General features: G+C 62.0%; 25 protein-coding genes (1 of these 25 running past the window's edge). 24 read left to right on the forward strand and 1 reads right to left on the reverse strand.

The genetic code is table 11. The annotated features are described in order from the left end of the window. The first annotated feature begins 34 nt into the window (after positions 1-34). The 5 genes from AKL28_RS11280 (at position 35) to AKL28_RS11300 (ending at position 25,716) form a co-directional block, all read left to right on the forward strand. Positions 35-10,417: a filamentous haemagglutinin family protein gene (locus tag AKL28_RS11280; RefSeq protein ID WP_231602395.1), complete on the forward strand. Its 10,383-nt coding sequence runs from the start codon at positions 35-37 to the stop codon at positions 10,415-10,417. Between the two features lie 178 nt (positions 10,418-10,595). Continuing rightward, the gene (locus AKL28_RS11285) at positions 10,596-11,375 is read left to right on the forward strand and encodes a TonB-dependent outer membrane receptor (protein ID WP_156226299.1); all 780 of its coding nucleotides are present in this window, start codon (positions 10,596-10,598) and stop codon (positions 11,373-11,375) included. A gap of 1 nt (position 11,376) precedes the next feature. Continuing rightward, entirely contained in the window at positions 11,377-11,886 is a 510-nt protein-coding gene (locus AKL28_RS11290; RefSeq protein WP_050468243.1) for an RNA polymerase sigma factor, read from the forward strand. A gap of 98 nt (positions 11,887-11,984) precedes the next feature. Continuing rightward, positions 11,985-12,983 carry a FecR family protein gene (locus tag AKL28_RS11295; RefSeq protein WP_050468244.1) on the forward strand — a complete coding sequence of 333 codons (999 nt, stop codon included), beginning with the start codon at positions 11,985-11,987 and terminating at the stop codon, positions 12,981-12,983. A 289-nt stretch (positions 12,984-13,272) separates the two neighbouring features. Then, complete coding sequence (locus AKL28_RS11300) at positions 13,273-25,716, forward strand: filamentous haemagglutinin family protein (RefSeq protein WP_231602396.1); 12,444 nt, start codon at positions 13,273-13,275, stop codon at positions 25,714-25,716. A gap of 91 nt (positions 25,717-25,807) precedes the next feature. Here AKL28_RS11300 and AKL28_RS11305 read toward each other — a convergent pair whose 3' ends face one another. Beyond that, entirely contained in the window at positions 25,808-26,161 is a 354-nt protein-coding gene (locus tag AKL28_RS11305; RefSeq protein WP_050468246.1) for a hypothetical protein, read from the reverse strand. Between the two features lie 558 nt (positions 26,162-26,719). On the opposite strand from AKL28_RS11305, the gene AKL28_RS11310 reads away from it, so the two are divergent. From AKL28_RS11310 to AKL28_RS11400, 19 genes are all read left to right on the forward strand, one after another. Beyond that, positions 26,720-28,282, forward strand: a complete 1,563-nt coding sequence (locus tag AKL28_RS11310; protein WP_156226300.1) for a ShlB/FhaC/HecB family hemolysin secretion/activation protein — start codon at positions 26,720-26,722, stop codon at positions 28,280-28,282. Positions 28,283-28,334: 52 nt separating this feature from the next. Then, positions 28,335-30,107, forward strand: a complete 1,773-nt coding sequence (locus AKL28_RS11315; RefSeq protein ID WP_050468248.1) for a DUF2341 domain-containing protein — start codon at positions 28,335-28,337, stop codon at positions 30,105-30,107. Between the two features lie 9 nt (positions 30,108-30,116). Further along, entirely contained in the window at positions 30,117-30,524 is a 408-nt protein-coding gene (locus AKL28_RS11320; RefSeq protein ID WP_050468249.1) for an ExbD/TolR family protein, read from the forward strand. Between the two features lie 10 nt (positions 30,525-30,534). After that, a complete protein-coding gene (locus tag AKL28_RS11325; protein ID WP_231602397.1) occupies positions 30,535-31,248 on the forward strand; it encodes an energy transducer TonB family protein in 714 nt (237 codons plus the stop codon). A 36-nt stretch (positions 31,249-31,284) separates the two neighbouring features. Next, entirely contained in the window at positions 31,285-33,075 is a 1,791-nt protein-coding gene (locus AKL28_RS11330; protein WP_197091054.1) for a putative porin, read from the forward strand. A gap of 11 nt (positions 33,076-33,086) precedes the next feature. Beyond that, positions 33,087-33,809 (forward strand): hypothetical protein, encoded by a 723-nt coding sequence (locus tag AKL28_RS11335; protein ID WP_174525367.1) that lies wholly within the window; start codon positions 33,087-33,089, stop codon positions 33,807-33,809. Between the two features lie 66 nt (positions 33,810-33,875). Beyond that, positions 33,876-34,820, forward strand: coding sequence for a peptidylprolyl isomerase (locus tag AKL28_RS11340; protein ID WP_050468251.1), 945 nt, complete (start codon positions 33,876-33,878; stop codon positions 34,818-34,820). 52 nt (positions 34,821-34,872) lie between these two features. Continuing rightward, positions 34,873-35,388 (forward strand): YbjN domain-containing protein, encoded by a 516-nt coding sequence (locus tag AKL28_RS11345; protein ID WP_050468252.1) that lies wholly within the window; start codon positions 34,873-34,875, stop codon positions 35,386-35,388. 118 nt (positions 35,389-35,506) lie between these two features. After that, complete coding sequence (locus AKL28_RS11350) at positions 35,507-36,295, forward strand: STN domain-containing protein (protein ID WP_156226302.1); 789 nt, start codon at positions 35,507-35,509, stop codon at positions 36,293-36,295. A 20-nt stretch (positions 36,296-36,315) separates the two neighbouring features. Further along, the gene (locus tag AKL28_RS11355) at positions 36,316-36,798 is read left to right on the forward strand and encodes an RNA polymerase sigma factor (RefSeq protein ID WP_231602398.1); all 483 of its coding nucleotides are present in this window, start codon (positions 36,316-36,318) and stop codon (positions 36,796-36,798) included. 65 nt (positions 36,799-36,863) lie between these two features. Continuing rightward, positions 36,864-37,892 (forward strand): FecR family protein, encoded by a 1,029-nt coding sequence (locus tag AKL28_RS11360; protein WP_082221450.1) that lies wholly within the window; start codon positions 36,864-36,866, stop codon positions 37,890-37,892. A gap of 320 nt (positions 37,893-38,212) precedes the next feature. After that, complete coding sequence (locus AKL28_RS11365; RefSeq protein ID WP_050468256.1) at positions 38,213-50,605, forward strand: filamentous haemagglutinin family protein; 12,393 nt, start codon at positions 38,213-38,215, stop codon at positions 50,603-50,605. A 236-nt stretch (positions 50,606-50,841) separates the two neighbouring features. Continuing rightward, positions 50,842-51,516: a trypsin-like peptidase domain-containing protein gene (locus AKL28_RS11370; RefSeq protein ID WP_050468257.1), complete on the forward strand. Its 675-nt coding sequence runs from the start codon at positions 50,842-50,844 to the stop codon at positions 51,514-51,516. Positions 51,517-51,568: 52 nt separating this feature from the next. Further along, positions 51,569-52,045: a hypothetical protein gene (locus AKL28_RS11375; RefSeq protein WP_050468258.1), complete on the forward strand. Its 477-nt coding sequence runs from the start codon at positions 51,569-51,571 to the stop codon at positions 52,043-52,045. A 281-nt stretch (positions 52,046-52,326) separates the two neighbouring features. Then, positions 52,327-53,511 carry a Do family serine endopeptidase gene (locus AKL28_RS11380; RefSeq protein ID WP_231602399.1) on the forward strand — a complete coding sequence of 395 codons (1,185 nt, stop codon included), beginning with the start codon at positions 52,327-52,329 and terminating at the stop codon, positions 53,509-53,511. A gap of 665 nt (positions 53,512-54,176) precedes the next feature. Then, positions 54,177-54,752, forward strand: a complete 576-nt coding sequence (locus tag AKL28_RS11385) for a Pvc16 family protein (protein ID WP_050468259.1) — start codon at positions 54,177-54,179, stop codon at positions 54,750-54,752. Between the two features lie 40 nt (positions 54,753-54,792). Then, positions 54,793-55,653 carry a hypothetical protein gene (locus AKL28_RS11390; RefSeq protein ID WP_050468260.1) on the forward strand — a complete coding sequence of 287 codons (861 nt, stop codon included), beginning with the start codon at positions 54,793-54,795 and terminating at the stop codon, positions 55,651-55,653. Positions 55,654-55,674: 21 nt separating this feature from the next. Next, positions 55,675-57,243 carry a phage tail sheath family protein gene (locus AKL28_RS11395; RefSeq protein WP_050468261.1) on the forward strand — a complete coding sequence of 523 codons (1,569 nt, stop codon included), beginning with the start codon at positions 55,675-55,677 and terminating at the stop codon, positions 57,241-57,243. Positions 57,244-57,300: 57 nt separating this feature from the next. After that, positions 57,301-57,671 carry the 5' portion of a phage tail protein gene (locus AKL28_RS11400; RefSeq protein WP_050468262.1) on the forward strand. Its footprint extends 88 nt past the window's final position, so only the first 371 of its 459 coding nucleotides appear in the window; the start codon lies at positions 57,301-57,303; the stop codon falls past the right edge of the window.

The following is a 57,671-nucleotide window of genomic DNA, read 5'->3' on the forward strand; positions in this document are numbered from 1 at the left end:
CGGCGCTGAAGTGGTCACGCAAGCGGGCTCGAACGTGAACCTGTCGGGCGGGACGATCAACGTGGCCACCGGTTACATCAACCAGACCTGGCTCACCGGCAGCAACGGCCAGCTCTACAACGCCAGCCAGGCGCCGGCGAACCTGAGCTACACGGGGGTGTACCAGGGCTTCGAGGATCTGCATGCGCGCTGGGGCAAGACGGCCACGGCGTATTACAGCAATCCGCTGATCGGACCGCAACGGCTGCTGCAGAGCGGCTATACGGCGGGGCGCGATGCGGGTCGGCTGTCGGTGAGCGCACCGACAGCGGTGCTCGAAGGCGACGTGATGGCCAACGTCTATACCGGCCCGATGCAGACGCGGGCGCGTCCATCCGGCCTTACCGACGGTTATGTACTCAGCCAGTTCGCAGTGCCGCGCGCAGGCTCGCTGACGCTGGGCCAGTACACAGGACTGGGGCGCAGGGATGCTTTCGCGACCGACGTTGTGATCGGCAATATCGACGACATCACTAATGGGATGAACGTCAACGACCTGCTTACTGGTGTCCGAAAGAACACGGTGTGGCTTTCCGCCACCCGAACGAACCAGACGCGCTTCGGCGAGATCGATCTCGCGACGAGCGACACCATTGCCGTACGCTCAGACCTTCAGCTCGACAATGGCGGACGTCTGGCACTGGCAGCGCCGACCGTCGATGTGATGGGCAACATTACCGTGCCCGGCGGAACCGTCAACATCTCCAACCTGCTCCTCAAGGCCGGAGATATTGGCCCAGTGGCACTTCTCCCGACCGATGGGACGGCACGCCTCACATTGGCCCCCGGATACAGCATCAGCACGCGAGGCATCTGGGTCAACGCCGCGATCGATCCGAATACGACATCTCGGGTTGCCTACATCAATGGCGGTAACGTCACGTTCGATTCCACGGGCGATCTGACAATCGGCAACGGCAGCCTGATCGACGTCTCCTCCGGCGGTGCAATTCTGGCGGGCGGAAAGATGAAGGGCGGGACCGGCGGCAACGTGACGCTGGTCGCGGGTGATTCGTCCGGCGGTGCGGGAAAGAGCGTGGGCACGCTGACCTTCGATGGCACAGTGGCGGCATATGGCGTGAACGGCGGCGGCACACTGACCTTGTCGACACCTGATAGTATCCTGATCGGCAACAAAGCAGGTATCGCTGGGGGCACGCTCGCCGCAGGCACGCCGGCCGCCGTGTCGGTGAAGCTTGCACAGTCGCTGACGATTGCTGCCGGCACGCCGTTGCCGATGGATCTGGTCGAGAAGCATACGACGCTGGTCTACGACACGCCGACGCTGGCCGATATCACGATGGCCGGCTTGCCGACGGGCGCGACGCAGGCAGATTGGGTCGTGCCGAACGGTCTGTTGCTCAAATCGAAGGACAGCAACAATATGGACGTATTCTTCTTCTCCGGGGATACGATTCCGATGGGGACGGTTCTTTCGGGCTGGGGGGGAAGCGGGGTCATCCCGAAGGGTACGGTGGTGCCTTCCAACGTTTTTCCGAACGGGATTCCGGTAGCGCCGTACCAGTTCGTCTACACCGCAGGATCGGTGCTGACGGCGTCGAAGACATACGCCGTGGGCTCGATCATTCCCGCCGGCGTGGCGCTTGCACAAACGGTTGCGGTCACTCCGGTTCCGACCTTCAATGCAGGAACGTCGGGCAGCGGCAGTTCGCTGTTCAACGCAGGCTTCTCCAACTACGACATCAACGGCGGACAGGGCGTACGGGTCGACAACGGTGTGGTCCTGGCGCCTGTCATGCCGGTCTACCGATTCACGGCAGATAGCCTGACGTCGGCCACGGGCAGCGATCCGTCCAAGGCGATGGCCTTGTGGACGCCGTCGATGTTCACGGGAAATCTGCAGACCGATACGATCTCTCAGCGTGCGGGCGCGAGTATTACCTTGCGGTCCTTGCGCAAGGACGAGCAAGGCAATCCGGCGGGCGGCAGCATCGTCGTGGCGCCGGGGGCCTCGATGACGGTCGATCCGGGCCAGAGCATCACGCTCGACGCCTTCGGTCAGATGACGATCGATGGCACGCTGAGCGCACGCGCGGGCAAGATCAACCTGATCGGCGACGCCGATGGCACTTTCCCCGCGTCGCGCAATTTCGACGAGAACGGTGTCGTTCGCGGTACCTCGCTCTGGCTGGGTTCGAACGCGAAGCTCGATGTTTCGGGACTGGGTTATTCGGCCACCGATGCCGCCGGGCGCACCTACGGCACCGTGTTCGATGGCGGCACGATCAGTCTGAACGGAGGCACGTCGTTCGTCGTCATCCGCCCCGGTGCGGAACTTAACGCCGACGGCGCCAGTGTCACGGTCGATACGGCGACGGTAGCGGGCCAGCCGGCGAACGCCAGCGGCCGCATGCCGCGCGTATCCAATGGCGGCGCGATTGCCCTCAGTTCCATGGGCGGCATACAGATCGACGGCAATTTGCATGCATTCTCCGGTGGCGTGGGGGCGTCCGGAGGGGATCTGTCGGTATCGATGATCACGCCGTTCTATCCCGACCTGGCCGGCTCGACTCCGAAGAGCGTGCTCGTCCCGAGCGTGCTCACGGTGGTGCAATCGCGACCGGCGGCCCCTGACCTGAGCGGCCCCGGTGCACCGGTGGCGGCGTTGCCGATAGGGCGCGCCACGGTGGGCGTCGACATGATCAAGGAGGGCGGCTTCAGTTCGCTCTCCCTGACCTCGGGCGACTACATGATGTTCAAGGGCGACGTGTCGCTCGTGCTCGACAAGAGCCTCAAGCTCAATGCGAACGCCTACACGTCGGGCGAGAAACTGGCTGCGGGCGACGACCCGCTCGCGCAGGCGACGAGTAACAAGGTTCGTCTGGCAGCGCCATATGTGCTGCTCAGCGGCACGCGCGTCGCGCCGGCAGACGGTTTGACCAGCGGTACGATCACCAACCCCGGTGCGTCGGGGCGTCCGACGACCGCGACCTTCGAGATCGATGCCAATCTCATCGACGTGCAAGGCCCGACGCTATTCTCGGCGAGCACGGGCTATTACGACTCGGTGAACTACGTCAACGTCGACACTTCCTCACCGGGTTTCCGTACGACACGTCTCGTCAGCCAGGGCGATATTCGTTTCCTGCCGACGCCTGCGTTGCAACAGGGCACCACCCTGATCACGTCGTGGGATCTCGACCTGGAAGCCGCGCAGGTGTATCCCACGACAGGCGCCGTCGCAAACATCATCGCGGGGCAGCGGCGCGGCAATGACTTCACCGCCACACTGACCATCGGGCGCACCACGGCGGCAACGCCTGACACGCCGCTCTCGGTTTTCGGCACGCTCTACCTGACGGCGCCGAACATTCGCCAGGGCGGCGTATTGCGCGCGCCATTCGGCAAGCTATTTATCGGACCGACGACGGCGGCGGTGCAGGGAGGGCAAGTCTATACCAAGGACATCGAGTTCCTGCCCGGCAGCCTGACGTCCGTGTCCATGGATGGGGGGATCGTGCCCTACGGCGGCACTGTCGACGGCGTGACGTATTCGTATAACGGCGCGGCGCTGGCCCCGCTCATCGGCAATGGGCTCGGACTCACGGCGGTCGCGGGAGGATCGGGCATCTCGCTCGAAGGGTTGACGATGCGCGTCGACAAGGGCGCCGTGCTCGACCTTTCGGGCGGCGGCACCATCGCCGGCGCAGGTTTTGTTTCGGGGCGGGGCGGTTCGGTCAACGTACTCAATACACCGCTGGTCAACGCCAATCCGACCATGAATCTGAGCAAGACGGGCGACAAGGTCTACGCCATCGTGCCAGGCTACACGTCGGCCTACGCGCCGATCGCCGCAGAGAATGGCGCTGGCGATCCGATCGTAGGCCAGCGAATCACGATCGGAGACGGCGTGCCCGGATTGCCGCCCGGCACGTACACGCTGTTGCCGTCGAACTATGCGCTGCTGCCCGGTGCGTATCGCGTCGAGATCGGCGGTGCAGGGCAGAATCTGCCGGCCGTCGCGACCGCGGCCGGTAACGGTACCTATCTCGTGTCCGGTTATACGAGCATCGCGAACACGTCGGCGCGCAGCCAATTGCCCTCCACCGTGCTGGTGACGCCCGGCACGGCGGTACGCAAGTACTCGCAGTACAACGAGCAAAGCTACAGCGACTTCATGACCAACCAGGTCCGGCAGTTCGGCGGTCTGCTGTCGATGCTGCCCCGGGACGGCAAGGGCCTTCAGTTCCTGTTCGACGTTCCGTATGCGCCGGACCCGATGCCCACGACGAGCGTGCTGTCCTTCGACGGCAAGGCATTGTTCCAGCCAGCAGTTGGTGGCGTGGCGGGACAAGTGGCGGTGCTCAACATCGGAGAGATCACGAACGGCGATGTGACGCCGGGCTTCAACGGTTTGTCGGTGAGTGTCGAGAACCTGAATGCCATCGGTGCGCCGAGATTGAACATCAATGGCACTTCCGGTCAGCGCAATGGCGTTTTCTACTTCAATCCGAGCTCCAGTGCGGGAGATCTGTATGTGCGCGATGGCGTGACGCTGAGCGCCGGGGAAATCTACCTCGTAGGCAATAACCTCAATATCGGCAACGATGTGATCCTCACCACGGTCGGACGAGGGCCGGCCACCTTCGATACGGCGACGACTGGGATGAAGTTTTCCTCGGGGACGTCGACGGTGCTGGCGTTGTCCAACGGCGACATCCAGTTCCTGGGGGCGTCGGGGAGCAACGGATCGATCAACATCGGCGCCGGATCGGGGCTGTACGCCGAGGGCACGCTGGCGTTCGCCACCAATGGCGCGTCGAACATCGACAGCAGTACGCATTTCGGTGCGCGCAATATCGTGCTGGCCGTCGGCACGCTCAACGTTGGCGATGCCGCTCAGATTGCCGGAGCCGGCAATCCGGCCGGGGTGATGTTCAACCAGTCGGTGCTCAACACCTTGCTGCAAGGAGACCCGGCGCACGGTACTCCCACACTGCAACGGCTGACGCTGAGCACGGCGAATTCCATCAATCTGTTCGGCAGCAACGGATTGGACACGCGCGGAACGGGCGTCGATCTCGTCCTGAATTCAGCGGCGATCTACGGTGTTGGCGCGTCGACCGATCAGGCGGTCGTTGCAGCGGACCGCATTATCTGGACCGGGATCCAAGGCACGAGCGCACCGGCCATCGCAGCGGGCGGGCCTGGGACCGGCAACGGGACGTTGCGGCTCGCCGCGAAGGAAATCGACCTCGGCCAGGTCGTTTCCCTCGATACGTCTAGCGCAGCGCGTACGATCTATGGCTTCAATAATGTCGATTTCGCCGCGAGCGACCGGATCGTCTCGGCCGGCCGAGGCGCGCTGTACGTCTATCAGGCGCCGAGCACGCAAGCAGGGGATGTCTTCGGGCAGAGTGGAACGGGCGGCAATCTGACGTTGAGCACGCCGCTGCTGACCGGCGCATCGAAGTCGGTCATGAACTACATGGCGGGTGGAACCTTGAATGTCGTTGCACCGGCTGGCGTGGCGCCGAGTACGGCGACGACCACCGTTGCCGGTGCCGAGATCGATCTCGGCGGAAACAAGGTCAACATCGGCAGTACCGTGCTCCTGCCCAGCGGAAAGTTCGTGGTCAATGCCACGAACGACATTGTGCTCGACAGCAGCAGCCGGATCGATCTGCGCGGTCAGCCGACCCTGATCCAGGGCGCTACGGCGTATGGCTTCGGCGGTACGGCCAGCTTCAACAGTGCGCAAGGCAACGTGATGCAGCTGGCAGGATCGGTCATCGACGTTTCTGCGAAACACGCCAATGCAGGGGCGATCTCGATCGATGCCTCCAAGGGTACGCTCTCGCTCGGCGGCAGTGTGGTGGCGACTGCCGACAATGGCCTCACAAGCGGGGCTTTCGGGGCATCGGCAGGCACGTTCGCCGACTTCACCGGCCTGAACGCGCTGCTCACGCAGGGCGGCTTCTTCGATTCGCGCAGCTTCGACCAGAAGCAAGGCGATCTGGTGATCGGCGATGGCGTCAAGGCACACAACGTCAGCATTGCGGCCGACAACGGCAACCTGACGGTGAACGGCACCATCGACGCATCGGGGGCCGCCCCGGGCACCATCCGCCTGTCGGGCGGAAACGGACTGACGCTTGGCAGCAGCGCTGTGCTCGATGCTCACGGCAGCATGTTGCAGGTCGACAGTTACGGCGCACCCATCGAAGCGAAGAACCGCGCACATGTCGAATTGACGGCCACGGGCGGCACGCTGACGCTCTCGCCGGGCGCCACCATCAACGTGAGCACGCCGGGGGCTACTCATTATGGCGACGTGGTTCTGAATGCCATGCGCACCGCTGAGACGTCCGGCGACGTTGCAATCAACGCGGCCGGTCCGTTGACGATGCGCGGCGCGTACAGCATCGCCCTCAATGGCGTCTGGACGTACACGCTGCCGTCGGGCAGCGTCGTCACGCAATCGACGCTCGACGGCTACGACACGGCAAGCACCGCCTTCATGAACCAGGCGTCGGGCAACGCGGCATTGGGCGCACGTACCGCAGGCCTGGCCGCCTACGGCAGCACATACCATCTTCGCCCCGGCGTGCAGATTGCGTCGCCGGGCGACCTTTCGACATCCGGTGACATCGACCTGGCGAAGTACCGCTATGGCGCAGGGTCGGATCGCAATCCGAACTCGGCGACGTACGGCGCAGGCGAGCCGATGGCGCTGATCCTGCGTGCTGCCGGCAATCTGAAAATTGACGGCAGCATCTCCGACGGATTCATGGCGACCCGCGCGGGAACGCCGGTGTTCTCGACCATCAAGCCGACCACGTTCTCGACCGATACGGCGCACTTCGCCAAGCAGGGCGCGATCCTCTGGCGCATGATCGCGGGCAACCAGATGATCGTGAGCGATCCGGCCGGCTGGGTTGTGCCGACACTCAACACGGGTGTGGCACTCCCGCTCACGTTCCGGCCAATGTCGCCCGATGGCACGACCTATGCCTCGGGCACAGTGATTCCTTTCGGCACGACGTTGACCCGCCTGTACGTGCCGGTCGGCTCGGAAACGCCGTCGGCGGCCAGCCTGTCGCTTCAGACAGACCCGGGCACGCCTGTGGCGGCGGCGACGTCCGCACGCGCCAGCTTGCTGGCTGCGGGATCGCGCTCTGCCTCGTTGCGCCTGGTGGCAGGTGCGGATTTGTCCGGTGCCGATCAACGTGCGCTGCGGCCGGTGGCGGCGCTTGGCGGCAGCGGCAATCTCACGCTGAGCGACAGCGCGTACGACGCGTCGCAGACGGGCACGTTCTTCAGCGTGTTGCGGACCGGTACGGGAAGCCTCGATCTGCTCGCAGGCGGCAGCTTCAATGAGGCCACCCCGTATGGCGTCTACACGGCGGGTACGCAAGCGGCCCCGATCCTGTCGGCCGACGGCCGCAACCCGTATAACCTGCCCGGTGTAGCAACGGGCAACGTGCTTCAGGCGTGGTATCCGGAGCACGGCGGCGATCTGCTGCTCATGGCGCAGCAGGACGTGAGCGGCAATATCCAGTTGGTAAACAACCCGCTGCGCTATGTGAACAGCAATCTGGTGGGCAACTGGCTGAACCGGCAGGGCGGCGGCGGCGCGACGACAGACCCGGCAGCCTGGTCGATCAACTTCGGATCGCTCGCCAAGACGGACACGTATGCCACCGGCCTGCAACTGATCGGCTTCCAGGGCATCGGCACGCTCGGCGGCGGCAACCTGACTGTGATCGCCGGGCGCGACGCAGGCGTGATGTCCGGCGACCCCGGTGGCCTGACCTCGACCGGACTGGATCTGGCAGTGGCGTCGACCGGGCGCGTTCTCGCCGATGGCACGCTCGTGCAGACGGGCGGGGGCGATCTCATTCTGAAAGTTGGCGGCAGGCTCAACGGTGCAGATACGATGATCACCAGAGACTACCGGCGAGACTACTTTGGATCGCTGACGGCGTTGCGAGGCAATACGTCGGTCGAAGCCGGATCGATCGGCCTGGTCACCGAGCAAGTTCGTAATGCCGATTGGACATCGTACGATCCGCGCGCCTTCGATCCCAACGCGATCAAACAGACATCGCGAACACCGGGGCCGACGATAGTGAACGGCGACGGCGTCGCGAACGTGACCGCGCGCGGCGACCTTGTGCTCGCCGGGGCGAGCGACGCGGGGATGGCGATTTTCACCGACCTGGGGGGCGGTTACTTCACGGCATCCGGAACGGGCGCCTCGGCATCGGTCACGAGGGGCGGCTTTACGAAGTACACCCTCTGGACGCCCGCGACGAGCCTCAATCTGCTGTCGGCAGGCGGCGATGTCGTGCCGCTGTCGGGTTCCGGCGGGAGCGAGCAGCAGAACTCCACGGGCTTTTACCCGGGTAGCCTGAGCGTCGCCTCGCTCAACGGCGACATCCGGTTCGGCGAGGCGCAGACGATCGAATTGATGCCGTCGCCGATCGGGCAACTCCAGGTTCTCGCCGCCGGTTCGATTTACGGGAGCGGATCGACGATTGCGATGTCGGGCGCCGATCTCGCGCGCGTGGCGACGCCAAGCCATCCAGTCTTCTCGACGATGCAAGGCTTCAACTCCAACACCCGGACGAATGCCGCCGTCGACGCAGCCATCCGGATCAATAACAACAGCCCGATCGCGTTTGGCGAGGACTATCCGTCCGGCGCGCTGCATGCGCAGGACTCGACGCCCGCGCAGATCTATGCGGGCATCGATATCGACGACCTGCAGATCGGGGCGACGAACTTCATCGGCCGGGTGGGGTCGAGCGGATTCACGCCGAGCCATTCGCAGTGGTTCATCGCCGCCAAACCTTTCGAGGTGATCGCTGGACGCGACATCGTGGGCACCGGCACCTTTCCGAGCACGTTCCTGAATCAGTCGGACAGCGACATCTCACTGATCCAGGCGGGCCGCGACATCATCTATCAATCGGCGAACGTGGTCGGGCCGGGCTTGTTGCAGATGCAAGCTGGTCGGAACGTGTACCAGGGCTACTACGGCCAGGTGCAAAGCATCGGCGATGTCACGCATCCGGCCAATACGAACGGCGGCGCAGGGATCTCGATGCTCGCCGGTGTGGGAGCCAACGGCCCGGATTACTCGCGCTTTGCACGGCTTTACTTCGATCCGGCCAATCAACTCGCGAGCGGATCGCCGCTTGCCGACAGTGGCAGGGTCGTACACGCCTATGGCGAGGAACTGGTCGCATGGCTTAAGAGCCGTTTCGGCTACGATGGCAAGCCGTCGGATGCGCTGGCCTACTTCCTGGCCTTGCCGCAGACGCAGCAAGGCGTGTTCGTGCGCCAGGTCTACTTCAAGGAGTTGCTGCTGGGCGGGCGCGAATACAACGATGCGTCGAGCCCGCGTTACGGCAGTTACCTGCGTGGCCGCGAAGCCATAGCCACACTGTTCCCGGCGAGCGACGCACAAGGAAAACCGGTGACCTACAACGGTGCGATCACAATGTTCAGCAGCGTGACCGGATCGACGACCGTCAACGGAAAACCGGTCCCGGTGACGACCGACGCCACGGTGCGCACCAGCTTCGGCGGCGACATCCAGATGCTCAACCCGGGCGGACGCACGCTGGTTGGCGTGGAAGGCGTGACGCCGGGTGCGACGGCAGGTATCGTCACGCAGGGCAACGGGGACATTCAGCTATACAGCCGCGACAGCATCCTGCTGGGGCTGTCGCGCATCATGACGACGTTTGGGGGCAGCATCCAGGGCTGGTCGGCCGAAGGGGACATCAACGCGGGACGTGGCTCGAAGACGACGGTGGTGTATACGCCACCCAAGCGGGTGTATGACGCGACCGGTAACGTCACTGTGTCGCCAAATGTGCCGTCATCGGGAGCGGGGATTGCGACGCTTAGTCCGATTCCGGAAGTGCCGGCAGGGGACGTTGACCTGGTGGCGCCGCTGGGGACAATCGATGCCGGCGAGGCAGGCATCCGGGTATCGGGCAACGTGAACCTTGCAGCGCTGCAAGTGGTGAATGCCGCCAATATCCAGGTGCAGGGCAAAGCCACCGGGATTCCGATGATCGCGGCAGTGAATGTCGGTGCGCTGACCAATGCAAGCGCGGCGGCAAGCTCGGCGGCAACGGCGGCGCAGGAGTCGGTACAGCGGGCGCGCAACGAAGCGCGCCAGGCCTTGCCGTCGATCTTCACGGTGCGCGTACTGGGCTTCGGCAGCGATACGCCGGCACCGGCTCCCGCGCCGGCATCGGCGCCGATACAGTCTTCCGGTGCTGCCGCGCGCGGCGACCAGGACATGCGTATTCCGGTGCAGGTGATGGCGCCGGGCGTCATTAGCGAGCAGCAGAAAGCCAGACTGACGGATAAAGAAAAACGCCTGCTGGGCCTGTGAGCCGCAGCGAGTGTTGCTGGATTATCGTCACTTTAGCGGGAGCGGCTCATAGCTTGGGCCGCTCCCGCTGCTTCACCCGGATGTCACGGATATGTCATTTTCGGCAGGTATAGTCGTGCCTCTCAGTTTGCAGTTCCCGCATTAACTTCATTCCAACAGGTTGCACTTTATCCGAACTATGACAGGTAGCCCGGCATCGGTCAGTGTGCTCGCGCTGGCAGGATGTTTGGCTGGTGCCAGTCTCATGTTTGCAATGCGACCGTCTTTCGCGCAAACCATCAAAGCGTTGGGCCAGTCTTTGCAAAGCGGTTCTTCCGTAGCGGCGCCAACAGCGATTGAAACAAGCAAGCAATCTCCGTCTTTCGACTTCAATATTCCCACGCAATCTCTTGCAGCGGCATTGGACCGCTATGCCGTCATCACCGGCAATGCGGTGCTGTTTTCGAGCAGGCTGGCCGCCGGACGAAACGCGTCTGCCGTCAACGGCCGGCATGATGCCGGCGCGGCGCTGGAGATGCTGTTGCAGGGAACCGGGCTCGGTGTCGAGCGGTTGCATGAAGACGGTATCGACACTTTTGTGTTGAAGCCGCTGCCCGCGCAGGATGCCGCTGGCGTGGCCGCTGCAACAGCGAGCATCGATGAGGGGCAAGCCGCTTCCGAACGTTACGATGCGCTGGTGCAAACGCGTGTTTGGGAAACGTTATGCAGCAATGAGCGCACCGCTCCGGGAAGCTATCGCGCGCTGTTGCGGTTTCGGGTGGATGAAAATGGACGCGTCCGCCTGGTTCGCTTGCTCGGTTCTACCGGCAATACGCGTCGTGACGCCATGCTGACCGATATGCTCGGCAAGCTCGTCATCGGCCAGCCGCCGCCATCCAGCCTGGTGCAGCCGCTGACAATGCTGATGCTGCCGCAAGGGCAGATCGCCGGCCGTCCTTGCCAGACTACGGTGCACTGACATGTCCGAAGATGTCCGTACAACGCTGCTGAGCCATCTCACCAACCGCTATGTCGATCTCAAACGACGTTTGACGCGCGTGCTGGGCAGCGACGATCTCGCCGGCGATGCCTTGCAGGATACATGGCTGCGTTTGCAGCGCCTGGAGGGGCAAAGCCCGGTGCTGAATCCCCATGCCTTCCTGTTGCGCATGGCGGCCAACATCGCCGTCGACAACCGTCGCAGCCAAAGCCGGGCCTTGCCGCCAGGTGAAATCGATGAATTGCTGGAGATTTCCGACACAGCTCCCGGTCCCGAGCAAACCGCCGAAGCGCGCTCCGAAGCACAAGCGCTATCCCGGATTATGGAGAGGATGCCATCGCGACGCCGTGAAATTCTTATCATGGTGCGATGGGAGGGGATGCCGCAAAAGGAGGTCGCGCAACGGCTCGGCATTTCATTGCGCACCGTGGAGCACGAGCTGAAACGTGCGCACGACTATTGTGTGGCGCGGCTGGATGAGAAAAATTAATTGCGGATTCGCATGTCGAGAAACGTCTTTATCTATACCGAGCCGAAAATATCAACGTCCTTTGAGCGGCGTTGTGATCGGCTGTGGAAAGCCTGACTATGAAAATGGCCTCTGACGACCGCCCCGACCTGCCTGATGTGCTTGCGCAAGAAGCACGGGTCTGGTTGCGCCGGCTTACTTCAGGCGACGCCACCGAATGGGATGCGCAGGCTTTCAGGCGCTGGAAACAGAGCAGTCCGGCGCATCAGCAAGCTTTCAAAGACGCCAAGCGTCAATGGCAAGCCATGGGGCCGGCCATCGGTAAGCTGCTGCACAGCAACCGTGACGTGGCGGCAATGCATGAGCGCAGCATGCGTTCGGGGCAACCGGCACAGGGACGCCGCATGTTCTTGCGGGTCGCCACCGGCGGGGCGGCAGCTGCCATCGGCGCGGCTATCGTACATCCTCCCTTGCAACTCTGGCCATCGCTGAGCGAATGGCAGGCCGACGTGCGCACCGATAAAGGGGAGCAGCGCAGCCTGGCACTGAACGATCGCGTCAACCTGACCCTGAATACGCAGACCAGCGTGCGCAAAGAAATACTGAATGGCGAAATTGGCGGGATCGATTTGATCACGGGTGAAGCCGCCATCGATCTGCGCGGCGACACCTCGTTCAACGTCGTCGCAGGTGTCGGCCGCAGCACTGCCAGAGAAGGCCGGTTCGAAGTACGCAATCTCGATGGCAAAGTCTGCGTGACCTGCGTGCAAGGTGCTGTACGTGTCGAACATCCTGGCGGTGTGCTCGACCTGAAGCCGCGCCAGCAAGCCATCTACGATGCCAATGTCCTTGGCCGGGCGGTTGCTGTCGAAACGGCAAATATGTCTGCCTGGCGCAAAGGCGAACTGGTATTTCGCCAGACGCCGCTTGAGCAGGTGATTGAAGAGATCAACCGCTACCGTCCGGGCCGTGTCGTGCTGGCGGCAAGTTCGGTACGCGAGAGCGCCGTGAGCGGCCGCTTTTCGATTGCGGCGCTCGATAGCGCGTTATTGCAATTGCAGCATTCCTTCGATCTGAATGCCCGCCGTTTGCCAGGCGGTGTGCTGGTGTTGAGCTGATGTCGAACCGGCATCCCGTGCCGAGATGGTCCGGCATCCTGAAAATAGTTGGGGGATTTGAGAATCGGTTGTCGTCCTTGTAAAGACAGGTTGCCATGCAGCAGAAGTACCGCATGACGCAACCGGAAAACTTTATCGGACACAGCCGGCCGTTTGGGCGGATGGCTGGTCGGGAACGATTCAGCCATCTACGGGACTCAACATGAATACATGCAATCGCAGTGCGCACGCGCGTATCAAAAAACACAACAACAAACGATACTTTCATCCCGCACCGCTTGCACATGCAGTGGCATTGATCATCGCCACCGGCGCCTGGCACAGCGCGCATGCGCAGCAGGCATTCAGCAGCGCATGGTTCGCCGCCAAGGGCGCAGCGCAAAACACGGCCGCGAGCACCGGTTACCTGCCCAATGGCATGCCGGCGTCGTCGCTGACCAATCCCGCCCTGCAGCAGCAAAAGGCCAATCAGCAACTCCAGAGTTCCCTGAATAATTTAGCGCTCATCGCGCGCGGCATCGCAGCCCAACAGGCAGCGCAGCAGGCAGCGCGGCAAGCGGCGATGAACGGCAGCGGCGTGCCGGACGGACTCGTCGACGGTGGTCTTAAGGTCGATACCGACAGCCTCACCAAAGGCTGGCTCAACGCGATGGAGCCGACGTCGAGTACGTCCGGCGGCAAGACGACAGTGACGATCCAGCAGACTGCCGACAAGGCGATTCTGAATTGGGAAAGTTTCAACGTCGGCAAGAACACGATCCTGAGTTTCCTGCAGTTGCCGCACTGGGCCGTGCTCAACCGCATCAACGATCCGCTGGCGCGCCCCAGCCAGATTCAGGGACAGATCAAGGGCGACGGCACGGTGATGATCGTCAACCGCAATGGCATTGCTTTCAGCGGCAGCAGCCAGGTCGATACGCGTAATCTGGTCGCGGCGGCGGCCAACATCAGCGATAGCCAATTCACCAGCGGCTTGTATGGTGCGACGCAGACCACGGCGAGTTTCACCGACGCCAACGGCAAACTGATCGTCGAGGCCGGTGCGCAGATATCAACGAGCCAGCCTGCTTCTGTCACCCAGGGCGGCGGTTATGTGCTGCTGCTGGGCAGCGAGGTCAGCAACGACGGCCAGATCACGACCAGCCGCGGACAAACGGAGCTGGCGGCCGGGGACAGCTTCATCATCCGCAAGGGCGTCGGAACCGATGCCAATACCATCTCCACCACGCGCGGCAATGAAATAGCGCCGCAATTCAACGCCGGCAGCAGCGCCGGCAAGGTCACCAACAGCGGTCTGATCGTTGCGCGCGAAGGCGACATCACGCTGGCCGGCCGCGATGTGCGGCAGAACGGCGTGGCGCTTGCCAGCACCACCGTCAATGCGCGCGGTACGGTGCATTTGCTGAACTCCGCCAGCGACACGCAGGGCAAGGTCACGTTGGGTACAGGGGCGACGACTGCCGTCGTGATCGAAGACGACGGCGTGACGCTGGCGCTCAATAGCCAGCGCGATGCCTTGATCAGCCAATCGGCCGAGCAAGATACGTTGCGCATGAACAGTGCTGCCGGCAGTTTCGACAATCTGGCAAAACTTTCCGACCGGCGCGATCAGTCGCGTATCGAAATCGTCAGCGGCGGCAATGTCGAATTCCAGGGGGACTCGACCACACTGGCCACCGGCGGCCAGATCGCAGTGAGCGCCGCTAAACGAAGCTTTGTCGCCGACAAGGCGGTGCTCGATGTGTCGGGCGCCGTGGGTGTCAATCTGGCAATGGACGCCAGCAATCTCAAGATCAACGTACAGGGTAATGAGCTACGCGATGCGCCGGGTAACCGCGACAGCGGCAATCTGCTCAACGGCAATTTGTGGATCGATACGCGCCAGCTGATTTATGTCCCGGCGGGCACGGGCGGCTATGCGTCCGACCGCTGGTATACGGCGGGCGGTTTGCTTGAGGTTGGCGGCTATCTCGGGAATCAAGGCCATCGCGTTGGCGAGTGGGCTGCGTTGGGTGGTTCCATCGTGCTCGGCGGCGCAGAAGTCGTCACGCAAGCGGGCTCCAGCGTCAATTTGTCGGGCGGCACGCTCAATGTGCAGACCGGCTATCTCAACCAGAGCTGGCTCAAAGGCGTCGACGGCCAGTTGTACAACGCCAGCACGGCGTCATCGAACATGCTGTATGCCGGCGTGTACAAGGGCTTTGAAGATGAACACGTACGCTGGGGAAAAAACGCCACAGGCTTTTATTACAATCCGCTGATCGGTCCGCAGCGCCTGTTGCAGAACGGCTATACGGTCGGGCGCGACGCCGGCCGGCTGATCATCAATGCGCCGACGGCGATCATCGAAGGCAATATTGTCGCCGACGTCTACAACGGGCCGCAGCAAACCAGCCTGCGTGCCGCCGCAGCGACCGATGGCTACAAGCTGTCGCAATCGACGGCGGCGCGCGCCGGGATGCTGGCGCTGGGACGTTATTCAGCCATCGGCCGCACCGATCTGTTCAATACCGGCGTGCGCATCGGCAGCGTGGCGCAGGTCACAACGGGCATGGCGGCGGACGATGCGCTCGATCCGGCGCGCACCAATACGTTCTGGCTGGATAGCGGGCGCCTGAATGCGCAAACGCTCGGCGGTCTCGACCTGGGAACGCGCGACGCCATTGTTATCGATCAGGCGCTTACGCTGGCCGACGGTGGACAATTGAACATGATCGGCGCCAGCATCGACATCCGCGCGGACGTCACGATTCGCAGCGGCAGCCTGCGTGCAGGCAATATCTTTGCTTCGCCGCTGCCCGGTGCACAGGTACAGGCGCTGACGCAGAACGGCGCTTCGCTTGTTGCGCTGCGTGAAGGCGCGACGCTGGACTTGCGCGGCCGCCAGAGCAGCGTTGCGCAGGATGGCGGCAACGGCCAGGCCTATATCGATGGCGGCTCGGTGGTGCTGGAATCATCGTCTGGCGTCGCGGTCGAGCGCGGCAGCCTGATCGATGTGTCGTCGGGCGCCGCGATTCTGGCCAAGGGCAAGCAGAAGGGCGGAAAGGGCGGCAATGTGTCGCTGATTGCCGATTCTGCGGCGGCCGCCGGCAGCGGCGGCGTGCTTCAGCTCGATGGAGAGATCCGTTCGTATGGCGTCAGCGGCGGCGGCACGTTCAAGATCGAGACGGGTAACGCCGTAGCGATCGGCGGCGATCCGGCCCTGACGCCGTCTGCGCTGAACATCGACGCGTCGCGCCTGCAAGCGGGATTTTCCAGTATCGATATCAACGGTCATCAAGGCCTGACGGTCGCGGCGGGCGCGCAGCTGGATGTGGCGATGCCGGTTTACCGTTTCGGCGGGAGTGACGAGGCCGGTGCGTTGCTGACAGTATGGACGCCGCCGCAACAGCAGAATGACGCGCTCAATCAGCGCCTGGTGCAACGCGCCGGCGCCGATTTGACTTTGCGCTCGCAACGTCTTCCCAATGAAGGCGGCGATATCACCATCGGCGCCGGTGCAGTGATCTCCGTCGATCCGGGGCGCTCAATCAGCCTGCTGGGCGGCGGCATGAGCAATATCGTGGTCGATGGACGTCTCAATGCATGGGGCGGCAATATCGCCATCGGCATCGATTCGCCGCCTGCCACCAGCTTGCAGAATACTTCGCAGCATGCGCATCAGCGCTCGATCTGGATCGGCGGCAACGCAGTGCTTGATGTCGCCGCGCGCGCCGTTACCGCGACGGCGGCTAATGGACGTCGTTACGGCACGGTGCGCGATGGCGGCACGATTGCCATCGGCGGCGCGCTTGACTGGGAAAACAAGGGCGAAGCCAATGCGCCCGATATCGCCGTGATCATTCGCCCCGGCGCGCTGCTGGATGCCTCGGGCGCCAGTGCCGTGCTGGATTTCCCGGCAGCAGGAAAATCCAATGAAATCAATGTCGCCAGCAACGGCGGCAGCATCATTCTCAAATCGGCGCACAGCCTGTATCTCGACGGCACCCTGCGCGCACGTGCCGGAGGCGCAGGTGCGGCTGGAGGCACGCTGGCGATTGCGCTGGAAAGACTGGCATTTGCCAGCAATGCCCAGCCCGACGACGCCGTACGCACCCAGCGCGAATTCATTCTCTCGCAGACGCAGCCGGGCAGCGGCTTGTCCGCGACATTGCAGCCGGGCCAGATGGATCCGGCCTTGGTCTATGGTGCAGGGAGGCTCGGCGCCGATCAGGTTGTCGATGGCGGTTTCGGCAATCTGTCGCTGCTGGTCGATGGCGCGCTGAGCTTTGCCGGCAATGTCGATCTGACGACGTCCCAAAGCATGCGCCTGTATGCCGGCAGCTATGGATTGGCGGAGACGGCCGCCGCCAACTCGCAGGTGAAACTGGCTTCATCCTATTTGCGCATGGGCGCGGCCACGCGCGTGACCAAAGACTTTGAAGTGATGTACGGCGTGACCTGGCGCAACGGCTCGTCGACGCGTTCCAGCGATGCCGTTTTCACTGCGGCGGCGGATCTGATCGATATCCGGGATCGTGTCGGTTTTGGCGCGCACGGACAGATACGGCAACAGAACAACAGTCTGGTCGATATCGACCAACGCGGCTTCGACACGGTCAATCTCGTCAGCCGGGGCGACCTGCGGCTGCTCGGCGGAACCGCCGGACTCGGCCTGTCGGGAGCCCTTACGACCGAGCTGGCGACGACCGGCAACATGAATATCACGGCAGCGCAGATCTATCCGGCCACCAACGTCAGCGCACAGATCGTGGCCGGCTACGGCGCGGGCCGCGTGCTCGACATCAGGCGCTACGGCGACACCAATGCGGCAGTGCCGTTCTCGGCGTTCGGCTCGTTGTTGCTGGGCGCGGATACCCTGCGCCAGGGCGGCGTGGTGCGCGCGCCATTGGGCAGCATCGTGCTGGGAACGGACGGCCGTGGCTCTTCCAGCGTGCATGCGAGCCTGGTCGATTTGTTGCCGGGCAGTCTGACCTCGGTCAGCGGTGCGGGACTTGTCATGCCTTATGGCGGCACCATCGACGGGGTGACGTATGACTATGCAGGCAAGCCGATTGCCTTGCGTGCGCTGGGCACCAGCGGCATCACGCTGTCGGGCGACAGCGTGGTCGGCCATGGCGGTTCGGTGCTCGATCTGTCGGGCGGCGGCGAGCTGACCGGCGCCGGATTCATCAGCGGCCGCGGCGGTTCTGTCGATATCATCCGTACGCCGCTGGTCAACGCCAATCCGACGTCGGGGTTCAGCAAGTCAGGCAACGCGGTATACGCCATCGTGCCGGGTTCGGCCGCCGCATATGCACCGGTGGCGGCGGATGCCGGTGCGGCCGATCCGATGATCGGCCGGCAAATCACGCTCGACAGCGATGTCGCAGGTTTGAAAGCCGGGACTTATACGCTGATGCCGTCTACGTATGCGCTGCTGCCTGGCGCATTCCGGGTAGAAGTGGGGGCCGCAATCGCGCCGGGAAGTGGTGTCGTTGCGACCGGAAACGGCTCCTATGTCGCACCGGGTTATCTCGGCGTGGCCAATACGGCGATACGTTTGTCGCTGCCGAACCAGCTGGTCTTGACGCCTGCCGATACGGTACGCAAGCAGTCGACGTACAACGAAACCGATTACAGCGCCTTCGTCGTCGCTGATGCGGCGCGGCGCGGCGGCATGCGCGGCGAAGTGAGCGACGATGCCCGCAGCCTGGTGCTGGATTTCGGCTATGCGAGGCCGCAGCCGGGCGTACGCATGCTGCAGTTCGACGGTACGGCATTGTTCAATCCGGCGCCCGGCAGCGGCGGATTCGGCGGCACGCTGAGCGCAAAGTCGTTCAACCTGGAAGTGCTGGCGGACGGCGCGATGCCTTCGGCCGGATTTACGGGAACCTCCCTGTACGCTTCGGACCTGAACTCTTTCAACCCGGCGCGCATGATCCTGGGCGGATCGCTGGGGCTGCAGTATGGCGACAATTTCGCCACCTTCAAAGGCGACGCCTCCAACCTTGCCGTACGCAGCGGCGCACAGTTGAGCGCACCGGAGGTGTTCCTGGTCACGGGCAGTCCATCCGGCGGCATCATTGTCGAACAAGGGGCGTCCATCAGCACGCTGGGCCGCGGCGCTGCCGCTTACGATTCCCGCAACGGCGTTGTGTTCTCCGCCGGTGCCACCAGCGTCCTGGCATTGTCCAACGGCTGGATCAATCTGTTGCCGACGAACGTGGCCGGGGCGAGCGGGGGCACCATCGATATCGGCACATGCAATGGCGGCGCCTGCAGCGGTGCGGCGACCTTGTATAGCGAAGGTACGCTGGCGATTGCCACCAACAAGGCGTTCACGATGGCCGATAACGCGCGCTACGGCAGCAGGAACCTCCTGCTGGCAGTGTCGTCGCTGAACATGGGCAGCGATGCCGCGCTCGGCAATGCCGCAGCCAACGGCATGCTGCCGGCCGGTTTGTCGCTCAATCAGGGGGTACTCAATCGTCTGCTGTCCGGCAATGCCGGTGCCGGCGTGCCGGCGGTGGAGTCGTTGATATTCAACGTGCGCGAATCGGTCAACATGTACGGATCGGTCGATCTGGATACGCGCAATCCGGTCAGCGGCAAGTCTTCGATCCAGCGCCTGGTGGTCGGCACACCTGCCATCTACGGTTATGGCTCCGCGACGGACAGGGCAAACATCACCACGGAAGAATTCGTCTGGACCGGTTCCACATCGTCGCAGGTCACCACTGGAATCGGAAACGGATCGGGACAGTACACGCCGGACCTGCCGGGAGCCGCCATCGGCAGTCTGCTGGGAGACAGCACGCTGAATATTTCGGCGGCGCGCATTGTGTTCGGCAACGGACCGAATTCGCAACCGCTGGCAGGGGTATCCGCCGATCGCCTGGCATTGGGATTCGGATCGGTCAATCTCAATGCCGGTGAGCGCGTCACCGCCAACGGCACCGGCACGCTGAAGGTCTATCATCAGCAGGGGGCTTACGTTGCTGGCCAGGGTTATCAGTACAGCGGCGGCGACATCAACATCGTCGCACCGCTGGTTACGGGTGAAGCCGGCTCTGTCAATCGCATCACCGCCGGCGGCGCCGTTGTGGTGTCGGCGCCGGCCGGTGCATCTTTCGCGGTCGACAGCGGTGCACTCGGCGCCGAACTGCAACTGAACGGCCGCAGCATCAGCGTCAATACCGCCGTGGTCCTGCCCTCGGGCAAGCTGTCGCTGAATGCGACTGACGATCTGACGCTGGGCGACGATGCGCGTTTCGATCTGTCCGGGCGCGCCATCAAGTTTTTTGAACAGACCCGATACAGCTGGGGCGGCGACTTGCTGCTCAACAGTAGCAGCGGCAACATCGTGCAGGGCGCCGGATCGCTCATCAATCTCTCCGCACAAAACAATCGCGGCGGCACCTTGAAGGCCACGGCGCTGGGCGCAGCGGCGGGCTATGTCGATCTGGCCGGCACGATTCTTGGCGCAGCGAGCGGGCGCTACGACGCCGGCGGCACCATCGTGCCTTACGACGCAGCGGAAGTGAGCATCCGCGCGCAGACGCTCAACGATTTCGCCGGACTCAACGCGCGACTCAACAGCGGCGAAGTGTTCGGCGCGCGCCGCTTCCAGATCAAGCAGGGCGACCTTACCATCGGCGATGAGGTCAAGGCGCGCCAGGTGGACGTGAGCGTCGATGGCGGCAAGCTGACCGTCAACGGGCGCATTGACGCCAGCGGCTTCCAGGTCGGCTCGATCCGCCTGGCGGCCAAGGGCGACCTGATCGTCAACGGCATGCTCGATGCCCACGCCACCGGCTTGCGTGTCGACAGCTACGGCAAGATCATCGACAGCGCCAACCGCGCCATCGTCGACCTCACCACGCAAAGCGGCATGCTTACACTGGGTAGTGCTGCCACCATCGATTTGCGCGCCGGCACGCAGACCGCACAAGGAAATGACGGCGTCGCACGCGGCACCGTCAATCTGAACGCGCCGCGCCTGGGCGGCAGCACTGCCGGCGGCACGGGCGCCGGCGCCAATGACGTCGCAGTGACGGTCAACGGCACGCCGCTCATCAGCGGCGCCAAAACCATCGCAGTCAACGCCTTCCGCAGCTACGACGATGCGCCGCTGGCGCCGTTGCCGGATGTCACCGGCAATACGCCGCAACTGGTGACGCAGGCTTACCTGGACGGCATCGACACCGACAGCCAGGCCTATATCAATGCTGCGCTGGCAAACACCAATCTGGCCGGCCGTCTGGCGGGACTGGGAAGCTATCATCTGCGTCCCGGCGTGGAAATCGTCAGCAACAAGATCACCAATCCCGGCGGCGACCTGACCGTCTCGGGCGATCTGGATCTGTCCGGCTATCGCTACGGCCCCGGAGCCAATCGTCTCGACCCGGCTCTGCGCGGCTACGGCGAACCCGGCGTCCTGGTATTGCGCGCCGCCGGCAACATTAACGTCTACGGCAGCATCAACGACGGCTTTGCGCCGCCGCCAGCCACGCCTGACGACAAGGGCTGGTACCTGACCGAGGGACGTAACGCCTCGGGCAAAGGCGAGACGCCGTTCGGCGGCGACATCGTGATTCCGATCGACGGCATCGTGCTGGAAGCCGGCACCTTATTCCCGAAGAACGCCACCCTCAATTACGACGTGCCGGTCGCCGGCGCCATTCTGCCCGCCGGCACGGTGCTGCCGGTGGACGTCACGCTCAACGACAGCCATACGCTGATGGCCGGCACCGTGCTGGCGGCCAACATCTACAACGCCGATGGCAGCGTCGCGTTGGCGGCAGGGGCGGTATTGAACAGTAATGTGGTCCTCAGCAGCGGCATGAAACTGGGCGCAGGCAATGTCTTGCGCAGCAATGCCGATGTCGCCGCGCTGACCTGGCCCAAGGGCGTGGCACTGCCAGTCGACATGGCGGCCAGCAGCAGCGTTGCGCTGGCGCGCGGCGCCTTGATTCCCGCCATGACGAAGGTGGAGCTGCTCAACGACGAGCCGGTCAGCCTGCGTCCGGCCAGTGGTGGCGTGCAAGGCCGCAACTGGGCGCTGGCGCCGATGCTGGGCCAGGGTTCGAGCAGCTGGGGACTGCAGCTGACAGCCGGGGCCGATCTCGGCTCCGCAGATCGCCGCGCCGTGGCGCCGAATGCCAAGGGATCGGTTGTACTGGCCGATACGCACTCGATGACCAAGGTCGAAATCTCCCTCGGCGGCACCGGGCTGGTCTGGTCCGATCTTGCCGCGGCCAGCGGTCTGGAGCCGGGGGCGCCGGTCGATCAGCTGTACGTCGACCTTGGTGTTTGCGAGCCTGCCGACGGCTTGTGCGTGGTCGATCCCAAGCGCATCAGCTATGTGTGGGGAGTTGATGCTCCATTATTGGATCCGACCTTAGTCGTAGGGGAGCCGGTTGATCCTGTCATTTTTGATTATTGCAGCTATTTACCCAATGCCTGTTCGGGGATCGTTGGTCCGGTCAAGGATGTGACGACGTACACCGTGCAGTCGCCGATGTTCAGCGTGATTCGCACCGGCAGCGCCGACCTCGGCATCAATGCGGCGCGCGATTTGCGCATGCAGTCGCCGTTCGGCGTCTACACTGCCGGCACGCGCTCGGCGGCATTGACGAACGCCGGCGGCGCCGATCCTTACAACCAGCCGCGCGGTCTGAAGAACGGCAGTCCGATCGGTATCCCCGCAGGCGATTACAGCGACGCACTGGCGAGTTATCAGGCCTGGTATCCGGAGCAGGGCGGCAACCTGAGCGTGAATGTCGGCGGCGATGTGACCGGCGACACCTGGGGTACGTTTACGTCGGTCAAACGTTCGCAGACGCCAAGCGCCAGCGTGGGCAACTGGCTGTGGCGCCAGGGCACCGGCAGCACGGCCAGCGGCGCGGACGCCATTCCGACGGCCTGGTGGATCAACTTCGGCGCCTATGTGCCGTCCATCGACACCGAATCCAGCGATCCGTATCTGGTCGGCTTTACCGGCTTCGGCACGCTGGGCGGCGGCAATCTGAGCATCGATGCCGGCGGCAACGCAGGCATTCTGGAGCGCCGCGGGGATCTTGCCGGTGTCGTATCGCCGCGCAGCCAGGCGCTGGTGGCGGCGGTCGGCAGTACCGGTCGGGTCGGGGCCGACGGCACACTGACGCTGACCGGCGGCGGCGATCTGCGCATTCGCGTCGGCGGCGCGGTCAACGCCAACACTGCTGTTTCACAATACGGCAACAGCGGCGCCAACATACAAAACCAGGACATCAACGGCGCGCTGATCAATCTGCGCGGAATGACATCGTTGTCGGCCGGCGCCGTGGGCGGTATTCAGCCGCGTTACCGTCAATTGCAATCGCAGTTTGTGGGCGGAGACGGAGATGCGGCCGATACCCGTTCCATCGATGCCTTTACGTCGACCATCGCGCTCAGCGGCAGCGGCCTGACGCTGGTGCCGGGCGACTCGGCAATCTACCTCGACACGCTGGGCGACCTGGTGCTGGCGACCGCAGCGGATGCCGGCCGCGTGTTCAGCACCAACACAAGCGCTTTCACCACCGCAGGGACGCACTATGCCGGGGGCGGCCAGAGCTGGTTTTCATTGTGGACGCCGCGCACGGCCATCAATCTGTTCGCGGCCGGCGGCAATCTGACGCCCGGCACAGACATCGCCAACCGCGGATCGTCGATCGGTAACAGCAACACCGGCGATGTCGTGGTGGTCTATCCCTCCATTTTGCGCGCGACGGCGGCCTCGGGCAGCCTCTATTACGGCTATTCGGCCGCTCCGACATCGAGCGGCACGCCGACAACGAAGTCGCTGGTGCTGGCGCCGTCGGCCAACGGCGCGCTGGAGTTCTTGGCGGGCACTTCGTTGTTCGGCGGCGCGTATCCGATCAGCATGTCGGGATCGGATGCGCCGTTGCCGACGCCGTTCAATCCTGCGTTTGCCGGCTTTGCCGCAAATGGCGCGCTGATTGCAGGCTCGTCCAACCTCGGCCTGAACGGATCGCTCACCGACGCATCCGGCTACGGCGGAAAGCCGAGCCGTGGCGTGATGAACAGTTTTCCGCTGTTCGCATTCGGACCCGATACGATCGGCGCCACCGCGTTGCATGCAGGCGATTCCTCGGCGGCGCTGTTCTATGCCGTCAATGGTGACGTGGTCGGCCTGAATAACGGCAATGTGCTGACATTCACTCCTTATACCGAACGTACCATCCCCGTCTGGTATCGCTCGGCTACCGCAGCACGCGTGCTGGCCGGCCGCGACATCGTCAATGCCACCGGCCTGTTCGTGCACAACAACAGCACCGATATCTCGCTGGTACAAGCCGGTCGCGACATCCTGTACGCCAACCTCCAGGTTGCCGGCCCCGGCACGCTGGAAGTATCGGCCGGCCGCAATTTGCTGCAAGAGGGCAGGGCCAGCATCGTCAGTATCGGCGCGCTGGTGCCGGGCGACAATCGCCCTGGAGCGGATATTGCGATGATGGCCGGCATGGGAGCCGACGGACGGGATTTCTCCGCGATTGCACGCCGTTACCTGGATCCTGCAAATCTGGCGGACGCCAACATGGCGTTAGCCAGTCAGCCCGGCAAAGTGGTCAAGACCTATACTGCCGAGCTCACCGCCTGGCTCAAGGATCGTTATGGTTTCCAGGGAAATCCGGCCGAGACGCTCGATTATTTCAACGCGCTGGCGCCGGAACAGCAACGCGTCTTCCTGCGGTCGGTGTACTACACCGAGTTGCGTGAAGGGGGCCGTGAATACAACAATCCGGACAGCCGTCGCTACGGTTCTTTCCTGCGCAGCCGCGACATGATCGCGACGCTGTTCCCGGACCGCGATGCCGCCGGTAATGAAATCAAGCGCACCGGCGACATCACGATATTCGGCAATGCGGGTGTACACACCAACTTCGGCGGAGATATCCAGATGATGGCGCCGGGTGGCCAGATCGTGGTTGGCGTGCAGGGAGAAGTGCCGCAAGCAACAGCCGGTGTCGTGACGCAAGGCCAGGGCAATATTCAGCTGTTTAGCGAAAAGAGCCTGTTGCTGGGCCTGTCGCGCGTCATGACGACCTTCGGCGGCGACATCTTCGCCTGGTCGGAACAGGGTGACATCAATGCCGGCCGCGGTTCTAAAACTACGGTGCTGTACACGCCGCCAAAACGCGTCTATGACCAATGGGGCAACACCACGCTGTCGCCGCAGGTGCCGAGCGCCGGCGCAGGTATTGCCACGCTCAGTCCAGTGCCGGAGGCCAAGGCCGGCGACGTCGATCTGATCGCGCCGCTGGGCACGATCGATGCCGGCGAAGCAGGCATCCGCGTTTCGGGCAACATCAACCTCATTGCACCGGAAATCCTCAATGCCACCAACATCCAGGTCAAGGGCGAGTCGGCCGGAATACCGGTGGTCGCGGCCGTCAATGTTGGTGCCTTGAGCAACGCCAGCGCGGCGGCCAGCTCTGCCGCATCGGCAGCGCAGGATGCCGTGGCGCGCGCCCGCAATGAAGCGCGTCAGGGGTTGCCGTCGATCTTCACGGTGCGCGTGCTGGGCTTCGGCGGCGAGAGCGGCGGGGGAAGCGATGCGGTGCCGCCGACGTCGTCAAGCGGTGTCAGGCTCGGCTACGATCGGAGCAGCTTCGTGCAGGTCGCCGGGCACGGCAAAGAGATCCGGCCGGAACTGATGTCGCGATTGACTGATGAGGAGAAGCGCAGGCTGAGCCAGGACAAATAAAGATAAGGAAAGAAGAAAGCGGCGCCGGAAGCAATGAATCCGGCGCCGCTTTTTATTTTTCGGCGTTGCCGCCGGCCTGGCTTAGCCCGGTCTAGCGCGGAAACACCGGCACGGCAGGCGTTGCCGGAGGACGTTGCGGATAGACCGACGTACCGAAGGTATTGCCCATGCGATTGCTGGTGGCGGCGTAATTGAACAATCCCAGTTGATTGGACGGCCTGTTGACGATGCCTTGCGAAGCCATTTCAGATGCCGCCGGCGGCTTGCTTGTCTCTTTGGGCATCAGCTTTTGCGTCAGGCATGCGTAGGGGGGAATTCGCTCGCCGTTGACGACGACGTCGATGCAGCTCGGCGCGTTCTTGTCCGTTGCGTTGCCGGTTTCTTCCGCTGCTGCGGGGCCGATGGCTGCAAAAAAGAGCAGGGCGGCGCTAGTCTTGGTGCGCATGTTTTTCTTTCCAGTGTTCGTGTGCTTGTTGAGCTTGCTCGAGCAAAGCGGGAATGCGAGCCAGCCGGTTGGGGAACGGCATCTCCGGAACATGTCACGGTAGTGTGATGTGGAGCGGATAGCATCGACGGTTCGCTGACGGTGCAATGCATGCATCTTTGTCCGAAGCATAGGTGATGTCGATGCGGCTTTCAACAAGAAACGCTATCGCATCGGCAACAAAATAAAAACAAACCGTCGCCGTGACGCATTGGTCGGAAGACGCTTGTCTGCGGGAATCGGCATTTTGCCGATCGGCCGGATACAGCCCCAAAAGGAATTATGAACATTTGATGACATTTGACGGTTCCACAGGGTGTCAATCGTCTATGCATTGATACGCTGCGTCGGCACATCGATGGCAGCCGCCGGCGGGTTGATGCGTGGCGTCAATAAGAATTGGATTTAGAGGGCTGGGTTCTATATATGCGTAATGCAAACGGGAAGAGAAGCAGGTCGCCGGGGTGTCTGCGGGCGATATGTCTGGCAATAGCGGGGATGAGTATTCACGGATGGGGGATGGCACAGCAGCCGGACCAGGGCGTTGCCGCCGGTCCGGCTGACAAGGCTGTTGAGGCGTCAGCCGATACGCGGCGTGTCGATATCAATGAATATGTCGTGCGCGGCAACACAGTGCTGGACGCGCGCAGCATCGAAAAGGCGGTAACGCCCTTCCTGGGGCCGCAGCGCACGATGAAAGATGTCGAGGGCGCGCGCGATGCCTTGCTGGCGGCGTATAACGCCAAGGGTTATCAGTCGGTCTACGTCGACTTGCCCGAGCAGCAGGTCACCGAAGGCGTGGTCTTCCTGCAAGTCAGCGAAACCACGGTCGGCCGCGTGCGCGTGGTCGGCGCGCAGTACAACTCGCCGCTGGAAGTGCGGGAACAGGTGCCTTCGCTGAAGGAAGGCGCCGTGCCCGATTTCACGCGAGCGCAGGCTGAACTGACGGCATTGAACCGCGGCGCCAAGCGCCAGGTCGTGCCGCTGGTGAAGCAGGGCAGCATTCCCGGCACCATGGACGTCGATCTGAAGGTCGACGACAGCAGCCCCTGGCGCGCCAGCGTGGGGGTGAACAACGACTACAGCGCCGACACCAAGCCGTTGCGCATGACGGGATCGATCGGCTACGACAACCTGTGGCAAATGGGGCATAGCGCCTCCATCAGTTATTTCGGCACGCCGCAGGACATGAGCCAGACCCGCGTATGGTCGGGCTCTTACAGCGCGCCGATTCGCGGCACCAACTGGACGGTGGAAGGATCGGGTTTCACTTCCAACAGCAATGTCGCCACCGTCGGCGGCACCAGCGTGCTGGGCAAGGGACATTCGTTCGGCATCAAGGCCACTTATACGGTGCCGGACACGGGCAACTGGTATCACGCTTTCGGCGCAGGCGTCGACTTCAAGAAGAATGACCAGACGCTGAGCCTGAATGGCGCCGGGGATACCGTGCCGCTGAAGTATGCGCCGGTGTCGCTGACCTATGCCGGTTTCATGCAGGGCGAACGCAACCAGTACGGACTCAACTTCACGCTGCTCAACGGCACCAGCCGCTTTTTCGGTTACGGCAGCAGCGATTCCCAGTTCGACTACAACCGCTATAAGGCGACCTCGAGCTTCATGGTGCTCAAGCTCGACCTGAACGGGACGCATACCTTCAGCAACAGCATGCAGCTGGGCGGCCGCCTCAATGCGCAGATCACCGATTCGCCGCTGGTGTCGGGCGAGCAGATCGCCGCCGGCGGCCTCAACTCGGTGCGCGGCTATCTGTCGGCGGAAGCTACCGGCGACTATGGCGCGGTGGGCTCGGTGGAGTTGCGTTCGCCGCTATTGAGTTACCTCAATCCCGTGGTTGAAAACTGGCGCATCTACACCTTTCTGGATGCGGCGCGCCTGAAGTTGCGCGATCCGCTGGTGGAGCAGATCGACACCTACACGCTGGCCTCGGTCGGATTCGGCAGCAGCTTCCTGGTCAGCCAGGTGATCGGCGGCCGCGTCGATTTCGGCTATCCGCTCAAGAAGGGGCCGCGCACCGACAGCCATACCCCGCGACTGAATTTCAGCCTCACGGCTACGTATTGAACGGCAAGACATTCATTTAACTATGTTGTACGCGTTTTCGGAGATCCTTTGTATGCGACGTATCCTCTTTCTCATGCTCGCGCTGGCGAGCACCTTATTGCCGGGACTAGCTCATGCTTGGTGGCAGCCTGACTGGGCTTATCGCAAACCGATCACGATCGACGGCGGCCCCAAGGGCGGCGCCATCGGCGGCGATGCCGGCCGCACGCCGGTGCTGGTGCGTCTGCATACGGGCAATTTCAACTTCCAGGATGTCAACGAAAGCGGCAACGATCTGCGCTTTGTCGGCGCCGACGACAAGACCGTCCTGAACTATCAGATCGAACAATTCGATCCGCTGCTCGGCATCGCGCTGGTGTGGGTCGACGTGCCGGCGCTGTCGGCCGGTGCGCCGCAACAGCTGTGGATGTATTACGGCAATCCGAAAGCCCCGGCCTACGGCAATGGCCAGCGCACCTTCGATTCCGACTACACGCTGGTCTACCATTTTGCCGAAGCCAATGTGCCGCCGCGCGACACCACCGCCTATGGCAACCACGGCCAGACCGCAGTCGTCAGTGTTGACGGCACCGTCATCGGCAAGGGCGCCAAGCTGGGCGGCGCACCGCTGATGCTGCCGGCCACGCCGTCGCTGGAAGTGGCGGCCGGCGGCAAGTTCACCTTCTCGGCCTGGGTGCGTCCCGACAAGCTGGGCGCCAACCAGCTGATCTATGCCCGTCGCGGCAATGGCGCCGAACTGCTGATCGGCGTGGATGCCGGCGTGCCTTTCGTGCAGGTCAACGGCAAGCGCAGCAGCCCCGGCCAGCCGATCCAGGCAGGCCAGTGGTCGTATATCGCCGTCAAGAGCGATGGCCAGAACGTGGCGCTGCTGGTCGGCGGCCATCCCAGCGTGTCCTTGCCGGCAGCTTTGCCGGCGCTGAATACCTCGGCCGCGATCGGCGGCGACACCGAAGCATCGTCCGGGCTGGAATCGTTCTCCGGCGCGATCGATGAGTTGCGCCTGTCGCGTGTGGCGCGTCCCGATGCACTGTTGCTGGCGGATGCGGTGACGCAAGGCGGCGACTCGCATCTGGTGGCGTTCGGCACCGACGAGAAGCAAGCCGGCAAGAGCCACTTCGGCTTCATTCTGTCCGCCATGCCGCTGGATGCATGGATCGTGGTGATCGTGCTGGGTCTGATGATGATCCTGTCGTGGGCGATCATGATCAGCAAGGGCCGTTTCTACGCCGCGACCTCGCAGGCCAATGCAATCTTTATGAAGCTGTTCCATGAAACCGCCGGCGCGCCGCTCGACCAGCTCGGCCGCAGCAACAGGGTGCCGGAGCAGATCAAGCAGGACTCGTCGCTGTGGCGCCTGTACGACGTCGCGGTCGATGAAATGCGCCGCCGCCACGATCGCGGCTACGACATGACCGCGGTATCGGCGGCGACCATCGATGCCATCCGTGCAGCGATGGACGGCGTCATGGTGCGCGAAAACGAACGAATGGCAAAGCGCATGATCTGGCTGTCGACCACCATCGAAGGCGCACCTTACGTCGGCCTGTTCGGCACCGTCATCGGCATCATGCTGGTGTTCGTGGTGGCGGCGATGGCCGGCGCGGTGGACATCAACTCGGTGGCGCCGGGCATGGCGGCTGCGCTGCTGTGTACCGCGGCCGGCCTGGGCGTGGCGATTCCGGCGCTGTTCGGCTACAACTGGCTGGGTTCGCGCGCCGACGCCATCGGCGCCGACATGGCGGTGTTCGTCGATGAATTCGCGACCCGCCTGGCCGAAGAACAAGGCGATGGCCGCCACCTGCGCGCAGTGCAGCTGCAGGCATAAGGGGCAATCATGGCACGAGCGAAATACACCCCGCGCAGACGTACCGGCGGGATCAACATCACGCCATTCGTGGATGTGCTGCTGGTGGTGCTGGTGATCTTCATCCTCACCAGCAACGCCAGCATCCCCGGCATCAAGGTCGACCTGCCGAAGGCCAGCGCCGCGGTCGCGCTGGAAAAACCGAAGACCAAGGCCATCACCGTCGATAACACCGGACAGATATTCCTGGATGCATATCCGGTCAGCCTGCCGGAACTGGAAGAGCGCTTGCGTACCGAGAAAGCGCTGACGCCGGATTTCCCGGTGATCGTGCGCGGCGACGCTTCGGTCCAGTACGCCAAAGTCGTGGAAGTCCTTGATCTGCTGCGCCGTATCGAGCTCAACCAGATTGGCCTTGTGACCGGCAAGCAATCGTGAGGAGAGCGCCGTGAAATTGAGTAGCGCGAATAACGACGCCTTGTCGTATTCCACGCAGGCATCCGGTGTGCGGCGGCGCTGGAGCGGTATCGCCATCGGTGCAGTCTTGCTGGCGGCGGTTGCCGCATTGGTCTGGTATTTGTTGTCGGACGTTGCCAGCACCAAGCGCGAAGTCTCTTCGCCGCCGATGCTGATGCTGCCGCCGCCACCGCCGCCGCCGCCCGAGCCGGAAAAACTTCCCGAGCCGACGCCGGAAAAAATCAAGCCGGAAGTCGCGCCGGAACCCAAGCCATCGGAACAGATGGAGTCGCCCAAGGACGACAGTCCGCCGAGCCCGTCCAAGGATCTCGGCGATCCGGTCACCATCGACGGCGCTGCGCAGGCCGGCAACGACGCCTTCGGCATTCAGGCCGGACGCGGCGGCGGCATGACCGGAGGCGGCGGAGGCATGGGCGGATCGTATGGCCGTTATCTGGGCACGGCGCTGCAACAGGCTTTTGCCCGCGACCCGCGCACGCGCCAGCTGGCGTTCGAAGACCTGCGTCTGGACATCACGCTGGATGCGGACGGAAAAGTCACCAAAGCGGTGCTGCAGCAAAGCACCGGCAATACCAAAATCGATGAGGCGCTTCTGGCGATGGTGCGCGACTACAAGGCCGATGAACGTCCGCCAGCCGCGCAGCGCTATCCGATGCATTTATCCATTCGCGGCCGGCGGCCGTGAGCGCAATTTAATTGAAATCAATTGGGGAAGATATTCATGAACACACCACTCGATAAGAATGGTTCCGCCCAACCGGGCAAGGCGCGCAAGCATTCGTCGCGCCGCGCCAAGGCGCTGGCAGGCGTATCCGCTGTCGCGCTGCTGATGACTTCGCTGGCGCATGCGCAGACGCCGCCGTCTTCCGAAACCGCGATGGTGCGTTTGATTCGCGGCCTGATCGAGAGTGGCGCATTGAAGAAGGATGTCGGCGATGCGCTGCTGGCCCAGGCGCAGACCGAAGCGATCGCCGCGCAGCAGGTGCAGCGCCAGGCGGCGGCAGCGCCAGCAACGGCGGCAGCATCGGGACGCAACAAGATCGAACCCGGCGACGTGCGGGTACCGTATATTTCCGCCAGCGTGCGCGATCAGATCCGCGATGAAGTCAAGGGCGAAATCATGGCGCAGGCCAAGAGCGAAGGCTGGGCTGCGCCGAACGAAACACCGGAATGGACCAAGCGCATCCGCATCGAAGGCGACATGCGCGTGCGCGGCGAATCGCGCTTCTATTCCGGCAACAACAGCAACATCGAAACCGACTGGCGCAACATCAACAGCGGCAGCGGCTACGACGTCAATCCCAATACCAACCTGGCCCTGCCGCAGTTGCTCAATACGCGCCAGGACCGCGCCAACCAGTTGCGCATCCGCGCCCGCCTGGGCATCTTTGCGGACATCTCCGACAGCACGCAGGCAGGCTTGCGCCTGGCCAGCGGCAGCGACGACAGCCCGGTCTCGACCACGCAGACGCTGGGCGGCGGATTGAACAAGAAAAACATCTGGCTCGACCAGGCCTGGATGTCTTATAAGTTCAACGACATGCTGAAGGTGACGGGCGGCCGTTTCGGCAATCCTTTCTTCTCGACCGAGATGCTGTTCTCCAACGACCTGAATTTCGACGGCCTCGTCGCGCAGTTCGACAAGACGCTGGCAAACAAGGACTTGTCGGTATTCGGTACGCTGGGCCTGATTCCGCTGGAATACTCTTCCGATAGTAGTCCGGGCCGCAGCCAGAACAAGTTGTCCAGCCAGAACAAATGGCTGATCGGCGCCCAGGTCGGCGCCCAGTGGAAGCTGGATGCAGAAAACCGCCTGCGCGGCGCCGTCGCTTATTACGACTTCAAGAACATCACCGGCCGCGTGTCGGATTCGTGCGCGCTGTATGCCGGCGCCGATGGCTGCAACACCGACTGGTCGCGCCCGGCCTTCATGCAACGCGGCAATACGCTCATGCTGTTGCGTAACATCGCCCTGGATCCGACCAATCCGGCCAATACGCCGCAGCCTCAGTATGTCGGCCTGGCCTCCAAGTTCCAGTTGCTGGACCTGAACGCGCGCTGGGACACCCGCATTGCCGGCGGCTATGGGTTCCGCCTGGACGGCAACTTCATCCGCAATCTGGCGTATGACGAAAACGAGATGTTCCGTCGCGCTACCGTCGGTATCGTCAACAACGGCGGCACGGCGCAACCGGGCGTACGCGGCGACTTCAAGAGCGGCGCCAATGCCTACATGATGCAGGCCACGCTGGGCAATCCGAATCCGGCCGCCGTGGGCGAATGGAATGTCCTGGCCGGCTACCGTCGCATCGAACCGGATGCCTTGCCGGATGCCTACAACGATTCGACTTTCCATCAGGGCGGCACCAATGCCAAGGGCTATTATCTCGGCGGCAGTTACGCGTTCGACAAGAACACGCTGTTCTCGGGACGCTGGTATGCGACCAAGTCGGTGTACGGCGCTCCGGTGGCGATCGATACCCTGCAGCTTGAGCTGAATACACGTTTCTAAGAGGTATGCCGATGTCATTCATTTTGCAGAAACGAAGCCGCGCGGCATTGTGCGCGGTACTGGCGATTGCCGCTTCGGCCGTACAGGCGCAGCAAGGGCAGAGCATGGAAGAGCGCCTGCGCAACCAGTTGCGTATCACCACCACGCAATTGCAGGAGGCGCAAAACGAACTGGCCGTGCTCAAGGCGGGCAAGGCTGCGCCCGCCACCGGCGCCGCCAATGCAAAATCGGCTGCCGCGCCGGATGCGGACAGTGTGAAAAAAGAACTGGCGGATGCAAAGGCACAGCTTGCTTCCGAGCGCCGCACGCGTGAAAAAAATCACGATGCTTCCCAGGCCGCATTGGAAAAAGCCAACGCCCAGGTTGCGCAATACAAGAATGCCTACGACGGATTGTTGAAGCTGGCGCGCGCGGCGGAAACCGAGCGCCAGCGCCTGTCGCAAGAAGAAAAATCACAGCAGACGGCCGTGGCGCAATGCGAAGCAAAGAATGCGCAACTGTACTCCGTGGGACAAGAAATATTACAGGCGTATGAAACGATGGATATCGGCACGATCATGTCGGTGCGTCAACCATTTGCCGCGCAAAGCCGTGTAAAGTACGAGCAGATCGCGCAGCAGTATGGCGACAAGCTTTACGAAGGACGTTTCGATCCGCGCAGCGCGGCAGTGCCCGTCGCGCCTGCAGTTGGCGCAGCGGCTGCTGCTCCGGGAACACCTGCTCAGCAGCAATAGAGAGTCACAACCAGCGTCAATTTCCGGGTCCGGTTTGCCGACGTATTTTTTAAATCAGGTGGTCACATGAAACAACTTAAATTGAATAAGCAATCTCTCCGCCCATGCCTGCATGGCATGGCTGCGTTGATGCTGGCATCCATGTTCAGCGTCGCCGGCGCACAGACAAAAGCGGCAGGCGCCGACAAGACCATCGCCAGCCTGGGGCCGGTGAGCGTGCCGCAAACCGAAGTCGATCGCATGCTGCAAGCATTGCCGCCGGCCGAACGCGCGGCGATCAAGAACGATCGCGCCGGCCTGGAGAATTGGTTGCGCCAGCGCGTGACCAGCGAAGCCTTGTTGCGCGAAGCGCGCAGCAAGGGCTGGGCCGATCGTCCCGAGATCAAGGAGCGGGTAGATGCCGCTGTCAAGGAAATCACCGGCCGCATCGTTGCGACCAGTTTTCTTGAATCGATGACGCAGGTGCCGGCGGATTATCCGTCCGACGCCGACATTAAGGCGGCCTACGAACAAAACAAGGCTGGCTACAATTTGCCGGCGACTTATCGCGTGGCGCAAATCTATCTGCAGACGTCGCCTAACGATGCGGCCGGCAACAAGAAGGTGGCAGAGAAGGCCAAGAGCCTTGCGGCCCAGGCGCGCAGCGGCGATTTTGCCGCGTTGGCCAAGGCAGAGTCGCAAGACCAGAACAGTGCCGCGCGCGGCGGTGAAGTCGGCACGCTGGCATTGACCGACATGCTGCCGGAAGTGCGCGATGCCGTCGCCAAACTCAAGCCTGGCCAGGTAAGCGAACCGGTCCAGGCCGCCGCCGGCATCCATATCGTCAAGCTGATCGATGCCCAGCCGGCGCGTACCGCAACACTGGACGAAATGAAGCCGCGTTTGCAGGCTGCCTTGCGTCAACAGCGTCAGCAGCAACTGGTGCAGGCCTATCTGGCGACCCTGGCGCCGGCCGATCGCGTGAACATCGACACGGCCGCGCTGGATGCCGCGCTGAAAAAGCTGAACTAAAGATATCGTCCTTCCCAGTTATTTCAATATCGTCACTACATCAGGATTTGTCATGAAGAAAACCACCGAAACTGCAACGGCCGCATCTGACACTGCCGAACTGCTTTACGCCGTCACACCCGAGCAAATTGCCGAGGCCATCAAGGCGGCCGGCTGTTCGGTCACGACGTTGGAACACAATGGCGTCGGCCATTTGCACAGCGCCAGCCAGGGTGTCGGGTTTCAGGTGCTGTGGGGCAATGCCGGCGCGGCAGCCGGGCAATTCATCGATTTCACGATGAGCTGCCCGCTGCGCGTGCAAGGCGGCGTCCTGCCGCAAGGCCTGATCGCCGAATGGCATCGCAACAAGCGTTTCGCCCGCATTGTCGAGCACGGTGAAATGATTTCGATGGAGATGGACGTGCTCGTCGTGGGTGGCGTCAGCCAGGCGTATCTGAATATGACGGTGCAACTGTGGACGCAGATGATGGGGCAGTTTTTCCTGCACCTGCGTAATTTTACGGCGCAAGAACCTGCCGCCGCGCCGGCAGCGCAAGCAGCCGCGGTCGAAGAAGCCACGCCGGCTTAATCTCTGTCCTTCGCGAGGCCGCGTCGCGGCCTCGCTCCCGTCTTGTTTCTTTCATCTTGTTGATTTTCTCTTCTCTCTTTTTATCCCACGTCGTCCCGCAGTCACAGCAACGTAACATTTGTTCGTTACGCTGCCCGTTTGCTGTTACGTACTTCGCGTAACCGGTTTCCCCTTACTTCTCCATGAATATCGTGTCGAGCCGTCTATGCCGAGAATGGTCATGCCCGGCGCTGCGTATTGCGTCGCAGCCTGCCTGGCTGTGCTGACTCTGCAAGGCGCAGCCCAGGACATAAATGGCTTGCGTATTGACCCGGCAGGAGCGCCGCGCAGCGATGCGGGGAACAGCATGCGGTTCGATATCGCGCCGCAATCTTTGCAAAGTGCATTGGATGCCTTCGATATGGCGACCGGTTTCTCAGGCCTCTACAGCGCCGATGCGGTTGCCAGCCGTCGCTCCGCCGCCGTCCAGGGAAATTTTACGGCTGCCGCCGCTTTGCGCAAGATGCTGGAGCAGAGCGGTCTCAGCAGTTATTTCACGGCGCCCGATGCCTATGTTCTCGAACAAGACGCCACTGAAACGGGGATTGCCGCAGCGCCGCTGCAAGCACAAGCCCATGATTTTGAAGCCATCCTGCAATCCGGCGTGCGCGCGGCTTTTTGCCGTAACGCTTTGATTGTCCCCGGCAATTATCGGATTGCGATCAGTTTGCGTGTCGCCGCCGACGGCCGCGTCGAACAGGCGCGCCTGCTTGATACCACCGGCAACAAGGCCCGCGATGGCGAGATTCTCAAGACCTTGCGCGGCGTCAAGCTGGCGCACGGACCGTTGAATCCCGCCGAAGCTTTCGTCATGCTGATCTTGCCTCATGCGCCGGATTCGACTGCGGATTGTGGAGCGTCGTCATGAGCGAATCCGGATTCAAAAGCATGCGCGAGCTGATGATGCGCAGGTACGGGGAACTGAAACGCCGGCTGACCCTGCAACTGGGAAGCGCAGACCTTGCCGGTGATGCGCTGCAGGATACCTGGTTACGCCTGGAGTCGCATAAGGAGCCTGCGGAACCGGTCCTGCATCCGATCAGCTACCTGATGCGCATGGCAACCAATTCCGCCCTGGACAAGATACGCGGCGAACGGCGCTTTCTCAGCGGGGAAGAAGTCGAGCAGATTTTCGACAATTTGTCGGATCCGGCGCCGGGCCCGGATCGGAGCATCGAAGCGCGTTCGGAGGTCGAGCGCCTGCTGCTGGTGATGCAGGAAATGCCGGTGCGCCAACGCCGGATACTGACGTTGATACGCATCGATGAAATGCCAAGGCAGGAAGTGGCCAGGCATCTCGGCGTCTCGCTCAGCCTGGTGGACCGGGAGCTGAAACGCGCCCATGAGTACATCGTTGAAAAAATGCGTTAAGAAAGTGTGGTTTGTAGCGTTGAGAAACGTCTATGAATAAGGAATGAAGGATTTGATTGCCGACCATGAGTGTATTTGACGCACAACAAACGGGATCGCAGGATTCGAGCGGGGCAGGAATGTCGCTCGATGCCGACGCGCGCGCCTGGGTGCGTCTGTTGGCCTCTGGTCGCGCCCGCAAGGAGGATGCGCGCAAGCTGGAGCTGTGGTGCGCCGCCAGCGCAGCGCATGCCGCCGCGTTCAAAAAGGCGCACGCTCTGTGGCGCCAGCTGGGTACGGCCGCCGAACTGAGCGGCGCCGGCGATCCGGAGCTGGAGGCGATTCGTCGCGCAGCACGTCATGGCAGAGCCGCACCGGCGACGCGATCAGGGCGAACTTCGCGCCGGGCATTCCTGGGTGGCGCCGTGGCCGCCTCGGTCGCTGCGGCGGGTGTCGCACTGGTCTATCCGCCGCTTTCTTTATGGCCTTCGATGGCCGCGCTGCAGGCGGATTATCGTACCGGGGTCGGGCAGCAAATGCAGGTTGCGCTGGCATCGGATGTCAGCCTCTTGCTGAATACGCGCAGCAGCATTTCGGTGCGCTCCATGGATGGCGCGCTGGTGGGCATCGAATTGATCGACGGCGAGATCGCCGTCAGCGCCAATCGCCCGTTCTCGGTGCGCGCCGGGAATGGCACCATTTCCGCCGAATTTTCCCGTTTCGAAGTGCGCCATCTTGGCGCCAATGTTTGCGTGACATGCATGGAAGGGCAAGTCAACGTCGCGCTGGCGGGCGCCCGGCAAACCGTGCGTGCAAACCAGCAAATGGTCTACGGCGGAGATGCCGCCGCCGCTATGGCAACCGTGGATGCACAACGGCAATCCGACTGGCGCCAGGGGATATTGAGTTTTCGCCAGACCGCCCTTGCCCAGGTGATCGACGAGATCAATCGTTATCGCCCGGGGCATTTGATGCTGATGGCCAAATCGCTGGAGCAGCGGCCGGTCAGCGGGCGTTTCCGCATCGACGACCTGGATAAGGCGATTGCGCAGATTCAGCGCCTGTTCCGCTTGAGCGCGACTTCGCTTCCGGGCGGCATTGTCATGCTTAGCTGATTGCCGCGATTGTTGTTTTTTGCATTGGAATATTTTATGCAGAAAGATGTATAGCTTTTCCCTTTGAGGTTCGTCTAGAGGCATGGGCAGTCGACAAGTTCGACCGCTATCGACAAACGTTGATCCGATCAGACCTCGAAAGAACCTTCATGCCGCTCCTTCACGTATCCAAAAGCACATCGACCGCTTCTCTTCAACGACGTTCTTCTCGCGGGTCTTCTTCTTTTTATCGTTTCGACAATAGAACTGCCGCAGCCCATACGCCGCGACCGATAGTCCGGGCCATTGCCATCATGCTGGCAGCAGGGGCGGCAGGAGGAATGGCCGGTGCAGCACATGCCCAGCAAGCGTTCAGCAGCGCGTGGTTCGCCGCCAAGGGGGCTGCGCAAAGTACCGCTGCCAGTACCGGTTACTTGCCTAACGGCATGCCGGCGTCGTCCTTGACTAATCCTTTCGCGCAACAGCAGCAGGCCAACCAGAAACTGCAGACGTCGCTCAATAATCTAAGCATCGTCGCAAGGGCTATTGCCGCGCAGCAGTCGGCGCAGCAAGCGGCAAGGTTGGCTGCGATGAATGGCGCCGGCGTGCCGGACGGCCTGGCAGATGGTGGTCTGAAGATCGACACCGATAGCCTCACCAAAGGTTGGCTCAAGGCAAACGCGCCGACGCAGACCACTGTCGACGGCAAGACCACGGTGGTGATTCAGCAGACTGCCGACAAGGCGATTCTGAATTGGGAAACCTTCAACGTCGGCAAGAATACGCTGCTGCGTTTTTACCAGGATACCAACTGGGCCGTACTGAATCGCGTCAACGATCCATTGGCGCGGCCGAGCCAGATCCAGGGGAAAATTCAGGCCGACGGCACGGTGATGATCGTCAACCGCAATGGCGTCATTTTCAGCGGCAGCAGTCAGATCAATACCCGCAACTTGGTGGCGGCAGCGGCCAATATCAGCGATACCCAGTTCCAGGCCAATGGCTTGTATGGCGCTAATGCCGCTACGCCCAGCTTCACCGACGCCAACGGCAAACTGATTGTCGATGCCGGCGCACGCATCAATACCGCGCAACCGGCCAGTGTGACGCAGGGCGGCGGCTACGTGCTGCTGCTGGGAAGCGAAGTGAGTAACGCCGGCACCATCAGTACGCCCAAGGGGCAGGTAGAGCTGGCCGCCGGCGACAGTTTCATCATTCGCAAGGGATATGGTACCGAGGTCAATGCCATGTCGACTACCCGCGGCAACGAGGTGGCGCCGCAAATGAATGCAGGCAGCACCGCTGGTAAAGTCGTCAATACGGGATTGCTGACGGCGCCGGAAGGGGATGTCACCCTGGCTGGACGCGAAGTGCGGCAGAACGGCGTGGTGCTTGCCACGACCACCGCCAACACGCGCGGTACCATTCACTTGCTCAACTCCGCCAGCGATACACAAGGCAGCGTCACGCTGGGTAAAGACTCCTATACCGCAGTGCTGATCAGCGATGATGGCCAAACCTCTTCCTTGAACAGCCAGCGCGATGCCCTGATCGCCGACTCGGCCGCGCAGGACGCGGTGCGCCCGGCGGCATCGAGCGGGCGTTTTGACAATCTCTCCAAACTGGCGGATCGCCGCGACCAGTCGCGCGTGGAAATCGTCAGCGGCGGCAACATCAATTTTGAAGACGGTTCGCTGACGCTCGCCACCGGCGGCCAGATTGGCGCCACGGCAGGTGCACGTTCGTTCGTGGCTCAAGGTTCAATACTGGATGTTTCCGGTGCGGTCGGCGTGTCGTTGCCGATGTCGTCCAACGGCTTGCTGGTCAATATCCAGGGCAATGAATTGCGCGATGCCGCGATCGCGCGCGACAGTGGCCTGCTGGCCAGCAGCAATGTATGGATCGATACGCGCCAGTTGATCTATGTGCCGGCCGGCACCGGAGGCTACACATCGGATCGCTGGTATACCGCCGGTGGTTTGCTGGAAGTCGGCGGCTATCTGGCCAATCAGGGCCATCGCATCGGCGAATGGGCGGCGCAGGGCGGAACGGTGGCACTGGGCGGCCGCGAAGTGGTTACGCAAACCGGTTCCAGCATCAATCTCTCCGGCGGCAGTCTGAATGTGCAGACCGGCTATCTGAATCAGAATTGGCTCAAGGGTATCGACGGTCAGCTCTACCGGGTCGATAGGGCGCCGGCCGATATGGGATTCAGCGGCGTCTACAAGGGTTTTGAAGTCGCGCATGCGCGTTGGGGGAAGAATGCCACCGAGTACTATAGCAACCCCTTGATTGCACCGCAGCGTATTTTGCAGAACGGCTATACGGTTGGTCGCGATGCCGGGCGGTTGCTGATCAATGCGCCGACTGCGGTGCTGGAGGGAGGCATCACCGCGACTGCCTACAATGGGCCGATGCAAATGAACGCGCGGCCGGCTGGCCTCACCGACAGTTATAAACTGGCGCAGAATACCGCCGCTCAGAATGGTTCGCTGGCATTGGGAGAGTATTCCAGCCTCGGCCGCAGCGGCGTCTACAACACGGATGTGCGCATCGCCGATATCGCACAGATCAGCGCCGGCGCCACTGCTGCCGGAGCGCTTCCGAGCGGGCGCGCCAATACGCTCTGGCTCGATGCCGGCTGGCTCAATGCGCAGCAATTGGGCGGCCTGGATCTGGCCAGCGGCGGCAATATTGCGGTTGACCGCGCCATCCGGCTGGCCGACGACGGTGTACTGAAACTGACCGGCGCCAACATCGATATTCGCGCGGATATCGTCACGCGCAGCGGCAGCGTCACGGCCAGCAATATCTTTGTCGCGGACGGCTTGAGCAACGGCGTCGCTTTACTCAAGAACGGCGCTTCAGTCGTCACGCTGCACGATGGCGCCACGATCGATGTACGCGGCGGGTGGTTCAACGGATTGCTGGCGCCGGACAGCATGCAGCAGCGGGCTTTTCTTGATGGCGGTCGTGTCACGCTTTCTTCCAGCCGGGATGTGACGCTGGAAGCCGGCAGTGTCATCGACGTCTCTTCGGGCGGATCGATACTACAGAACGGGTCCAGCAAAGGCGGACGGGGCGGCGATATCTCGTTGCAGGCCGACAGGACTGTCAGTGGCAACAATGCGAATGGCAGCCTGATCCTGAACGGCAGCTTGCGTGCCTATGGCATGAATGGCGGCGGAACGCTTGCCATCGATTCCGGTCCCGGCATCGTCATTTCCGATCGGACTACGGATGGCGGCGGGTCATTGCGCCTCGGTACGGCGCTGTTCCAGAGCGGATTCTCGAACTATCGCATTAGCGGCCACAAAGGTTTGAGCGTGGCCGATGGCACCATCCTGGACGTGTCGGCGCCGGTCTATCGATTGACTGCGGGCGCCAATGAAAGCATGGATGTTGCGAGCGCTCTGGAGCGTTGGGTCTCGCCCTTGCATATCGAGCATCCGGGCAGTGGCGTGTTGAGCCAGCGCAGCGGCGCCAGCCTGTCGCTGTCGGCAGGACTGGAAACGGCAAGTGCTGCCGAAATGACATCCACCAAGCTGAATATCGGCAAGGGCGCGGTCATCAACGTCGACCCCGGACAACAGATCGGTATCGCCGGTATCGGGCAAATCACCGTCGATGGCACGCTCAACGCCTGGGGCGGGAAAATCCAGATCGGCGAGATCACGGTAGGAGCGATTGCGGAACAGATGCGGTCCCTCGGCCACGACCGCTCGATCTGGATCGGCGAAAATGCCGTGCTGGATGTGTCCGGGCGCGCCTTTACTGCGCTCGATAGCCGTTTGCAGCGCTATGGCAAAGTGCTGGCCGGCGGCTCGATCGTGATCGGCGCCGATATCGATACGGCGGCTGCGCAAGCTACCGCGCCTGATCTCTTTGTAGTGGTGCGCGATGGCGCGGTGCTCAATGCATCGGGCGCCAGCGCGACCATCGATACGCAGTCGGGCTCGCGCCAAGTGAGCAGCAATGGCGGTTCGATTGCGCTGGCCTCCAACAACGGTCTTTATCTGGATGGCGCGCTGATCGCCAGAGCCGGCGGTCAGGGGGCTGCCGGCGGTACCTTGTCGATCGCACTCGAAACGCCTCTTTATGCCAGTGCCGCCGCCGCGCGCGTCATGCAGTCGCGCGATCTGGTCGTGACGCAAGCCACGGCTCCCCAACTATTGGCGCCAGGAGCAAGCCCGCTCAGTGCGGCAGGTCAGCTGACCTACGGCCACGGTGCAATCGGCGTGGCGCAGATCCAGGATGGCGGCTTCAGCAATCTGAATCTGCTGAGCCACGGCATCATCGCCTTCGATGGCGATGTGGCGCTTTCCATGTCGAAAAATCTCCAGCTTTTTTCCACCTCGCTGGCGCTGACCGATAGCGCCCGGGCTGACAGTCGTATCGCACTGTCAGCGCCTTATGTGCGCCTGAGCGGTATCGGCGAGCGCATCGTCGATGGTCCGCGTGTCTTTCCTGCCATCTATACCGACGGTGCGTCAGCACGGACAAGTGCGGCGCAATTCACGGCCACGGCTGATCTGCTGGATATTCAACGCGCTGTACGTTTCGGCATAGCGGGGACGAGAGGCATGTTTTCCGTGGATCGGCGCGGTTTTGCCGACGTAGAAATGAGCAGTAGCGGCGATTTGCGCTTTTTGCCTGGCGAGTCTTCGGCACGCACCTTGCTCCAGACAGGCGGTGATCTGGTTCTGGCGGCGCGTCAGCTCTATCCGACCACAGCCGCCTTTGCCACGGTGCGGGCAGGGTGGAACAATAATTCAGCACAGCAAAACTTTGATCCGGCCAGTGTACTCAGCATCCGCAGTACCGGAGCGGCGCCCGATGCGCAACCGTACTCGGTATTTGGCACATTGAAGATGGAAGCCATGACCATCCGTCAAGGCGGCACGATACGTGCGCCGCTCGGGTCGATCACGCTGGGCAACTCGTACTCCACGCACGATGTGACGCTGTTGCCAGGCAGTGTTACCTCGACCAGTTCAGCCGGCCTGATGATGCCCTATGGCGGCACCGTCGATGGCATCGACTGGTTTTACGGCGGCCAGAAAATTGCGTTGCAGGGCATTGCATCGACAGCGGGTGTCGCGCTCACGGCGACAAGCGTTGATGTTCAACGCGGAGCGACGATTGATCTGGGCGGTGGCGGCGAGCTTGCCGGCGCTGGCTTTGTATCCGGCCGCGGCGGCTCGATTGATGTGTTGCGCTATCCGCTGGTGGCGTCAAATCCCAGTATCAAGGCCAGCGACAGCAGCAACACCGTCTATGCCATTGTGCCAGGCTACAGCGGAAAATACGCCCCGGTGACGCAAGGCAGTGACAGCAAACCGGCAATAGGCCAGCAAATTACGCTGGATGGTTCCATCCCGGGATTGCCGGCAGGGACTTACACGCTGATGCCTGCAAGCTACGCCTTGTTGCCGGGCGCGTTCCGTGTCGAAGTCGCGGCCGCTGCCGATGCGCGTGGCGCCACCGGCAACGGCATGCTGAGCAATGGTTCCTATCTGGCTGGTGCGCGGCTTGGTTTTGCCGATTCTCAAGTGCAGGACAGCCTGAGCAGGCAAGTCATCCTGACGCCGGCAGATGCCGTGCGCCGGTTTTCGCAATTCAACGAGATGTCCTATACGCAATTCGCACTTGCCGATGCCGCACGGCTAGGTGTGTCGCGTCCGATGTTGCCGGCAGACGCCAAGTCGCTGTCGTTGACGCTGCGTTCCGGGGGCGGTGCCGATAGCTTCCGTTTCGACGGCAGCATCAATTTCAACTCGGCCCAGGGTGGCATCGGCGGCTCGGCAAGCGTACAAGGGACTACCGGCTCAGAATTGGAAATCCTGCCCGCCGGCGCAGCGCCGACAACGGGGTTCACCGGCGTTTCGCTGCATGCAGACAGCTTGAACGCGCTGGGGACCAAGCGCCTGTCGATCGGCGCCATGCCAGTGATCAAGTATGGGCAGCAGGGCAATTTCTTCAGCTTCGGCAACTTGACCGATACGCTTAGCATCACGCTGCGCGAAGGCGCCATATTGCGCGCGGCCGAGGTCATGCTGGTGGCCGGCCGGGATGCAAGCGGCGCCATCACCATCGAGGCCGGGGCCGGTATCAATACGCTCGGCATGGGAGCGGCGCCGTTCGATTCGCGTGGCGGCCTTATTTATAATCCGCAGGACGGCATTAATCGCGGCGCATCCATGCTGGCCGTATCGAATGGCTGGCTTGATGTGCTGCCGGCCAGCTCCGCGGTGACGACTCAAGCAGCGATCCTGCTTGGCGCTTGCGGCGCCAGCGGTCATTGCGATGCGCCGACCACCTTGTACTCTGAAGGCACGATTGCCTTTGCAACGAACAACCGTTTCGAGCTGGGCGACAATGTCCGTTACGGCACGCGCAATCTGTCCTTCGGCGTCGGCGCCGTCAACATCGGCACCAATGCAGCGCTGGCGGCGGCCGGCGCGGCCGGTGTCCTTCCCTCCGGCCTGCTGCTCAATCAGGAGGTGCTGGATCGCCTGCTGCGTGGCGACACCTCGACCGGCGCACCGGCGCTGGAGAGTCTGATCCTCAAGGCGCGCGAAGCCGTCAATATTTTTGGAACGGTGGCGCTCGATACGTTTGACGCAAACGGCCAATCAAAGATCGCCAATCTGATTTTGGGCACCCCGGCCATCTATGGTATGGGTACGGCGACGGACTCGGCGGTGATCCGTGCCAAGAATTTCGTCTGGAGCGCTTCGACCGACACGCCGGGCTCGCTGATCGCTGCAGGTCCGGGAAGCGGCAGCGGCTCGCTGCTGATCAGCGCCGAACGCATCACCTTGGGCGATGGTCCCAACGTTCAGATCACCGGCATTGAGAATCCGGCGCGGCTGGCACTTGGTTTTGCCAATGTCACGTTGGCAGCGAGCGATCGCATCAGCGCCAACCACAAAGGCAGCCTTGCCGTCTACCAGAGCCAGGGAGCGTATACCCCCGCCACCGGTTACAGCTATACAGGCGGCAATCTGGTTCTTTCCACACCATTACTCACCGGCGCAGCCGGCTCGAACAACAGTATCAAAGCAGGCGGTGTCATCAGTGCCATCGCACCTTCGGGTAGCGCGCCTGACCGGCTGGTTGGCGGCGAGGGCCTCGGCGCGGAGCTGTCGCTACAGGCGCAGAGCATATCGTTGGCCACCACGGTGGCCTTGCCGAGTGGGCGCTTCACCGCGAGCGCAGAGGGCGATGTGGCGCTCACCGATGCTGCGCAACTGGATCTGGCCGGGCGCACTATCGGCATCCACGACGCAGTCAAATACAGCTGGGGCGGCGACGTGATTCTGGAAAGCCGTACTGGCGATATCCGGCAGGCTGCCGGATCGATCATTGATCTGTCGGCGCGGTATAACAAGGCCGGGCAATTGTCTGCGGCGGCGCTTGGTGCGGCAGCGGGTACGGTCGACTTGCAGGGAGCGATTCTCGGCACGGCCAGCGGCGAATATGATGCAGGCGGCAGCTATGTACCGTATCGCGGTGGTTCGATTGATGTACGTGCTCAGCACCTGGGCGGCGCCGGTTCGCTCAGCGACCAGTTTGCGGCACTCAATGCGCGGCTTAATGCCGGCGCAGTATCCGGTGGCCGCAGCTTCCAGCTCAAACAGGGCGACCTGACCATCGGTGACGGTCTGCGCGCCGGCGAGGTGGTAGTCTCGCTGGATGGCGGCCAGCTCACCGTGACCGGCGCCATTGATGCCAGCGGGGCTAAAGTGGGATCGATCCGGCTGGCGGCTCGCCAGGGCCTGACCATCGCCGGCTCGGCGCTGCTGGATGCGCACGGCAGCCGCTTGCGGGTGGATAGCTACGGCAAGATCATCGATAGCCCGAACCGCGCCATGGTCGAACTGAATTCGGGCGATGGTCAATTGACGCTGGCATCCGGTGCACGCATCGATTTGCGCCACGGCACCAACGTCGCTGTCGGCACCGCACCGGGCCAGAACGACGGCGCGGCACGCGGCACGCTTGAACTCAATGCCCCGCGCCTGGGCGGCGCGACCGGTGGCGACATCGCGATCGACGCCAGCGGCAGCATCGCGATTAGCGGCGCACGCTCGATCGCCGTCAATGCGGTACAGCGCTACAGCGATGCGACCTACGGCAGCGACCCGGCTGCCAGCGGGCGGCCGTATCAGATCATCGATCAGAATTATCTGGATCAGAAACATGCCGACAGCACCGGCTTCATCACTGCGGCGCTCGGCAATGCCACGCTGATGAACGGTAAACTGGCGGGCCTCAACAACGCCACCTACGCCAACGCCTTCCACCTGCGTCCGGGTGTCGAGATCGTCAGCGCCACACCGAATGGCGATCTGGTGGTCCAGGGCGACCTCGATCTGTCCGCGCACCGCTATGTCGGCGTCAATCCGAATTTCGCCAAAACCGGCATCTACGGTTCCGGTGAAGTGGGATCGCTGGTGATCCGCGCCGGCGGCAATCTTGATATCTACGGCAGCATCAATGACGGTTTTGCTCCACCGCCGGCGACGCCGGACGACGACGGCTGGATGCTGCGGCCGGGCGTACTGTCATATGGCGGCGATGTGATTGTTCCGCGCGGTAATGTCACGCTGGCCGACGGCACCATTTATCCGGGCGGACGCCCGGTAAACTACGACTTGCCGGTCAAGGCGCTGACGGTGCCGATCGGCACGCAACTGCCGGTTGAGTCAGTGCTCAATGCCGCAGTGACACTCGCGGCCAACACGATTCTCGCCGGCGACATCCGCGCCGCCGATGGCAGCTTGCTGTATGCGTCAGGCACCCGTCTTGGCGCAGCGGTGACATTGCCGGTGAACACGCGGCTTGGTGCGGGCTTCATCGCCACGACGAATTTGTCATTGCAAGCGCTGGTCTGGCCTAAGGGGGTTGCGCTGCCGGCCAGTATTACCATTAACGGCGATGTGACCTTGCCGATGGGCGGTCTGATTCCGGCTCTGGCTGAGCTCAAATTGCCGGCCGGTGCAATCTCGGTACCGTTGCGCGCGGCTGATAGTAACGGCTATCAGGGCGCCAACTGGGCGGTGGCGTCCATGCTGCCGGCCGGTTCGCAAAGCTGGTCGATGCGTCTGGTCGCCGGCGCCGACACTGCCGCTGCCGACACGCGCACCTTGCGCACGCGGGACGCCAACGGCAATCTGACCCTGGCCGATACGCACTTTTCGGTGTACGACAAGCATGCCATCACGATCATCCCCGGTACGCCTGCACAGCAGGCCGGTGGCTGGTTCTGGAGTGAAAAAGGGGCAAGCGATTTTGGCGAGCAGGCAGGAACGCCGATTGATCCTGACTGGGATCCCGCCGCCTTGTGCGCAGATAATCCAAGCTTGTGTGTGCATGCAAAGTACGTCTGGAACAACGATGGGCCGGGGATCGACCCCAAATATATTCCCGGCACGCCCGTGCTTGCCGCCGACGAGGGCTGGTGTCCTGACCTGTGCACGCCGATTGGCCAGAATATTCCCGGCACGCCTGACCAGATCGTCATCGGCGCCTTGATCGACCGCAATCCGGCCAGTCCGATTTTTAGCGTGCTGCGTACAGGAACGGGCGATCTTGATCTGGTGGCCGGCCGCAATATCGCGATGCGCTCTCCTTACGGTGTGTATACGGCCGGAACGCAATCACCGGCGCTGTCGCCGGCCTTCAATCTGGATCGCATCGCATCGGGCGCCACCGTACTGGGTACGGGCGTCGCAGGTTATGAAACCCTGGTGCGTGGTAGCGGCAGCACGTATCAAGCCTGGTATCCGACCTCTGGCGGTAATGTGCTGCTGCGTGCCGGCGGTAGCGTCACTGGCGACGCCTGGACCAAAAGCAACACTTATAGGGCCGACGGTAATCGTGCAGATCAGAAATCGAGTGCCGACCCGGCCAACTGGCTGTGGCGTCAGGGCGATGTAAGCAGCAGCCAGAAGGGAGCGGCCTGGTGGATCAATTTCGGCACCTATGTCGCGAGCAATAACCCCGACACAGCCAATTCGATCGACGCCATGCCGTATCTGGTCGGCTTTACCGGTTATGGCACCCTGGGCGGTGGCGACTTGCGCCTGGAAGCCGGCGGTAATGCCGGAACAATCGATGTGCTGAGCGCAACGAGACCGGGCAGCGGATTGTTCCCACGCAGCCAGGCGCTGACGCTGGCAGTGGCGTCGACCGGTCGCGTCAATCCTGATGGCAGCCTCTCCCTGACTGGTGGCGGCGATATGGAGGTGCGTATCGGCGGTGCGCTCAACGGCAATGCGAGTGCCTATATGATAGGTAACGCCGATGTCCAGTACCAGAATATCGGGCTCAACGGCCTGGCCGCCAATTTGCGCGGCCACGTCGATATTGCCGCAGCAAGTCAAGGCACCATCCAGCTCAGTTACGGCGCCAATGCCGCTTTGCAGGACGGCAAGGAAGTGCGTGCCTATGATGCGTTCAGGTCAACCTGGGCACTGGCTGGCGGCGGCCTCATGCTCATGCCGGGCGACGCCACCTTCAATCTGACGTCGCGCGACGATCTGGTGCTTGCCGGCGTGCGCGATGCAGGCCGCACTGCAACGATTGATCCCAATAGCAAAAGCAAATTGCCGTGGTTCACCTTGTGGTCCAACCGTACCGCCATCGATCTGTTTGCGGCCGGTGGCAACCTGACGCCCAGCACCCAGCTCGGGCAGGGTAGCGGCTCTCAGGTGTCGTTCACCCCCGATGCGGATACAGGCGCTACAGCCGGCCGCTTTTACTATCCGTCGATCCTGAGGGCGGCGGCGCCGTCAGGCAACATCTACATGGGAGCTTCGGCGGTAAAAAAAGATGAACTTGCACTTGGCTATTCGTTGGTGCTGGCGCCTTCGCCTAATGGCGAGCTCGAATTGCTGGCGGGGCAGTCGATCTATGCCGGCGGCTATGCCATCAGTCGCTCCAGCGCCGATATGGCGGCACTGCCGACGCCGTTGCATCCCGCTACCAGCAGCACGGTGGATGCGCTGGCGTTCCCTGTTGAAAACAATCTGTTTGCCTTCGGTCCGAACACCGCATCAGGCCTCTATGATCTGGCGCCGGCGCGTTTCTATGCAGGTTCCGGCGATATTGTCGGCCTGCGCACGGGCGAAATCCTGAGCAACTTCGATTCGACCAGCCGTCTGGCTGGCCGCACGCTGTATGAAGGCGGTGGCGCGGTCTGGATCAAGGCCGGCCGCGACATCGTCAACAGCGGCACCAATTTATCGCAATTCACGTATTTCCCGATGGTGGGAGGCGGTCAGTCTACGGGCAACTTCATCGCCCATCACGCGCCGACCGATGTGTCGATTGTCGCGGCGGGACGGGATATCGTCTACAGCTCGTTTTCGATCGCCGGGCCAGGCGCATTGGAGCTGACCGCCGGCCGTAACATCCGGATGGACGAGCGTGCCGGCATCACCTCGCTGGGCGCCATCGTGTCCGGCGACAACCGGCCGGGAGCCAGCGTCTACCTGCAAGCGGGCGTGGGCGCCGGCGGTCCTGACTACAACGCTTTCATGCACCGTTATCTGGACCCGGCCAATCTGGCCGTCAGCGGCATCGCGCTGGCGCAGCAACCGGGCAAGGCCGTGAAGATCTACGACCAGGAGCTGGCTGCCTGGCTGTTGAAACGCTATGGCTTCAGCGGTACGCCGGCAGAAGCACTGGCTTATTTCAGTGGTTTGGCGCCGGCGCATCAAAGCATTTTCCTGCAGCAGGTTTATTTTGCCGAGCTGCGCGAAGGTGGTCGCGAGTACAACGACCCCAACGGCGTGCGCTATCAATCCTATCTGCGCGGACGCGAGGCCATCGCCACTTTGTTCCCGCAACAGGACGGGCAGGGAAATGCCATCGTCCGCGAAGGCGATATCACCATGTTCGGCGGCGCCGGTGTGCGCACCAATTTCGGTGGCGACATTCAGTTGCTGGCGCCGGCCGGGCGCGTCGTGATCGGCGTGGAAGGCACTGCGCCGCCGGCCAGCGCCGGCCTGATCACACAGGGCGCCGGCGATATTGGCATCTATTCCAAGGGCAGCCTGTTGCTGGGCTTGTCGCGGATCATGACCACCTTCGGCGGCGGCATCCTGGCCTGGTCGGCCGAAGGCGATATCAATGCCGGTCGCGGTGCCAAGACCACCGTGCTCTATACCCCGCCCAAGCGGGTCTATGACAACGTCGGCGACGTGACGCTGTCGCCGCAGGTGCCATCGAACGGCGCCGGCATTGCGACCCTGGCCCCGATCCCCGAAGTGCCGGCCGGCGATGTCGACCTGATCGCTCCGCTGGGCACCATCGATGCCGGCGAGGCAGGCATCCGGGTATCGGGCAACGTCAATCTGGCGGCGCTGCAGGTGGTGAATGCGGCCAATATCCAGGTTAAAGGCGAGGCCACCGGCATTCCGATGGTTGCGGCGGTCAATGTCGGCGCGCTGACCAATGCCAGCGCCGCGGCGAGTTCGGCGGCAACGGCGGCGCAGGATTCGGTACAGCGGGCGCGCAACGAAGCGCGCCAGGCCTTGCCGTCGATCTTCACGGTGCGCGTGCTGGGTTTCGGCAATGAAGCTTCCGGCAGCGAAAACCGGCCGGCGCCGGCGGGCGCGGGATATGACAAGGGCAGCGCTTTCCAGGTATTGGGCCAGGGAGATCTGACACCGGCGCAACGTGCCCGTCTGACGGAGACGGAGCGGCGTAATCTGATGCAATGAAATAGGGCGATCAAAGAGTGAGGAGTGCAAAAATTCCGTGAGAGAATGCCGCGAAGGTGATGATGGTGATTTCCAGGGGGCTGGAAATCACCTGATGACAACACCTCATCGCGGCCCTGATGGCCGGTAAAGAAACGGCGACAGGGCGAGGGCGGGATGACATGAGGGCAATCTGGTTTTTCGGGTTCCGATATACATTTGCGGCATGCGTATCGCTTGGCGCGGCGGCGCCGTGCATGGCTGCATCGTCGTTAGGTTTCGAGGCCCAGGCCAGCGGCGTGTTCCTGAATGCCAACGGCGACGTCCTGACGGCAAGACATGCTGTGGCCGGATGCGCCTCCCTGTATGTGGTCAAGGACGCCAGAGTGGTAACGGCAAGCTTGCGGGCGGTCAGCGACGAGACGGATGTGGCGGTACTGGCGACGGCCCTGAAGCCCGTTCTCAGCGCCGTGTTCTCCCGTACGGAATTGCCGTCGGACCGCAGCGTGGCGGTTTTTGCCGAAGCGTATTCCCGGCTGTTGCGGATGCCGGATCGGGCGCGCGTGCTGAGCAATGCGATGACGGTGGTGGTGACGTCTCCCAATGAAGGCCGTGATTTGCAATTGCTGTCGGGCGTCAAACCGGGGGCAAGCGGCAGTCCGGTGCTCGGCGTCGGCGGTTTGCTGCTGGGGATAGTGGTCGAGCGCGTGGCCGGCGCGCCGGGGACGGCCGAGACGGTGCTGCTTCAGTCCGGCAATCCGGCCAAGGCGGCCGGTGCGACGTCAGTCAGGGCGGTGTCATCCAGCGTCATCAAGCGTTTTCTGCGCGCCCACGGCATCGATTTTTCCGAGAGCGATGCTGCGCAGATCAGCATGCAGCAATCGCCGGCGGCAAGGGCGTTTACGTTGGAGGTCGGTGTCATTTGCGGGTAATGTGGGCCGTCTATGCTTGAGGCCTGACGTATTTCATTTGACAAGGACCATCATGCAAGAGCATCTGCAATCTGAGCAATCGCGCTGGAGCAAGACGATGCACTGGCTCAAGCGCATCGGCGCCGGCGTCGGCATCGCCACCATGCTGGTGCCATCCATCGCGCAATCCCAACAATCCCAGCAATCGCAACAGCCGCCGCAACATTGGATCAGCTATGCGCAACTGGCGAGCAATCAGTTCGCCGCCTGGCTGAGCGATCCCGCCGATGACACTGTGGTGCGCTTGCATGCCTGGATGCAGGAACGCTTGCTCAAGGAAGGGCAGCCTTTACCGCCGCCGCTGGTGACGCGTGTGTGGGTCGCGCCTTCAGGCAAGGTCGAGCGCCTGGAATTCGCCTCGCTCGGAAATGCCCAGGCAGACAACGATTTGCGCGCGCTGCTGACGGCGCAGCCGCTGTCGGAACCGCCGCCACCCGATATGCGCCAGCCGATGGTGTTGCAACTGACGCTGGATTTTCCGCAGAAGTAGCCATTGAGTCATTCAGAGATCGTCGTATGCCGTTTTTTCGTCCGCTTCCAATCAGCATGCGCCTGAGGCTGTCCGCATTGTCGGCAACGTTTCTGCTGGCGCTCATTTCCACGAGCAATGCGCAGACGACCGCGGCGGATTCATCCGCCGCACCGCCCAAAGCCTCCGGAACGCTCTTGCTCAAGCCGGCTCCCGACTTCACGCGCCTGGTCAAAACATACGGCGGCGCAGTGGTCAACATCGGCGTTGCGCGCGAAGCAGGCCTGCGCCGCCAGGGCGGGGTGCTGCTGCAGGACAAGGTCGACGAAAGTACGTTGGGGTCCGGCTTCATTGTCGGTGCTGACGGTTACATCCTGACCAATGCCCACGTTGTCGCACGCGGAACGGACATCAGCGTCAAGCTCAGCGACCGGCGCGAATTCAAGGCGCGCCTGCTCGGCCTCGATCCGATCGCAGATGTGGCGCTGCTGAAAATCGATGCATCCGGATTACCGGTGATCAAAATCGGCGACCCTGCGCGCATAGAAGTCGGCGAGTGGGTATTGGCCATCGGCGCTCCCTTCGGTTTCAGCAATTCCGTGACGGCCGGCATTGTCAGCGCCAAAGGGCGCACTTTGCCGGGCGCCGACTATATGCCTTTCCTGCAGACCGATGTGCCGATCAATCCGGGCAATTCCGGGGGGCCGCTATTCAACATGCGCGGGGAGGTGATTGGCATCAACTCGCGCATTTACAGCAATAGCGGCGGCTATCAGGGCTTGTCGTTTGCCATTCCCATCGACGTGGCGATGCGGATCAAAAATCAGTTGCAGGAAAAGGGATCCGTCACACGCGGACGCATCGGCGTCGCCGTGCAGGAAGTCAGTCAGGCGCTTGCCGAATCCTTCGGTTTGCCGAAACCGGTAGGTGCATTGGTCAGTTATGTCGAGCCGCACGGCGCTGCAGACCGATCGGGGTTGCAACCGGGCGATGTCATCCTTCGCGTCGACAAGCGCGAAGTGATTCAATCGGCCGATGCATTGATCTACATTGCAGACCGGATGCCGGGCCAGCGGGTTGCGGTACAGATATGGCGCAATCGCACGACGATGGATCTGGACATGTCGATCGACGCTTTCGAGGCGCGTACCCCGGTGCCGGCAAAATCGCAGGAGCCGGCAGCGCCCCTCGGCATGGTGGTGCGGCCGCTGCTGCCGCAGGAACGCTTGATCTTGCAGGTCGACAACGGCTTGCTGGTGGAGCGGGTCAACCTTGCCGCCTCTCGCAGCGGCGTCAAGGCAGGGGACGTCATCCTTGCATTGAACGGCCAGGCCATTACCGGCATAGAGTCGTTGCAGGAAAAACTTCTTTTTGCAAACGGCACGGCAGCGTTATTGATACAGCGTGGTTCGGCAAGGTTATTCGTAGCGATAGAGCTGCCGAAGCGCAGTGCCGAGGATGCTGCCGTCAATGGAGAAACTCCCTGAGATATCTCCGTTTGGTTTTTCAATCGTATGGCGGATAGTCCATTGCTGATTTCCTCGCAGATCTGACACTTTCCATTTTCCCCATCTTGCATTCTTGTCCGAAGGCTGCTGCGCGGGCATAGCGTTCCTCATAATCCAGAGAGCTTAGGGCGAGTCGGGAGCGTTTTATAACGTTCCCGTACTTTTATCTAAGGTCCATCACTAATGATCAACATCTCGATAGTTAGACTTTTCTTACGGGAACGGGGAAAAATAAATTAACACTTGGTAATTATTTACTTAACTATTTCTTAACATTTCATGGGGAGGAATTTTCCGTTTGACCGAAATGGAATGTTACGCATCCCGCTGGGTAATGGCTGTATACGGATATTCCGGTCCGTTATTGCATCGGATCTCCACCGGCTTGCCGTGCCGCTCGACGTTCTGCGTCAGGCTACGGTTGGCGGAATGTAATAGAGAAAAAGTTTAGATTTTGGTGAGATAAAAAATACTAAAAATAACAAATGTCTTATGATAAAGTTCCGCTACCAAATGAAAATGCAAGTAGGGAAGAATGTGCTTTCGGCATGGAAGCGCATAAAGGGAAATAAAAAGAAACATCCGCAGTAATCGCTGAATCATTTCAAAAAGAATAGTTTCATTGCGAAAGGTGTCTGGGGAACATGATCAACGCTGCCATAAGTCATCTGGCCATTCAGCTCAACCAGTTTCTCAAGCAGACCTATGCACTGACCGAAGACATCGTGCTGATGTCCGGCCTGGTAGATGCCGAAGGGCATGCAGCTCCCAACACAAACAACAAGCTGGTCGTGTTCCTGACCAACCTGGAAAAAGACACAGTGCCTTACCGGCAGCAGTCTTCAGGCGAAGCCGGCGCCCTCCGCACAGTGGTCAACAGTGCGCCGCTCTACCTCAATCTCTATGTGATGATTGCCGCCAATTTCAATGGCGCCAATTACTCCGAAGCCTTGAAGCTTATTTCCGGTGCGATTGCATATTTCCAGCGATTCCCGGTGTTCGACCATCAGGTCACGCCGGAACTGGACCCCCGCATCGAAAAGCTGGTGCTCGATATCGAGAACCTGAAAATACATGAATTAAGCAATATCTGGACGTTGTTGGGCGGCAAGTATCTGCCTTCGGTGCTGTACAAGGTACGGATGGTGGCGTTCGACGCCGACGACATCGTGGCCCGTGTACCCAACATACGTTTGCCTGCATCGGCCGCCAATCACTGAAGCCTGACCGAGAATTCGCCTGTCGCCACCGGAGTGCGTCATGTCTCTCTATTCGCCGTTGCTCAGCATTGATGTCGAGCATGACTTTCTGCAGCCGCAAGCGGCGGCGTTTATTTGCGTGCCGACACCCGAGACGGCTGACTGGATTCGTCGCCGCGATTTGCTGGTGCGTTCGCAGCGCAATGGCGTAGCGGTATTTTGCGAAGCTGCGCGGCGCAACGTATTGCTTGAAGACTGTACGCCAGGTGCAGCGTTACTGACGTTTAAGTGGTTTGCACAGGATCCTCTGTTTTCTCAATACACGCTGCCGCTGGCCCCAACGCCGGAAAGCCTGCTGTATTTGCGCAGCAGCGCCAGCGTGGCCGAAGACAGCGGCCGGCGCCGTCTGCACGCAGGCGACACGGTTGATGCCGGGATGATGCAGGCGATGACGGCGCCGCTGCTGGCGCGCCATCTTGATCGTCGCGATGTCTTGCGCAAACCGGTTCTGGTGGCGGAAATCGATCTTGCCGACCATGTCGCGAAGGAGGATGCCGCGGATGTGCATGGCGTGAACTATTACTTGCGATTTTCCGTCCGCAAGAGCATTTGGAAGTACTACCTCATCAGCGATGCCGACGCCGATACCGTCAATCTCGCCATCGTCGATCTTGATGAAACGGTGCGCTTCGTCAATGTGGAGCCTGAACAGTTGCCGGGAAACCGGCGCGCGCTGGTGTTCATGAGCGACGGCGAAATCGAGATGCAGAAAAAATATCCGCAGCGCTTCCAGCTGCGGGAACAAGGCGGGATGGGCGAGCGTGTGTTGATCCGGCGGCTGCCCAACGCCGATGTGAGCAAGGTAACCCAGGAAATGGTAAGTGGCAGGGCAGCGTTGGTTTCAGAGATTTATATCAATTGAACAATAACTGAGGGTGAAATTATGGCGCAATACAAAACACCGGGTGTTTATGTCGTCGAGAAAAACGCCTTTCCAAACTCTGTCGTCGAAGTCGCGACGGCAGTGCCTGCCTTTATCGGCTATACCGAGTTTTCCGACAACAAGGGAACCTCGCTGGCACAGAAAGCCTGGCGCATCACCTCCATGGCAGAGTTCAATGCCTACTACGGCGGTCCGCCGCAGAGCAAGTTCTCGATCAATCCGTTGCCGGCTGCCGATCCGAAGGCCCCGCCAGTGACCGGAGATTTCTCGATTACCGATAGCGCCACCAAGCAGCGCACGGAATACGAACTCAAGGCGGAAGGCACATCTTATATTTTGTATTACAGCATGCTGCTGTTCTTCATGAACGGCGGCGGCCCGTGCTACATCGTTTCGGTCGGCCACTACGGCGACGATCTCGACGCCGACAAGATTTCCGCCGGCATCGATACGCTGCTCAAGGAACAGGAGCCCACCATGGTGCTGGTTCCTGATGCGGTGCGCCTGTCGGCGCAGGATTGCACGACCGTGCAGACCAATGCGCTGATGCACTGCGGATTCAAGATGCGTAACCGCATTGCCTTGCTGGACGTGTATGACGGCTACAAGGATCGGCAGGACCCGGCCGGCGATTGCGTCGGTGCGTTCCGCGAGGCGGTCGGCACCAACTTCCTGGATTTCGGCACCGCTTACTATCCTTGGGTCAATACTTCGATCGTCAAAGAGAAGGACATCGATTTCACGGTGATCACCAATCTTGACGTACTGACCGATTTGCTGAAAAAAGAGCTGTCGCCGATCACCGATGCTGCAAATCCGACGCCGGCAGCCAAAGTCAAGATCGACCAGCTCAATGCAGCGTTGGCCGCCATTACTTCCGACTGGACCAAATCGCAGGATCCGGCGACCGACAAGCAGACGCTGAACAAGACCCTGCTGGCGGTCAGCAGCCTGTACCCGCAAATCATTCTGGCAATCCAGAAAAAGCTGAACCTGCTGCCGCCTGCTGCCGGCATGGCCGGTTTGTACACCATGGTGGACAACACGCGCGGCGTCTGGAAAGCGCCTGCCAACATCAGCATGAACGGCGTGGTGTCGCCAACAGTGGCGATCTCCAACGATGAGCAGGAAGACCTCAACGTGACCACCCAGGGCAAATCGATCAATGCGATCCGCTCGTTCATCGGCGAAGGCGTATTGGTCTGGGGCGCGCGGACGCTGGACGGCAACAGCCTCGACTGGCGTTATGTCAGCGTTCGCCGCACCATGATCATGATCGAAGAATCGCTCAAGCAAGCTTGCAAAGCATATGTCTTCGAACCCAACACGGCCAACACCTGGGTCACGATCAAGAGCATGGCCCGCAATTTCCTGACCAGCGTCTGGAAGCGCGGCGGCCTGGCCGGCGCCAGCCCCGACGATGCCTTCAGCGTATTCGTCGGCCTCGGCGAGACCATGACCGCCGACGATATTCTGGAAGGCTTGCTGAAAGTCTCGATACTGGTCGCCGTCAGCCGTCCGGCCGAGTTCATTGAAATCACGTTCCAGCAGCAAATGCAAAAATCCTGATGCCGACAGCATCGCCCGAACGGTTTTTTAACATTCAATCTTTAGACGAGGTTTGCAATGGCAGATGACGGATCGAAACAATCAACCACCGTGTGGCCGCTTCCGAAATTTTATTTCCAGGTGAAATGGGATTCGCAAGTCATGTCCTTTCAGGAAGTCAGCGGTCTCGACGTGCAATCGGAAGAAATCAAATACCGCCACGGCGACAGCCCGGAATTCTCGGTCATCAAGATGCCGGGCATGAAGAAGGTCGGCAATGTGACCATGAAGAAGGGCACCTTCAAAGGGGATAACAAGTTCTGGGACTGGTTCAACCAGATCAAGATGAACACCATCAAGCGCGTGCCCGTCACCATCAGTTTGCTGGACGAAGCCGGCAAGCCGACCATGGTCTGGACCCTGGCCAACGCATGGCCGACCAAGATCAC

The sequence above is a fragment of the Herbaspirillum chlorophenolicum genome, from assembly GCF_001189955.1.
GTDB lineage: Bacteria > Pseudomonadota > Gammaproteobacteria > Burkholderiales > Burkholderiaceae_D > Herbaspirillum > Herbaspirillum chlorophenolicum.

Excerpts from the sequence above, each read along its gene's own strand:
- AKL28_RS11285 (WP_156226299.1), top strand. The coding sequence starts at position 10,596 with ATGACAGGTAGCCCGGCATCGGTCAGTGTGCTCGCGCTGGCAGGATGT.
- AKL28_RS11290 (WP_050468243.1), top strand. The coding sequence starts at position 11,377 with ATGTCCGAAGATGTCCGTACAACGCTGCTGAGCCATCTCACCAACCGC.
- AKL28_RS11295 (WP_050468244.1), top strand. The coding sequence starts at position 11,985 with ATGAAAATGGCCTCTGACGACCGCCCCGACCTGCCTGATGTGCTTGCG.
- AKL28_RS11305 (WP_050468246.1), bottom strand. The coding sequence starts at position 26,161 with ATGCGCACCAAGACTAGCGCCGCCCTGCTCTTTTTTGCAGCCATCGGC.
- AKL28_RS11310 (WP_156226300.1), top strand. The coding sequence starts at position 26,720 with ATGGCACAGCAGCCGGACCAGGGCGTTGCCGCCGGTCCGGCTGACAAG.
- AKL28_RS11315 (WP_050468248.1), top strand. The coding sequence starts at position 28,335 with ATGCGACGTATCCTCTTTCTCATGCTCGCGCTGGCGAGCACCTTATTG.
- AKL28_RS11320 (WP_050468249.1), top strand. The coding sequence starts at position 30,117 with ATGGCACGAGCGAAATACACCCCGCGCAGACGTACCGGCGGGATCAAC.
- AKL28_RS11330 (WP_197091054.1), top strand. The coding sequence starts at position 31,285 with ATGAACACACCACTCGATAAGAATGGTTCCGCCCAACCGGGCAAGGCG.
- AKL28_RS11335 (WP_174525367.1), top strand. The coding sequence starts at position 33,087 with ATGTCATTCATTTTGCAGAAACGAAGCCGCGCGGCATTGTGCGCGGTA.
- AKL28_RS11340 (WP_050468251.1), top strand. The coding sequence starts at position 33,876 with ATGAAACAACTTAAATTGAATAAGCAATCTCTCCGCCCATGCCTGCAT.
- AKL28_RS11345 (WP_050468252.1), top strand. The coding sequence starts at position 34,873 with ATGAAGAAAACCACCGAAACTGCAACGGCCGCATCTGACACTGCCGAA.
- AKL28_RS11355 (WP_231602398.1), top strand. The coding sequence starts at position 36,316 with ATGCGCGAGCTGATGATGCGCAGGTACGGGGAACTGAAACGCCGGCTG.
- AKL28_RS11360 (WP_082221450.1), top strand. The coding sequence starts at position 36,864 with ATGAGTGTATTTGACGCACAACAAACGGGATCGCAGGATTCGAGCGGG.
- AKL28_RS11365 (WP_050468256.1), top strand. The coding sequence starts at position 38,213 with ATGGCCGGTGCAGCACATGCCCAGCAAGCGTTCAGCAGCGCGTGGTTC.
- AKL28_RS11370 (WP_050468257.1), top strand. The coding sequence starts at position 50,842 with ATGGCTGCATCGTCGTTAGGTTTCGAGGCCCAGGCCAGCGGCGTGTTC.
- AKL28_RS11375 (WP_050468258.1), top strand. The coding sequence starts at position 51,569 with ATGCAAGAGCATCTGCAATCTGAGCAATCGCGCTGGAGCAAGACGATG.
- AKL28_RS11385 (WP_050468259.1), top strand. The coding sequence starts at position 54,177 with ATGATCAACGCTGCCATAAGTCATCTGGCCATTCAGCTCAACCAGTTT.
- AKL28_RS11390 (WP_050468260.1), top strand. The coding sequence starts at position 54,793 with ATGTCTCTCTATTCGCCGTTGCTCAGCATTGATGTCGAGCATGACTTT.
- AKL28_RS11395 (WP_050468261.1), top strand. The coding sequence starts at position 55,675 with ATGGCGCAATACAAAACACCGGGTGTTTATGTCGTCGAGAAAAACGCC.